Genomic DNA, 57671 nt, shown 5'->3' on the forward strand with positions numbered 1-57671 from the left:
TGTTTCATCTTATCTTTCAACCGAGTAAGATTTATATTATCCATGTACTGTTTTTTTAGTAGTCGAAGCAGTCTGCTTGATTTATTTAAGTAGGCATCGAGCAATACCTGTGGCCGCGCCATTTCCTCTTGATCGACAATACGATGCAGCCAGCCTATTCTGGACAATTCCGCCGTACCATATATTTCTCCGGTGACAAGCCAATGGTATGCATTGTCAGGTGATATCCTTTGATACAATAGTGCTCCTCCACCCCAGCCAGGTGTGATTCCGAGTGTCGATTGTATATAGCCGAAACGGGTTCCACTGTGTGATATTCGCTCATCGCATGCAGAAGCAATTTCACAACCACCCCCGAATCCATCACCATTAAGCACACATATAGTCGGTAATGGAAAGGTGAATAACCTATACAGTAACTGCCTCATTCTATTCAATAACTGAAATGCTTCCTCTTTCGTTAAATCGCTATGTAGGTCCCGTAAATCTCCACCAGCGCAGAAAACGTTTGACCCTGTACTTGAAATGACCAGGCACTTAATAAACGTTTCTTTCTCAGCTAACTCAACTGCCGCCTCTAATTCCTCTGTCATTTTAATAGACACTGCATTCCGTCTTTCCGGCCTGTTTAAACGGATGTGTGCATAATTTTCCTTTTCAACCTGATATTCAATCGTTTCAAAGCTCATATCATTTCTCCTCCTACGTCTCTTTCACTATAGCACAGCATCGAAAAAAACGACCTGGATTTATGAACATCCCCCTTGCATTAAGACAGCATAAAAAAGATCACCTCTTAAGCAGTGCAGCGACACTGTAAAAGGTGATCTTTTTCCGATATAATAACGCCTGCAAAATATATTATTGCTCAACCACTTGTTTCCCGTCATAATGTCCGCAAGATTTGCAAACATGGTGCGGTTTTGTGTATTCACCACAATTTGAGCACTCTATCATACCTGGTACATGAAGCTTTTTGTGGGTACGGCGTTGGTTTTTGACTTTTTTAGAAGTTCTTCTCTTTGGTACTGCCATGTCTTACACCTCCTTCAAGTTATAGCGAAAATCTTCCCTTATCTTGAGAAAAATCCAAAAGCATTCATAATCTTTTTCCTATTTTTCCAATCAACATAATAAGGCAAAGGCAGAGCTTGATGCTTTCCCTTAACGATTTTCTTCATGATCATTTTTGTTTAAAAGCGACTGTAACTTTTCAAGACGGGGATCTACTTTATCCGCCTTTTTTTCTTCAGACTTAAGCTCCCAGCCTTCCCCTTCCGTCAATGCATTTTCCTGGACCTGCTGATCGTCGGAAAATACCCGGAAAGGCACTTCCAATAAAACATTTTCCTTTATATAAGGTTCTAAGTCAAGCATTTCTCCATCCACAGGATGAATTTCTGATTCGTCCTCTTCCTTATAGTAAGGAGAAGTAGAAAAAACTTCAATAGCATCCACGTTGAATGGATAAGGCACATCCACAAGAGTTCTAGCACAAGGAAGAATCATTTCTCCGTCGATAGTAAAGTGAAATGTAATTTCATTCCCTTGCATCGTTGCTTGCCCCTTGACGTGGACAGGTTCGATACGACGAATATCATTGTTCATTTTTTCAACTTCAGAAATATCTACATTGTCTTCAAAATAGTAGGCCTCAGAACCGGCCTGTTTTAGTTTTTGAAGAGGAATTTTCATTGTTATCACCCCAAGGCAACAAAAGTTATTTTAAAAGGAATTCAGTTATTTGTCAATATTTTTTCTTTACAGAGTTATTTTATTCCTGCTTTTCATGGAATGCAGTTAAGCATATTTTTGTATACTAACATATTTCCTTTTGCAAATCCAACTGTAATGCAGTTTTCCGCCAGTTCTGATAAAATGAATTTAATATGAGATTAGGAGTTGGATAGTATGGATGCTTGCGGCCTTATTGTAGAATATAATCCATTTCATCACGGGCACCAATACCATTTAGAGCAATCCCGTTTGACCTCAACAGCAGATTGTATGGTAGCAGTCATGAGTGGAAATTTTTTGCAGCGCGGCGAACCGGCGATCATCGATAAGTTTCATCGAGCAAAAGCTGCCATCGATGCTGGCGTCGATCTTGTACTGGAGTTGCCTGCTGTTTATGCTGTCCAAAATAGCGATTTATTTGCTAAAGGAGCTCTGCTTACTTTACAGCAACTAAAAGTTGATTATCTTTGTTTCGGCAGTGAACTAGGCGATATTTCAGCTTTCCAAACAGCTTATGAAAACTTCTCTGTCAACAAAAAGGCATATGAATCAACTTTAAAAAAACACCTTGCCTCTGGAAATTCCTACCCAGAAGCAAGCAGACAGGCATATGAGTCAATCGGACTTACAAAAGGACTTATTGATTTATCCAAGCCTAATAACATTCTTGGCTACAGCTATGTGAAAACAATCTATGAGAATGACTTAACTATTAAACCGTTAACCATCCCTCGGATAAAAAACGACTATCATGACACGGACATAAAACATCACATTGCTAGTGCAACAAGTATTCGGACGGAACTAAATAGAGAAGGGAAAATGACAGAGACAGCCCAAACTGCGCTTTCTTCTCACATGCAAAAGATTATGGAGGAGTATAAACAAAAATCCGGTATTTGGCATACATGGGAAAATTATTTTTCTATTCTGCAATATCGAGTTTTAACGATGTCGCTACAAGAGTTACGAGAAATTCATGGTGTTGATGAAGGGTTAGAATATCGACTGAAAACAACTGCTCCCCAAGCAGGTGATTTCACAAGCTGGATGAAAGCTTTAAAAACCAAGCGATATACTTGGACAAGGCTTCAACGCATTTTTGTGCATTTACTTATTAATAACAAAAAAGAAACCGTTGCTTCTTTATTAGAGAGTGACTATGTCCCGCACCTTCGGGTTTTAGGAATGAATAAAAAAGGGCAATCATACTTAAACCAGATAAGAAAACAATTAAATATCCCGCTCATTTCTCAACTAAAAAAGAAAGGGAATCCCTTCTTAGCCATCGACGAGCGAGCATCAGATGCTTACTATAGTGTAGTAGACAACCATTCCAGAAAGGACTTGAGGCTGCAAGAAAGGGTTTCTCCTTATATAACCGAATCATAAACTACATAAAAAGTCCTGGCAGCTATTTGCTTCCAGGACTTTTCCATCTATTCACCTGACTCCATCTTTTCTAAATATGACAAGGCATCTTCGAACGTATCGACCGGAACTATTTTCATATCTGTACCTATTTCTTCAGCAGTTTTGACTGCAACCTGATAATTGGATTCTTTTGCCCCTTCCTCATTTGGAGCGAAAAATACATCACAGCCTTCTTGATCAGCAGCTATTACCTTCTTGTCGATTCCTCCGATGCGTCCAACCTTGCCATTGTAGTTTATCTCTCCAGTTCCTGCTATTTGATAGCCTTTAGTTAAATCTTTTTCAGTCAATTGATCATAAATTTCCAAACTGAACATTAATCCTGCACTAGGACCTCCAATGTTACCACTCGTAAATTCCAGTTTAGGTTCTACCTCCACATTGCGGTTCGTAACAAGCTGAATGCCAACACCAATCTTCTCCTGGCCAGGAAACGACTCTAATTCTATTTCTTCTGTTAACTTTTCTCCATCCCGTTCGACAGTAACAGTTATTCGATCGCCGGCCTCTTTTGTGGAAACATACTCGATAAGATCCTCAGAGGTTTTTAATTCTTTGTCATCAATTAGAAGGATTTTATCCCCTGATTTTAACTTGTCCTCTGCCGGCATGTTTTCAATGACTGAAACAACGTAAATCCCCTCATATTCGATATCGATTTGTTTATTTGCTGCCTGGTATGCTACCACCGTCGAAGCTTCCTGGGAGCTTTCCATCATTTGTAATTGCGCTTGAAAATACTGATCCTGGGAAATTCCCTCTGGAAATACTTCATCAATGGGCTGGATATCCTGATGCGGACGGATGGAAGCCCATAAATATTGGATTGGAGTTGCCTGGCCTCCTCTAATTGTAACCAAGTGCATATCCCCTGCGCTATCAAAGCCGTCACTCACTTCTACGATTGGATTTAAAGCATCTGCGCCGCCTGGTTTATAAATATAATATGGCAGCCGGTAACTTACTAAAAAAGCGGCAATAACAATTAAAATAATTGCAGGGATCAGTGTCCTTTTATTGAACTTCATTTATTTTTCTCCTTCCAAAACTCTATGCTGTCGAGGATTTCAGGCAGCTTACGCAATGCTTCCTGTTCACCTTCATGTATGATTAACTCTGTATCCTTAAATGCCCGTGAATTATAGGAAGACACCTCGGGCTTTAACAAAATGTCTGCTCGCGGGCCGACGGAATTGACTAGTTCATCCTGCATTATATCAATGCTCTGGATAATGACATCATAAATGGAAAAAATATCTGCGCTTGCCGTGAAATGGGTGCAACAACCCCCTATAACAATATCAGCCCCCATTTCCTGAGCAACCGAAACAGGGACCCTATCCACAACTCCACCATCAATAAGTTCTTTATCAAAAGTGAACAAGCTTATGTACTCTTTAATTCGTTCTCCTCGAATAAAACCCATGTTAGGAATTATGAAATCGAAAAAATATTTCCGCTTCAATGTTTGTGCAAGCTGGTACAAACCATCTATTTTTTGTCCTGAGGCAAATAATGCGCCAACTAGCGCCCCCATGCTGCTTCCTCCAATTAAGTGGATGGAGATATTATTGTCTGTAAGCATCTTCAACACTCCCAGATGAGCAAATCCTCTTGCCCCTCCTGAACCTAATGCCAAGCCAATCGTCGGGTTCACTTTTGTCCTCCCCTTCGAACAAATCTTTTTACATATATTATGGCATAAATACAGTAACTATGAGCGTATATTGTTAAAGGATTGCTTGTACTATAGGAGCTATTCATATTCTACTATTTCCCCAAAAAGAAGTACAGAGATGTGTAAGCTTACCGACTGGGAGGCCGTATACTTTGAATTCGAAATTTAAATCGATATTGTTTGCAGGCACTGCTATATTTTTAGCAGCTGCGCTCATCACGTTTCCAGATGAAACACTAAAAGCCAGTATCCGCGGGCTCAATATGTGGTGGGAAATCGTCTTTCCTTCCTTGCTTCCCTTTTTTATCACAGCCGAACTGTTAATTGGATTTGGCGTTGTCCGTTTCATCGGGGTGGTCTGTGAACCAATCATGCGTCCGCTATTTAATGTCCCTGGCTCCGGAAGCTTTGTGTGGGCAATGGGAATGGCCAGCGGATACCCATCAGGAGCAAAGCTGACCACAAGATTAAGACAGGAAAAGCAACTGACTAAAATTGAAGCTGAACGGCTTGTTTCATTTACGAATGCATCAAACCCATTATTTATTTTCGGAGCAGTTTCTGTTGGTTTCTTCCATGATGCACAACTGGGAATCCTGTTAGCCGTTTGTCATTATGGAGGCAACACCCTTGTTGGTTTATGTATGCGATTCTATGGAAAAGATACCAAAAGTACCCGGGACAAAAAAAACAACGTATCCTTTTACACAGCGTTACAGGCTCTTCACCGGACAAGGCTTCAGGATTCACGGCCATTCGGCAAAATATTCGGAGATGCTGTTATCCATTCCATCGAGACGTTATTGATGATTGGCGGATTCATCATCATGTTTTCCGTATTTAATAAATTGATATTTCTGCTCGGAATCTCCAAAATTATTGCAGCTGGAATCGCCATTTTATTCACTATGATCGGCATTCCCGGAGAACTGGCGCTTCCATTCTTCTCTGGATTATTCGAGATTACGCTCGGTGCCCAGATGATTTCTCAACAAAGCCTATCTCATATGCTTCCGCAAGTAATTGTTGTCAGTTTCATTCTGGCATTCAATGGTTTCTCTGTCCAAGCCCAGGTGGCAAGTATTCTGGCAGAAAGTGATATTAGTTTCACTCCTTACTTTTTTGCAAGGATATTGCACGGCGTTTTTGCAAGTATACTGGCTTTATTGCTTTTCAAGCCATTGTATATGGATAAACAGGCTTTTGAGTGGAAAGCTGTCTCTGTTTTTTCTCCGGAGACAGATCTTCATTGGCTGGTTCCTTTTGAAATCTTGAAAGAAATTGGTCCATACATTACCTTATTTTCGCTCGCAGCTGCAGCGATAATCCTTATTAACCGGTTAACCAGCAATCAATCAAATCGGAGACTGTATAAATAACAATGAAGGCTGTCCGCAGATCTCACTCTTTTATCATCAATAAAAGAGCTAGTCCGGGACAGCCTTTTTTATACGAATTTTTTTTTCAGGGCTTCCTCAACAACGGGTGGAACTAAATCGGAAACGTTAGCGTGGTATTTGGCCACCTCTTTTACCATACTAGAGCTTAAGAAAGAAAACTCATTATTAGTCATCATAAAAAACGTTTCGATATTTTCATTTAACTTTCTATTCATCGAAGTAATTTGCATCTCATATTCAAAATCGCTTACAGCTCTCAATCCACGTAAAATGGCGGAAGCATTTTGTTCTTTTGCATAGTCCATCAGCAAACGGGTGCTGGAATCTACGGTGACATTGCCGATGTCCTTTGTTACCTCTTGCAATAAATGTATTCTTTCTTCAACAGTAAAAAGTGGAGACTTAGACTGGTTATTAAAAACAGCAACAACTACCTGGTCAAACACGTTAGCTCCCCGCCGGATAATATCAAGATGACCGTACGTAATAGGATCAAAGCTTCCAGGGCATACAGCTAGTCTGCTCACATCGATTGCTCCTTTCTTTGGTAAAGTGTTAACGCTGTAGTGTTTCCATAAATCTCCGTCTGTTTTTTTTCAAAACCTGCGAATTGATCCGGAAGGCTCGTCCTGCCTTCATGCTCGCAGACGATTATGCCGTTTTTATTTAAGAGCCGGTGGGTTTCAAGTGACTCTAACAAATCTTCATATGACACCTTTCCATAAGGTGGATCAAGAAAAATCAGTTCAAAGGTTAATTCCCGCTTAGCAGCAGCTTTGATCGCTCGAAATGCATCGGTTCGATAAACTTCAGTTGCATTCCCCAGATGAAGCATTTGTATATTCTCATGGATGGTGCGGATAGCTTTTGGGTGCTTATCGACAAATACAGCCTTATCCATTCCCCTGCTTAGGGCCTCTATCCCCAATCCTCCGGAACCGGCGAACAAATCCAAACAGTTTCCTCCTTGGAAAAAAGGCCCGATAATCTGGAACAGCGCTTCTTTTACTTTGTCTGTTGTGGGCCTTGTCAGCCGATTCGGTACAGGTTTTATCTGCCTTCCTTTATACTTGCCAGAAATAACTCTCATACAGAGCACACCTCTTCAATTATTGTTCGTCATTAATCCTATCATAAAACTTTATTTTGCGGAAATAATCCTTCCATTTTTAAATAATGCTTACTTTTTAGGTATATATTTAAATTCCTGGTCCATAATAACTTAGTGAAGCTGCTGACAATTTCAACAGCCGCTTCAGAACACGGAGAAGGCTTACGTTTCCCCATAAGTTCTTCTTCCGGTTTCTCCTCTCCCTTTGCCTTTTTGCTTTCTATCAGGAGAGCAAAAAGGGCCTGCAGCTTTGTCTGCAGGCTTTTTTTATTCAATCATTTCCATTTGGCTCTACTCGTGCTACAGTGTCTTGTAGAGGAGTGGTGATTAAATGATCCAACGGTTTATCGAATTAGGAGAAGGTTATTCTGACGTGTACGAGTTATGTGAACTAGCCAGGCAAATGCCAGACAGAGTAGCACATTATTTGTCGCTTTCCACGGTGAAGAATGAAAAGAATGTAACTTCTCTGGCAATCTTACTAAATCCCGCCGCCCAAGGTGGATTTCAGCCTGTGTATATATGCCTTGAAGGCGTCCCTGATCCTAATTATACCAATAACAAAAGATACACACTATTTGCAGAAACAGCAAAAGAGCATGGACATCACGTAAAGGAACTGATAGTAAGACCGTCTACTCAATTCCATGAAAGTAACTTGTTCTACCAATATCTAATCGGTATCTTTCAAATGAATCGTCTAATTAAAAACAACTGAACGAAATAAAAGACCAAGCATTTAAAACACCCAGGATTCATCATTAAGAATCCTGGGTGTTTTAAATGCCCATTTTGTAATCGTACTCTTTAGCCTTGTCCATTTTGGCATTTTCAAATTCTGTTTTAATGGAAGGTTTATAAGAATAATCAACCTTTGAAATAAAAGGAAGTTCATTCAGCTTCGCGGCCTTATCTTCTATTTCCTGTTGATCAACGTAGATAACAGCATACTTCAATTCTTTTGAAACATATATCAAATGGCCAAATCGCTTGATTTGCTTAATATTCTTCATATGTTGAAACCAAACAATTAACCCCTGGCGTTTTGTCCTCATATATTATCCTCGCTTGTGACTGGATTTTCTTTTATTTTATCAGAATATTCCGGACTCATCAATCTTTCGAAAGAATTCATCCAGCTTGCCAATCTGGTGGCGTTTTTTTTCTAAAAGCAGGCATTGCCTGCCAATCTCATTCGTTAATACCTCTTGCTTTCGCAAACAGAACCAGACTGGCAGGGATTCAGCCATTCTATAATGAAACAATTAAGAAGCTTGACAACCACAGCCACCGCCGCTGCCGCAGCCGCAACCGCTGTCCTGCAATGCGGCTCCATCTTTCGGTACTTTCACCTGTTGACTAGCACTATGTGCAACAAGCTCACTGACTTCATCGAGAAACTGCTGTAAGTTCCGTTCAGCCATCTTGAAGGAGGCAACCTTGTCATTCATGTCCATTTCCCTTTTCGTTGCCCGGACATCCTTCATAATTTGATTGTAATCAGGATGGTACCTGCCAAAACGCTGAACCTCCTCATACTGCTCTTTCATGTATGCAAAATCAGAAATCAATTTCTGGGCTTGTTGATCTTCCTCCAACTGGCGTTTTTGCTTATGGTATTCCTCCATGATGTCTGACTGGAGAATCATTTGGCCAAGCGCTTCCGATTTATCTATAATATCAACTAATTCTAAAGTGGCAATCACTGTCCATCCACCTCCATACTGTTTATCATACCAAGTTTATCTCCTAAATAAAAGTAGGCAGGCGCTAATCTTTCATTGCACCCGCCATTTGAATAATCATGGAAACCATTTGCATTTGTCCGCTGAGCCTTTCAATCCGCTGGGGAATCGTCTTTCCGTAAAAGACCTTCGCCTCTTTCTCCAGCACCTCCAGCATGTCAGGATTTCTTGTCAATATCCGATACCATTCAGGATTCATCCGTACAAAATGGATAAGATCCTGTCTGTCTTGCAAAAATTGATATAGGCTGGGCTGCATGATTAACCTCCCTAATCTCTGCTCCAAGGATATGAGTGGTCGCCTACCTGTTTGGAGGGAGTTTGTTTTTTATATTGCTGAAACTGCCCGACAAGCGTCTGAATATTAGCTATTGCTCCATTTAACTGTTGCATATGGCCCTGCACCTTATTTAAATCTACTTTTTCAATCATTTTCATAAATTGGCCGGCTAGTTCCTGCTGTTTCTCCGTGGAATTAGTATTTACGCCATCTTTTTTCTTCTTTTGTGTTTGGTCTTTTTCCGGTTTATATTTTAACCACTTTTTATCGTCTTCTCCCAATAATACCCACATTTCATAAATTTCCTGCCAGCTTTTCCCTTTGCGATTTACCTCTTTAGCCAATCCAGGATGTGACTTTACAAATTCCTTAAACTCTTTAACAGACGGATGTAATTCGCTCAATCTTTTTCACCTCTGCTCCCCCATGGCTTTTTATTATATCTTATGAAAAGCGGGAGACTCCGTGACAGATAACTATACTTACAGCCTGCCAGATAAAAAGGGATGCACCTTTTGATAAAGTGCACCCCCCTTCTCTTTATGGCTTTTCCATGAAATTTTGCGTGTAATAATATCGGTAAACACCCACACCTAAATGGGTATAACTATCCTTCAACAATGCCTCGCGATGCCCTTCACTATTTAACCAGCCTTCGACAGCTGCCGGGCCGTCTGTATATTGTGCCGCAATGTTTTCTCCTGCCGAAAAATAATAGATATCATGCTCGCTTAACCTATCTTTCAGTCCTTCACCATTCTGGGAGTAGTGAGAGAAATAATTATTATCGGACATATCCTTACTATGCGATAATGCTACTTCTGAGATTGGTTCATCCCAGGACAACTCACTTTTTTTATGTCTATTTCTTATTACGTTAGTAATATCGAAAATTTGCTGCTCCATCCCTGCCTGGACTTCCTGCCACTCTTCATCGGAAAGCTCTGGAGGTTCCGGCAGCTTACCGCGATAAAAAATCTCGTATGGACGCTGTTTCAGCAGTACATCTTTGCTAAGTACTCTGACAGAGGATAATTTTTCGGTGAATGTATCAAAATATAATTGCATATAAGTATGCTTGTCTAGTTTTACTAGTGGACGGACTCCTAACTCCTCATCGGAAAGCTGAAATCGATAGGACTCTAACCCTTCAGAAACGGAAACCTCATTAGAAAACTCAAAATGGGAATTCACATCCTGATAAGATTGGCCAATTTGAACTGGTTCAATAGATAATTGATTGCCTGTTGCAAACATCGTTACTATTTGTCCGTCTTCGATTCCGAATTGGATATATTTGTCTTGTGCATCCATATATACCCACCAATCATAACCGTAGGGACTCGAATCCTTCCGCACTGGTTCACCAAGCTCTTCTATAAGTTTATCACTTGTGTCGCCAATCCAGCTGTATAAATCTCCCTCCAAGTCTATGGTATCAGTGAAATTTTCAGGTGTGGACTTTGATTCCATTTCGGTATCTTTCGTCATTAAATTCTTTTCTACCTTTTTAACTGCATCTTGCGGGTTAAAGTCACCTTCAGTTACTAAATAAAACAGTCCTGCTCCAATTAAGAACAAAACTATCAATCTGCTTATTCCCCTCATATCCCTTTAGCTCCTTTTTTAGCTGTTAAATAATTATAATAATCGATTTCCTTCTTTATGAAAAGAAAGTTTAATTTTGTGAAAACAAACATATAATTAATGACCAGTTTTTACGCTATATCATTGAAACCAAATAGGCTGCCCGCTTAATAGAAGAGGGGGCCCGTCCAAGGCAGCCTATTTGGTACTAAAATACGTTTAGTGTATTTCGGGACGTTCTGAAATTTCTTCTAAAGCATGTCCAGCTGCCAAGTTTGATTTTTCTTCTAGCGCCAAGTCTCCCAATGACACAATGCCGACCAATTTCCCATTTTCCACAACAGGTAATCTCCGGATTTGTTTTTCTGCCATAAGACTGCTTGCTTCCTGTACAGAAGCTTCTGGTTCAACAGAATATAAAGTGCCGCTCATTGTTTCACTTATTTTGCTGGAAGCACTTTTTTCTTTTGCAAGTCCACGGACAACCAAATCTCTGTCAGTGACCATTCCTAAGAGCTCTTTATTTGCTCCACATACGGGTACGGCCCCGACATTATGTTCTGTCATTATTTTGGCAGCCTCTGTCATGGTATCATCTGCAGAACACACAGAAAGATTCGTGGTCATAACATCTCTTAATTTTTTCACTGAAAGTCCCTCCTAGGTGTTTTCTAAGAATGGTAAAACCCACTCTTTTCCTATGTTCCCCTAAAACCAATTAATCAATCGCTGATAATCTTCAAACAGGTTATAATAATTTGACTAAGCGGCGAAATTTTTCCAACATGGCTCTTCCACGATTTTCTCTGCTCCACCAAGACTTTTCTAGGATAATAATTGCATGTTGCCGCATTTCATACTATTATAAGATTAGGATATACAATTTTTGCGAGGTGGACAGTATGAGAATGGAAGACACAGGTATTGAAGGAATCATCATGGATATAAAGCCATTAGACCATTTAATGAATGAAATTGCATTTGTTCGTGCAGGCCAATGGGATTATGAAAGGGTTACATATGATTACAAAATCGGTTCTGCCGAAAAGAACATAACTTATTATATAAGGATTCAAGGTTATGCTGTTGAAGGCGAAGTTGACAGAGGAGACGCTGTCATCAAATTATCCACACCTTTGCTCGGTAAACATTATTATCCGCATGGGGTTGAATACGGCGAAGGAGAAGATTTTCCTGAAAGTGTCGTAGACAGAGCGAAAGGATTATTAGCGAAAGTGAAAAACGAACTGGATAATTTTGCTAAGTAAGTTCGTGTTTACTGGCGGCGCTTTTGCGCCGGCAGTTTTTTAATACAATTTTGGCTATCTTTGCTGGATATTTTATTTAGATAACCATTAAGGAACCTTTTCTAAAAACACTTTTGAACAAAACAAAGGATAATCATGTTATTATTTACTTAGCTGATTCATTTTTATCTATTCAAATCAGCAAGTTCATGCTATATTTTGAATATAGCTTACCTAATAGATGACATACTGCCTGACTGGCAGTTTTCTTTATATTATTGCTTCCTTAATTTTAATCGTTTCTTTGGAAAGGGGATACATAATCAATTGTTCCGTTACTTAACTAAGCGCCAGTGGATATTAATCATCGCAGCGATTCTCATTATTATCGCCGCATACTTCTTACTGCCAGTTTCCATTCCATTACTTTTGGCCTTTCTGACAGCACTGTTTCTCAACCCTGCGATCAGATGGCTGCAATTCCGTTTCAAAATTAACCGCAAATTATCGGTCACTATCGTGTTCCTTGTTTTTTTATTGATTATCAGCCTGGTTGGCACCTACTTTGTAACAAGAGCTGTTACCCATGTAGTCAATTTTGCTGAAAATGCCCCTTCTTACGTCAATCAGCTCAATACAAAGTTCGGAGAATGGGAATCCGATATTGACCGTTTTACCGAGAGCCTTCCTTATGAATTTGTTGTGGAAGTAAAAGATGGCTTCAGACGTAATATTGAATTGCTTAGCACCAAAGTAAAACAATACTTTGAGCTGGATAAAATCGCCTCTGCGGCTGCAAAGGTACCCGAGTATTTGGTAAGCTTACTTGTTTATTTAATAGCATTGTTTTTATTTATGCTTGAAATGCCCCGATTAAAGGCAAAATCATATGACCATTTAACAGAAGAAACTGCTGGAAAAGTGAAATTTATGAATGCTCGTTTGTCTTATGTTGTGCTCGGTTTTTTGAAAGCACAATTTCTCGTCAGTATTATCATCTTTTTGGTTTCTCTGGTAGGACTTTTCTTTATTGTACCTGATGTTGCCATTATTATGTCGATTATTATTTGGCTTGTTGATTTTATTCCTATAATTGGTTCCATCGTCATATTAGGGCCATGGTCACTATATATGCTGTTAGCCGGTGAAACAGTTGTAGGAACATGGCTAGCCGTGCTTGCGATCATCCTTCTGGCCATTAGGCGTACGGTTGAGCCAAAAGTTATGGGACGCCACATAGGCCTTTCTCCTTTAGCTACGCTAATTGCCATGTATCTCGGTCTGCAGTTGATTGGAATTATCGGTTTTATCCTCGGTCCTCTGGTTGTGATCGCATTTAACTCTGCTAAAGAAGCAGGTATTATTAAATGGAATTTTAAAATATAAAAGTGGTTGGGGCAGAATATACAACCACTTGCAAAAACCGAACGATGACAGCATATGAAGGTTTATGATTTACTGGAGATCGCAGTGGTTATGCAAGGTAGTAAGAACAGCCCTATCTGCACAGACAGAATACGTAGACTACAGTGGCAACAACACGATTCTGAAGACAAGGACGCTTCGGTAACGACTCATCGCACACAGAAAATGCTCCTTTATTTTCAAGATGGCTGTGGCCATGCTCACGGAAAGCGAAGTATTCTGTCGGCATCCAACCTTGTTAGAAGGAAGAAATAGAGTTGTCACTGTGTCCGCAGGTAATCTTAAACATTTACAAACAAAAATCGAACGAGCTCGAATCCTAAGGATTTCGAATCATCGTTCGATTTTTTTTGGCCGCTATCCTTTTGTCCCGACCTCTTTTATAAAGAATTCATTCCTTGGAATTTTTTTTTGCGGACCTCTCTCCACTTTTCATACAATACTATTCCTCTATCTTGCCCTATTTTTTTAAATCCATTTTTTCTAAGAACACGTTGTGAGGGAATATTTTCTTTGTCACAGCTTGCCGTGATTTTATTAATATCCTGGTAAAATCCCCATTGACAAAGGGAACTGACAGCTTCCGTGGCATATCCCCGTTTTTGTCTTTTTTCCAAAATGCGGTATCCAATTTCCACCGACTTTTCTTCCGCATTATATTCATTGAATCCAACCTCGCCCACAATGTGACCCTCATGTTTATCCCGAATAACCCAAGGTCCAATCCCTAAAGGGACTCTGTCGCTTTCCATATTTTCTAAGTAAAGAGGAAGCATTGCTTTCAACGAATAATGCGGCCATTCAACCTCATAAGGGACCTGGTGCTGATAGTAATATTCCATGGGGTTTTTAATTAACATTTGACCGTCTTCAAGTGTAATCGGCTCGATAATCAACCGTGAACTTTCGATATTCATAATGACCGTTCCTTTCATACCACATTCGTTCTCTTATTCCTACATATACCATTGAATGCAGAGAAATAAACGTGGGAGCTGCCCTTTACGGACAACTCCCCTTAAAAACTTGTATATTAATTTTAAAATGACTATACCGATATTATGTTCCCAATATTGCCTTAAAAAGGCTTGTCGTTTGACCGCCGTCATAAATAATATATAGGAGCATATAAACTGCAACACCTGTTATCGCCGTAAAAAACCAAACAATACTTGTAACAGGACCGATTTTTCGATGTTTTTTAATATTGCGCTTAAAAGCCAGGACCAAGGTCACTATCCCAAAAACAGCTCCTGATGTGGCAAGGCATATGTGAAAAATCAAAAACACCGTATAATAAATTTTGATATCGTCAGGTCCACCGAAACTAGTATTCCCTACAAACACTGTACGGGAAAGATATATGATGAAAAACAGCAAAGCACTGATCGCTGCTGCTATCATGGTACGTTTATGGGCAATAAATTTATTCTTCGTAATCAGGTACCAACCAATAGCTATTAATACTGCACTTAAAATGATAAAAAACGTACTTACCGTAGGCAATAATGGCATAAGACTAAAACCTCTCCCCCAAAAAAATTACAAACTGTTTATCTTCCTATCTAATGTTCATTGGCATTGGCTGTAGGAAGCGGATCGATTTCATGAACTCCCTTACGGAACCAGCCAAAAAAGATTCTTGCCAATACAATTCCGTAAACAATTTCTTGGGTTATCTTCATTAAGATACCACCCAGCTGCTGATCTTCCAAAACTGGCAGTGGCGAGAACATTTGCGGGCCAGTCAACGGCAGTCCATTCAAGACAGACGCTGGCACACAAAGTGACATAGCCTGTACCCAGCCGCTCGCTTCACTGTATGTTGAATACAACGAGTGCCCTGAAAAAATGATCAGTCCACATGCCGGAGTTATCAATACTCCATTGGCGAAAATATAGCCGATTTTCATGATGGGTGACAGCTTGTCCATTTCCTTTAATGGCGTAAATATCGGCCACCAAACAAGAAATGCGGTCACTAAGATACTTGTTGTAATAACTCCATGGGCCAGTGCATTTGCTTTAGCGAAATCAAAAATTACAGGCATGTGGTACATGGAAAACAAGCCATTAAACAACAACAAAGCAATCAACGGTTTCGTCAACAGGCCAAGTACCTGCTTTAACCCGCTCATTTCAAATACTTTTCTCCAAACCCATTCTGGAATACCTTTAATGATAAAGATAGGAAACACCAGGTAATATAAAGCCATCTGTACCATGTGTGAAGTAAACATAATATGAGAAATCAAATCAACCGGTGACCCCTTGATAACGTACAGAATTGCTAATCCTGTATAAAAAAAGGCATATTGTTTTGCGTCAGGCTTTTCTTTATTGGTGAACACAGACGTTACTAAATAATATAAAACGCCGAGTCCCACTACAAATAAAAAGAAATAGGGACTCCATAAGGCGCGAAAACCAAAAATTTGTAAATCCAGCCACATAATGTCTCACTCCAAATTTATATTGCTCGCCTTTATTATAACGCATGTATAAAAGAAAACGAGCATTTATTGTGACAAAATAAAAACAGATTGGCTTCTCTCTCTTAATAAAAGCTGGAACTAAAAGAGGCCGGGAGAAATCCCCTGGCCTCTGACAGATTACCACCAAATTAATACCGACAAAGTCAGAACAGTTAAGAATGCGACAAAAGCTCCTGCATAAAGCATCAATGCCGGCATTTCGTGTCCCTTATGACTCATGTGCATGAAGTAATATAGTTGGAATCCCACTTGTACAACTGCAAGTATTAATAAAGTTGGAATAACAAACAATTTGTCTAACTCATAAATCACCATACCGAAGGCTATTACGGTAAACAAGATCATCAATACAAAGGTAATGACCTGTTGCTTCATTTCTTCTTTATTTTTCTTTTTTCTATATTGCTCTTGTAAGTTCGTATTCTCGGCCATGGCTTAAATCACCCCCATGAGATATACAACTGTGAAAATAAATACCCACACTACGTCGATAAAATGCCAATACAAGCTGGCAATATAAAATTTAGGGGCATTATACAGGTTCAATCCTCGTTTGGCATTACGCACCATTAAGGTAACAATCCATAACAATCCGAATGTTACGTGTCCTCCATGGAAACCAACCAAAGTATAAAAAGCTGATCCAAATGCAGAAGAACGTAACGTGAATCCTTCCCCATGAATGTAATGGTAGAACTCATAAAGTTCACAGCCAAGGAAGCCCAGTCCAAGCAATACGGTAATTCCGAGCCATAGCTGCATTTTTGAGAAGCTGTTATTTTTCATGTGGTACATAGCATACACACTGGTCAGTGAACTAGTTAGTAATAACATGGTCATTATGAAGACCAGTTCCAGGCCAAACAGCTCTTCCGCTCCAGGGCCGTCATTTGTCGCATTATTTAATGCTAAATACGTTCCGAACAAACTGGCAAATAATACAGTCTCTCCTCCGAGGAAAAACCAGAAACCTAAAAACTTGTTTTTCCCCTCAAGGGTAGCTCTTTCGGGCTGTTCCGGCAGAGTTTCCGGATTAAGTGTTTGATCACTGCTCATTATTGATCAGCCCCCTCTTCTAAATCTTCTTTATGGATATGATGGCCTAAGTCATCCTTAATTGATCTGACAAACATAGCACCAAGTGTTATACCCATTCCTAAAATCACTACCCATAAAAATGCTAAGTTATCCACCTGATAAATGAATCCAAACCCGGCGATAAATAAACCTAGCGACATAATAAATGGTAATATGGAAGGGTTAGGCATATGGATATCATCCAACGGTTCTGCTGGTGTTATTCCTTTTCTTCCTTCCATCTTTTCAATCCATAGTGGATCCAATCCCCTGACCAAAGGAGTCTGTTTAAAGTTATAGTGTGGAGGCGGTGAAGGAATCGACCATTCAAGCGTACGTCCATCCCAAGGATCGCCACTCACTTTATGTCCTTTTACAGAGGTATAAATAACGTTAATAATGAAAACGATTGTTCCAATTGCCATAAGGAAAGCACCAATCGTACTAATTAAGTTCCCAGTGTCAAGTTCCTGGTTTGGCAAATATGTCCAGTAACGGCGGGGCATTCCCATTAATCCTAAGAAATGCTGAATGAAAAATGTTAAATGGAAGCCCAGGAAAAAAGTCCAGAAGGTTATTTTTCCAAGTGTTTCATTCAATATTTTACCGAACATCTTCGGCCACCAGTAATGTATCCCGCAGAATAATCCAAAAACTACTCCGCCGACAATAACATAGTGAAAGTGAGCTACGACAAAGTAAGTATCATGATATTGGTAGTCAGCAGCTGCGGCTGCAAGCATAACACCTGTTGTTCCTCCTATAGTAAAGGTAGGAATAAATGCAAGCGCCCATAGCATTGCTGAGTTAATCGTTATACTTCCACCCCATAAGGTGAACAGCCAATTAAAGATTTTAATACCTGTCGGAACGGCAATCGCCATTGTGGCAATCGCGAAAATCGAGTTAGCAGCTGGACCAAGCCCAGTAGTAAACATGTGATGGGCCCAAACCATAAATCCTAAGAATCCGATTAAAGTAGTAGCGAATACCATAGCTGTATAACCGAATAAACGTTTCTTAGAAAAAGTTGAAAGTACATCACTAAAGACACCAAATGCTGGAAGGATAAGGATATATACTTCCGGGTGCCCGAAAATCCAAAATAGGTGTTCCCAGATTACAGAGTTACCACCCATCGATGCGTTGAAAAATCCTGAACCAAACAATCGGTCGAACATTAATAAGAACAATCCGACAGTAAGGGCGGGGAAAGCAAATAAAATCAGTGAACTTGTTACGAATGCTGTCCAAGTGAACAGCGGCATCCGCATATAAGTCATGCCAGGGGCACGCATATTAATAATCGTAACAAGGAAGTTAATGCCCCCGATCAGTGTCCCCGCACCGGAAATCTGCAGTCCTAATACATAAAAATCGACTCCGTGGCCAGGTGAAACTGCAGACAACGGTGCATAAGCTGTCCAGCCTGCATCGGGTGCTCCACCAAGGAACCAGCCACAGTTAAGTATAATGCCGCCAAATAAAAACAGCCAAAAACCCAATGAATTCAAAAACGGGAATGCCACATCACGGGCCCCGATTTGTAATGGCACAACGGCGTTCAATAATGCAAATATCAAAGGCATTGCAGCCAAAAATATCATGGTAGTACCGTGCATAGTGAGTAGTTCATTATAAAATCCAGCGCTAACAAAATCATTGCTTGGTTTTATTAGCTGAATACGTATCAATAGTGCTTCAAGTCCGCCAATCAGGAAAAACAAACCACCGGAAACTAAATATAAATGTGCTATTTTTTTATGGTCTACAGTGGTCAAATAATCCCAAATCGCAGCGCCAAAGCCTCTTTTTTGCGCAGTTGCAGTACTCACGCTTATAAACCTCCCTTAACCTCTTCCATCCCGTTTTATTACTCGTTGCTAGTTGCGCTTTCCGGAGTAATATCTGATGGTTGTAATTGTAATAAGTAATCAGCAATTTTTCCTGCTTCTTCTTCACTTACCTCGTAATTGGCATCGCTCATTCTGTTGCCAGGCTTAATGCTTTCAGGGTTTTGGATCCACTCGATTAGCGTATCGCGGTCATGCTCTGCGACACCAGCCAATGTCGTGCGGTCTCCAAAGTTTGTCAGGTTCGGGCCTGTAGCAGCAGGTGATGAACCAATAGCATGACAGCCTATACAGCTGTTTTCCTGGAATAACTGCTGGCCTTCTTGAGCATCAGCAGATTCAGGCTGTGCTTCAGGGTCAACATTTTTCATGTCTTCGACCCACTGCTCATACTCCTCCGGACTAACTGCTATCACTTTAAAATCCATCAAGGAGTGAGATGTACCGCAGAATTCAGCACACTTCCCATCATATACCCCTTCTTCATCTGCTTGAATAAACATGGTGTTCTCATTTTCCGGGTGTAAATCCATCTTTCCTGATAATGCTGGAACCCAGAATGAATGAAGCACATCGCTTGTTTTCATATTTAAGTATACTTTTTCGCCAGTTGGAATATATAAATCCTGGCTTGTCTGGATTTCTTCACCTTCATAATTGAAGTGCCACCAGAATTGGTTACCTGTTACGCTGACATTAATGGAATCTCCTGCAGCGCTTTCGTCTGCCAGGTCAAATGTTATGGTAATAGTAGGAATAGCGATAATGACTAATAAAATGATTGGAATTACTGTCCAAATCACTTCTAATGCCTTATTCCCTTCTGTCTGTTGCGGAATAAAATCCTCTTGGCCTTTCTTTTTTCTAAAGCGTACAAGGACAATTGCATAGATAACCATAACGACTATAAATACAAAAATCATGACGGCTAAAGAAATATTAATCAGGTCCAAGGCTGATTTTGCCCCATAGCCTTTAGGTGTTAAGGCACTTAAATTTTCTTTTCCACAGCCTGAAAGTACAAGCGTTAAGGAACCAAACAATAATAGTGCCCGGAATTTTGCCATCCAACCTTTCATTCAAATGATACCTCTCTTTCTGTTATGTCCTTTTATTTAAATAATTAGAATACGGTGCAGAGCTCTGATGTTTAATGACAAGCCGTCCGGATTAATCTCCCCGCACTTATTAATCGTACTGCGGCTGTTTGCATTTACAGAAATAAAACAGCCGCAATACTTAGACAGGGACTTTACGAAGAAACGGCTGCGCCCTGTCTATTGCCCATTCGAACTTACACGTTGAAAAGATATTCTAATTTAATTAACAACACTAGGCAGTGTTACTAGTACCATTGTGACAAACATAATCATTAAATAATTCAATGAATAAACAAACATAAAATTGGCCCATTTTAAATTATTCTTCATAAAGAAGCCGCTTATCCCCAAGACCAGCCAGCCTATATTCAATAAACAGGCAATAACTAGAAATGTATTTCCTAAAGAAAATAAATAAAAAGGCAGTGGTAATAAGCATGCCACATAGATAACCATTTGCCGTCTCGTTATCGCAAACCCATGAACGGCTGGCAGCATCGGAATTCCTGCTGCTTTATATTCCTTGCTTTTTTTTACAGCCAACGCTAAAAAATGAGGCGTCTGCCACAGAAACATAATAAGGAACATAATAAAAGCCACCGCATGGAAATTCGGATCAACTGCTGCCCAACCGATTACAGGCGGGACAGCACCTGAAACACTACCGATAGCAGTATTAATGGTGTATCTTCTTTTTGTCCACATCGTGTACAGTACTACATAGGTAAACCATCCGACAATTCCTGCAACCGCAGCCTGAATGGTAGTCAGCGCCAGCAAAATTGCTCCAACGGCCGAAGCTGAAATCCCCATTGCCAATATCACTTTCAGAGGAATGCTGCCTGTCACAGTAGGCCGATTTTTGGTTCTTTTCATAATCGGGTCAATATCCCGATCATAGTAGTTGTTCAGTATACAACCACCAGCTATCAACAAAGCAGTTCCAAGCATCATAATAATCAAACTGCCCCAGTGGTCGGTTAATGCTCCGCCAGTAAAGTATAACGCGAGCCAAAACCCGGCGAAAGCTGTGATTAGATTCGAATTAATGATACCTACTTTTATGAGAGCCATAATATCCGCCCAGAGAGCAGACTTATCTTTGCTGTCTGTCTTCCCTATTACTTGAGAAGAAGTTGCTTCCACTTTGTTCATTATAGCCTACAACCCTCCTTCCAGCTCCCTATACAATCAATCTCTAATTAGGATGAAGGCATCCACTATAAATGGGAAACCTATTAAAAACCTATCCTATCTGTTGGTTGATCGCCAATGATGTTAGTATAACCTAATTTTTACAACATCGCAGGTTATATCCATATTGTATCATGGATTTGATATTCCATCTATTCAACTATACGCTTTATTGCCTGCATTTCGGCAACCTTAAAAATGACAATTTTGTGAAAGCATACAGAAAATAAAATAAAAGGCATAACTGCCTTTAAAATAGTGTGAAACAGCCATTTATCTTGTTTTGTTGCAATTCCCACCGCTATTCAGATACGAATCAAATCCTCATATTTATTTCTAGCAAACAAATATGAACATTGCAAGGCTTTTTTTGAATTTTTTATAGTGAAAATAGTAGGCAAACATGGTAGTATAACCTTTGTATGTTTTTCAACTAAAAACGGATATTTTCTGTCCAGTCAACTGAGGCTGGATAAATTAGTCCACTAAGTAAGTGAGGTGGAGCCTTGATTAAGTTCCTAAAGATTTTATCTATCATATCAACTATTACAATGATCTTCGTTCTTATTGGGGGCGCACTGGTCACTAAAACCGGATCCGGAATGGGTTGTGGCGCAAACTGGCCGGTTTGTGAAGGTGAGCTTTCAGCTGAACTCATTATTGAATTAAGCCATCGTCTAGTTTCCGGGACTGCAGGATTTGTTGTATTACTCCTGTCGGTTCTCTCATGGAAACACGCAGGACACATAAGAGAAGTGAAATTTTTATCTTTCATCTCTATTTTTTTTCTGGTACTGCAAGGGCTAATAGGCGCTGCTGCCGTGCTATGGTCACAATCCGATTTTGTCCTGGCCATGCATTTCGGGATTTCCTTGATTTCATTTGCTGCGGTATTTCTGTTAACTCTGTTAATATTTGAAATTGACCAGAAGTTCGATGCCCGCTCGCTGATTATTGACAGACGGCTTAGATATCACTTCTATAGTTTAATTGTTTACATTTTATTCGTCGTCTATACAGGCGCTCTTGTCAGGCATGCTAATTCCAGCCTAGCCTGCCGCAGCTGGCCGTTTTGTGATAACCAAAGTCCGCTTGCATTTGACTATCACTTCAGCCAGTGGATACAGATGGGGCACCGTTTTGCTGCGGGTTTAGCCTTTATATGGACGTTATACTTATTGTACAGAGTTCTTAAATCATACCGTTATAACCGCATTATGGTTTGGGGATGGGCTGCTGCTTCGATGCTAATGGTTTTGCAAGTACTATTCGGGGCACTCGTTATATTTACAATGGTCAATCTAGCAGTAGCACTTTTGCATGCCTTGATTATTTCCATCTACTTTGGAGTATTGAGTTACTTTATTTTACTATCTTCCAGAAGTGCTAAATATGAAAAAGAAAAATAATTTTAAAAACCCCTTCTCTTGCCAGGCAAGAGAAGGGGTTTTTTATCTTTAATAGAAGGATTATTGTAAATGTGACCACGACTTTCTTTGTTTCGTAAACTCCCTTGGCTTATTGCTGATATCCTGGTCTTCAGGAATGGAGCGTTTCGTCCCCCGTTGTTCTTTTGCCCTGACTGACCTGGCAATATTGTTTAATATACCAACAGAAATCATGAGAATTAACAAGGAAGACCCTCCATAGCTGACAAACGGAAGTGTTACCCCTGTAATTGGTAAGAGTCCACTAATTGCCCCCAAATTAATAAAGGCCTGGATACCAATCATGGATGAAATCCCGATTGCCAACAATGAACCGAAGCTGTCATCACATTGATGAGAGATATAGAAACCCCTTAACACAATAATAGCCAACATTCCAATCACAGCGGCTACCCCGAGAAAACCTAATTCTTCGGCAATTACAGCCATTATAAAATCGGTATGGGGCTCCGGGAGATACCCCAGCTTTTGAACGCCTTGTCCAATCCCTTCTCCTGTCAAGCCGCCTGTGCCGATCGCCAAGTACGATTGGATAAGGTGAAAGCCATTCAGGTCAGGGTCCTCAAATGGCTGATAAGCGCCAGTAAACCGGGAAACTCGTTCCGGTGTCACCATTTGCGTTGCCGCAAAACCGAGAAAGGTTATCACCGTGACTACTAAAAAAGCCAAATGGCGGAATTTAATCCCGGCGCTGAAGATTACGGAGCAGGCAATTAAAAATATAACAGAAGCTGTACCAATATCCGGCTGTTTAATGATCAATGCCAGAATTAGACCTGTTAATACTAGAGGCGGCAATACTGCTTTTGAAAAATCATGGATATATTCCTGCTTTTTTGAGTAAGCCGATGCCAAATATATGATTAAACCTAATTTAGCGAACTCAGCCGGCTGCAAACGCATGGAACCGAATTTGAGCCATGACTGGGCGTAATTCACTTCTTCACCGAACAATAAAACGGCAACAAGTAATGTAATAATCCCTAATATCATTAATTTAATCAATTTTTGATAATGGCGGTAGGCAAACATGCTGCAGAATAAATAAAACAGCATACCTAAACTGAACCACTGTAGCTGCTTCAGCATGAAATAATTGCTGGCAACTTCATTTTTTACGACAGCGATCACCATACTTGCACTGTATATCATCACGATACCGAACGCCGTCAATATTATCGGGGTTATAAAGAGCGTAAAATCAAAATCTTTCAATTTTTGTTTCAATGTGATGACTCCTAACTATGTATGATGAAAGAATCAGCATCTCGTTTTTCTCAGTTTATTAACTAAAATATACCATAGAAAAAGCAATGATAGTTGCTCTGCGGAAAAGTCTTTTCTAATAAAAAAACCCCGCCGCTGTTAGGCAAAGGTTTTCCAATTAATTAGGCGGATCAACAATCATCCACTAAATAAACTTGCTTAAGATTTTTGCGCTGCTTCATGTAATACGTTCAGTTGTCTTTCCAGGTTTTCAAGCAATGCCTTACCAGCTTCTTCGCTGACCAGATTTAACCGTACCGCAAAATCAATTTCCCTGGACAAACCAAACATTTGTGTATCTAAAACCTCTTCATATAAAGGACACTGAGGCATAGTCAAGTTATCCATTTGAACTTTAATGAGCTTCAATATTTTATTAGCATCAGCCTCTAGAAGGGCATAGGCTTTATCACGATTGCTAACAGCCACTTCAGGTATCACAAAATCCCCTCCGTTTAACAGACTTTCTTCTATTTATATTAGCGTTTGTCAGTAAAAAATGCAAGATAAGAACAGAAATATATCAAACTTGCGTTGGTTTTTTGTGTTGCAGAAAGATGCAGGAGCCTTTTTCCTATAGTGATTTTTAGTCCCTTAGATGAAATTAAAAATAAACTCTGCTATTCTTGAAAGGGATGGAATTTAATCGAGAAAGGAACTGGTAACATGATTGTACAGCTAACTGGCAAAGTGAAATATCCGATAACGTTAGATCCGACTGTCTGGATTTTTGATGATAGAAAGCTTTTATTCGAAGATGCCTTCAAATCTCCAGATACTGAAGAGAATGAACAAGAAGACGAGCTAAAAAAAGCTTCTATGAGATGGGACCGGGAAGTTTATCAACAAAGAATCAAACCTCCGGTAAATAAAAGCATTAGCAAATTTGAAAGAGAGCAAATACTCGAAGGTACATATGTAATGCCCATTAAAGATTTCCTTGCTACCTCAGAGATAGAAGACGAGTCCAAACAAGCGAGACTGATTACGGAAAAACAAGAAGAAATAATCTCTTTATCCCAGCTGGATGAGTGCCTCCTTCTATTTGCCGAGAATGGGAAACCTGTAAAAGAGGCTGGCCCTGTACATTTATATTTTGGTGATGGTTCTAATCGGCAGCAGCCAATTAAAGGAGTTAAAAAAATCGTCATAGAATAACCGGTGTTTTGGAGCGTTGACAGTCTTCTAATTTACAGTTTCATTGGAGACCGGCGTGCTTCACTTTTGCTCTGATGAATAATCTCTGCTTATTCAAGAAAAGATAGGAGTAAAAGGAGGAGTGCCCGATGAACAATCGGCTTGTATTCCTGTGTATTGTCTGGCTTTCCTGTGGTTTCCTTATGACAGGATGTCAACAGGAGGAAAGCCTGCCTGACCAGGAGAACCAAGACCCGGCCATCCAGGTGAAGAACTCTGACCCCGCCCAACCAGATCCACAAAACTACAGTAATCAGGAAATAGCAAATCATCTGTCTAATATTGCAGCAGATGTTCCTAATGTAGATGACGCTTCGTCTGTTGTGGCAGGTCCCTATGCTGTAGTAGCCATTGATGTTGATAAAGATTTAGATCGTTCCAGGGTAAGCACAATCAAATATTCTGTTGCGGAAGCCCTTCACCATGACCCTTATGGGAAAACAGCAGTTGTCATTGCAGATGCAGATGGAACTGAACGAATTAGACACATGGCTGATAAAATTCAGCAAGGCCACCCAATTCAAGGATTTGTGGATGAACTTTCTGCGGTTGTAGGAAGGTATATGCCTGAAGTGCCAATCAATGAAGACCAACCCGAAGAACCTGACCAGAATAAGCAAGTCATTCCAGAAGATGACCAGCAGGAATTAGAGGACATAGAAGATGATCAATCGAATAATCAAAAGCGTAACAACCAAGGTTCGAACTAAAAAGCTGTCATTCGACAGCTTTTTTTTGTTGATTGTAAAAACATCCTGCAGTGGATTATAGTAATTTTGATAGATGTGTCCAGCAGTCTATGTTAAACTGGTAAAAAGAATTGCTGTGAGGTGGTAATTAGTGAGAGTTAAATGTGTAATTTGCGACAGCATTGAAAGTATAGATAGTAACTCGTTGCAAGCCAAACGTTTGAGAAACAGGCGTATCCATATGTACCTATGTCAAACTTGCTATGCAAGAGTAGAAAAAAACACAAAAAAAAGACATGCAACAGGCAATTTCCGTTTATATAAAGAAAAGAAAAAGAATAATAGTTTAATTTAATCCTCTCTCATATAGTAAAATAGGAGCGTCCAGCGAGGTATGGCTGTGGGGATACAGCTATCTCCTATACAAAAAACCTAAGGCAAAGCCAAAAATCGGCGCCTTAGGTTTTTTTCGTTCATTAAGCTTGTTTATTTCTCCGCTTTCTATCCTGGGCCAGCCTGAACCTGTATATAGCGAGAATTAATACGATAATAACAAGGCATTCAGCCATCGGAAGCTTTAAACCTAATAAAGTAATAATAAAAGCGCCGATAAACAGGAAGATATAGACAACCAAGGACTTTAATAAAGGCAGCTTTCTGGCGAATCCTAATTTATAACTGCACGCAAGCAATATGGCAATCGTCAAATACAATAGAAAAAAACCTAGCAGCAGGTTTTGTCCACTTTCCCCATTCGCAATAGTATTAAAAAGAAAATCTACAATGGGCAGATTGTTCCCTACATCGATTACTTCGTTACTTTCCTCCACCATTTTCACTCCTTCTATCCAATTCACTCCCCTACCTATCATACTAGAACACATAAAACTGCGCTAGGCTTAGTTAATACATTTTCATCTGCCGGAAAATGATTTATACTTATAGGGAAGAATAAGAGGTGAAATGATGAAGAAAATCCAGTACAGCAAACTATTTTTGGCTATTCTCGTAATCTCTTGTTTTGTTTTGGTAGGTGTTGCTATCGGTTTCCGCAATTATTGGTTTACCGCATTATTTTTCGTTTTAGGCTTCATTTTGATGGGCGTTGGATTAACATTGAAACGAAAAAACCGAAGCTGACAAGAATGAAACAATGCAGCCCCCTGCCGGAACGGCACTTCGCAGGAGTGTCATGAGCAGGGTATGGCTGCTTTTACGGATCCATGATATATATTACCCAGGTGACCTGTTATTGCTTTAATTCAATATAATCAGTCAATAGTGTCTCTTGGATTTCCTTGTTACAAGATAAAATCGTGTTATTTTCTAACATATTGATTGGTTCTCCATCAGCTTTAGTTGTAATTCCTCCGACTTCGTTGACAAGAACCATTCCGCCAGCGATATCCCAAGGCGCTAGTTTCATGGTAATATATCCGTCAACGATGCCCTCAGCAACATATGCAAGTTCCAAAGCGGCCGAGCCATACGAGCGCGTTCCTCTGATTTTTCTGATCAACTCCTGCATTTTAGAGTCTTCTACTTTATTGTTGGGAGTTGTCCAGTAATTATTTAATACCAGAATTGCTTCTTCCAGCCTTAGCTCTTTCTTCAAAGGAAGCAGCTTCTTCTCATTTTTAAAAGCGCCTTCCCCTCGCCTAGCGGCATATAATATATCATTCATCACATCATATACTAGACCGATTTCTCCTATTCCATCCTGGAAAATACCGATGGAAATTGCAAAATTCCGTTTTTGATGCACAAAATTCATGGTCCCGTCGATTGGATCGATAATCCAGACAATTCCCTTGTCACTTTTCAATTCATCTCCGTAGCCTTCTTCACTTAGGATAAAATGTTCAGGATATTCGGCCCTGATTTTTTCAGCAAAAAATTGCTCCGTCTCCCGATCCATATGTGTGACCAAATCATTTGCATTTGACTTTGTATCTATAGTCAGGGGCTGATCAATAGCGTCCCGGATTGTTTTCCCCGCTTCCAGCACCCACTTTCTGGCTGTATCAAACAAATCCTTCTTTACTTGCTGCTCCATAACCAACATCCTTTTCATTTTTTTAATCTCCATCCAATTTTCACTGAATCATTTCTTCCTATCAAGCCTAAAGGTACCACTGTCTATTCTATAATAAACGAGCCCGGACATACAAAAAAGAAACGAGCATTAAGCCCATTCCTTTACGATAGCTCCATCATTTCTTTTCTCAATTCTTCCAAACGTCCTTTGGACGTTTCCATTACCTCCTGATCCTCTTGCTTCATGGCTTCATATAATGTAGCCAACTGGTAATCGATTTCCATGCGGATGACCGGTAATTTTTCCTCCGCTTCCCTTTTCTTAATTGCTTCCATTACATACTTCACATTTATCCCCTTCCCTTTCGCTTTTTGATATGTTCTTATATTGATTGCATTATCTTTTTCTTATGTTTGTTAATTTTTAAATACCCTGCTTAACATTCCCTTAAACACAAGGCTATTCCGTTTGTAATGCACTCGTAATATGATAAAATCAAGGATGATAACAACCATGAAGGAAGGAAGAATGTGCGTATGAGTTTCACAGGTTTTACAAAAGATGATTTTAATACTTTCCATATCGAAGGCCTTGATTCTAGAATGGAGGCTATCAGAACTCGTATCCAACCAAAATTCCAGGAAGTCGGCAGTGAATTAACCGATTTTCTTTCTGCAGAATTAGGAAACGAAATGTTTTTACATATTGCCCAGCATGCCAGAAGATCTGTAAACCCTCCTGAGGATACTTGGCTGGCTGTCGCAGCAAACAAAAGAGGTTATAAAAAGCATCCACACTTTCAGGTTGGATTGTTTGATGACCATGTATTTATTTGGTTGGCTTTCATCTATGAGCTTCCAGAAAAACAAAAGATTGCCGAATCGTTTCTAAAAAATTTGGACGAGTTAAAGCAGCTTCCTGGCGATTTTGTCATTTCAATGGATCATACAAAAAAAGAAGCCTTCCCGGTCAGCGAATTATCAAAGGAGAACTTAATACGGCTTAGAGACGTAAAAAAAGCAGAGTTTCTTATAGGAAAGCATTTTGATCCTTCCAGCAAGTCCGTAAAAGACGGAGATGTTTTTTTGGCAGAAACAAAGGAAGCCTTTCAGTACCTGCTGCCTTTCTACAAACTCGCATCATCATAGGAAAAGGAAGGAGGTTGGAAGAAAAACTTCCAACCTCCCTGTTTAACAGCTGTTATTTATGTAACTCCATTGTCACCCGATCACCAGACCTCATATTTCTCGCTTTTTTCACTGTTTGGTAACATGAATAACCGGATTCCTTCTCAAATTTACCGCACAACTGTTTTTCCTCACTCTTGGCTGGGACTATTTGCTTGAATCTCGTATATGCCATCAATAAATCGTCACGCTTCACGCCATTCTCGTATGCTTGCTCAACTAAAGAATAAAAGTTGACCACATCAATGATTTCCTGTTGTGTCCATGTTTCCTCAAGCGGATAACTGTAGCTCATCATTATCTCCTTTCTGTACCCCAATCATTTCTAATCACAGCAGCTTCTGCCATTATTCTTTCCATTAATTCTCCGACAGATGGAATATCATTTATCCTGGCCGAAATTTGCCCTGCCCATCCAAAACCATCAGATTCCTGACCTTCATAAATAAACCGCTTATTCGCCTCACCACTGATGTACGATTTCAGCTCTTGATAGCCAGGGTTTTGCTTTTCCATCTCAACTAGCTGTTCTGTCCACTGATTTTTCAAGGCTCTGGCCGGAGCACCAATGGACCGCTTGATAACGAGGGTATCCTGCTCTCCTGCATTTAGAATTGCCTGTTTATAAGCAGAATCTGCATGGATACATTCTTTCGTAGCGATAAACCTTGTTCCCATTTCCACTCCTTGCGCCCCTAATGCTAAAGCAGCCATCAGGCCTTTCCCGTCTCCAATTCCTCCTGAAGCAATAACAGGTATTGATACAGCATCTGCTACCTGAGGAGTAAGGACAAATGTCCCTGTATCATTTCTGCCAATATGGCCGCCGCCTTCCTGCCCTACTACCATAACAGCATCTGCCCCTAGTTCCTCCGCTTTCAATGCCTGTCTTTTAGCGGCTACAAGAACCATGGTCTTTATTCCGGTTCCTTCCAATAATTTCAGTACAGGTCCGGGATTCCCGCCTGTTATTGAGATGACTGGCACTTCTTCATCAATTGCTGCCTGTACCATATGCTGAAATGGCCTTCTTTGTTCTCCGATAGCAAAATTGACCCCAAATGGTTTATCCGTCTTATCTCTTAACTTACTGATTTCCTCTCGTAAAAGCGTTTCATTTTCCAGGCTCATTGCCGTAATTTGTCCAAGTCCGCCAGCATTTGAAACAGCAGCTGCGAGTTCTGAATAAGCAAGGTATGCCAATCCCCCTTGAATGATGGGTATATCAATTCCTAATAAATCTGTCAGCTCTGTTGACCACTTCAACTCATATCCCCCTTTCTTTTTCTTATCCTATCATGTTCCGCCTCATCTTTCTAAAAGTAGCGATTCCTGTTATGTTTTGCTATAATTTCTCTTACATTGCTTCCGCAATCACGTTTGAGTGACGAAAATTAAAACGGATTTAAATGCAAACAAAGAGGTGTAAACATGTCACAAAAGGAAACCCCCCTATTTACTGGCTTACTGAACCATATAAAAAAACAACCAGTCCAATTCCACATCCCGGGCCACAAGAAAGGTAAGGGAATGGACCCCGATTTCCGATCGTTCCTAGGGGATAATGCACTGGCTATTGACTTAATAAATATTGAACCATTAGATGACTTGCATCATCCGCAAGGAATCATTAAAAAAGCACAGGATTTGGCTGCCCGTGCTTTTTCTGCAGACTACACGTTCTTTTCTGTCCAAGGAACTAGTGGTGCTATTATGACTATGGTGTTAAGTGTCTGTGGACCGGGGGATAAAATTATCGTACCGAGGAACATTCACAAGTCAGTGACGACTGCCCTGATCTTTTCTGGGGCAACACCTGTGTTTATTCACCCGGAAGTTGATAAGGAACTGGGAATTTCACACGGAATCACACCACAATCTGTTAGCAAAGCTTTGCAGGCTAATCCTGATGCAAAGGGAGTTTTGGTAATAAATCCGACTTATTTTGGCATTGCGGCTGATTTGAAAAAAATCGTGGAAATTTCCCATCAATACCAAGTACCAGTGTTAGTAGATGAGGCGCACGGAGTCCATATTCATTTCCATGATGAACTGCCTGTATCGGCGATGGAAGCAGGCGCTGATCTGGCTGCAACGAGTGTACACAAATTGGGAGGATCGCTTACCCAAAGCTCAGTGCTTAACCTTAGGGAAGGCTTAGTTTCCCATGAAAGAGTACAGAGTACGTTGTCGATGCTAACGACAACTTCAACATCCTACTTATTGTTGGCATCCATAGATTCTGCGAGAAAACACTTAGCGGTCAACGGACAAAAACTAATCGATAAAACGATACATTTAGCAAATGAAACAAGAGCTGCAATCAACAGAATTCCCAATTTATATTGTGTCGGAAATGAGATCATCGGTAGTGAGGCTACTTTTGACTATGATCCGACTAAGTTAATTATTTCTGTGAAAAACCTGGGGCTGACGGGATATGACGTAGAGGTATGGTTAAGGGATCATTACCAAATAGAAGTGGAGCTATCAGATATGTATAATATTTTATGCATTATCACCCCTGGAGACGAGAGAACAGAAACCAATCTTCTTGTCGAAGCATTAGACAAGTTAGCGTGGGATCGATATGCTTATGCCATTCAAAAAAGTGTGCCGGTCAAAATCCCGGAAATCCCGCTATTATCCATGTCGCCCCGCGATGCGTTTTATGCCGAAACAGAGATCATTCCGTTACAGGAAGGGGCAGGCAGGATAAGTGCTGAATCGATCATGGTTTATCCTCCCGGAATCCCTATCTTTATTCCTGGTGAGATAATAACCGAGGATAATATCCATTATATTCAGCAGAATCTTGATACGGGGTTACCGGTCCAAGGCCTTGAGGATGAAACCTTAAAAAATATTAGAGTGATTAAAGAACATAAACCATTTAGATAAACCTGGCAAGTAATCACTTTTTAAAACAAGAAAGCTCCTGGCATAACTATGCCAGGAGCTTTCTTGTTATTCTTCTACTTGAATTAATGCAGGATCTGCAATTTGATAACCTTTACTCCGTATCCCTTCGACAATATCATCAAGGGCGGCAGCCGTCCATTCCCGATCGTGCATCAGTAAATTGGCCCCACTGACGAGCAGATTGGTATTAACCATAATGTCGGCAAGAGCATCTTCGTTCCTGTACTGCTCGTTCCAATCATATCCATACGACCAATTCATCAACAACATCCCTTGTTCAGCTGCAATTTTCCTGGAATAATCGGTATTTTGTCCATGGGGAGCGCGAAAGAATTTCGGCCTTTCCCCAGTGATATCTTCTATCAAATCATTAAGGCTTACTATTTCTTCTTTTTGCACTTCTTCCGAAGCTTCGACAAGAGCCTGATGGTTAAACGTGTGATTACCTATCTCAAATCCCATATCATGGATTTGCTTCAACACCTGCTGTTGTTCTTCGGTGGCAAGAAAATGTCCATTTACAAAGAAAATCGCTTTCGCATCTAATTCTTTTAATGTTTTGGCCATCTCCAATGCATGCTCATCCGGAGCATCATCAATTGTTAATAAAACGATATCTTTATCCGCATTCTCGTCTAAAGGCTTAATCGACCAATTACCGGTCAACTCATATTTAGGTTCGCTTTCCGTTTCAGCGGGCAAAACTTCCTCTTTCTCTTCAGCTTGTCCTTCCGCTGCGGCTTCTTCTGTTTGTCTTTCATTATTATTTTCTTTCGAATGCTTACCTTCTTCTTTTACTCCTTGATTGTTATCTACAGCTTCCGTATCTGCCGAATCAGCAGAAGTTAATAAGTTACAGCCAGCTAACACAATAATCGCTGCTGCTACGACCAGCAATATGTACTTTTTCATTTAATAAAAACCCCCTGATGTTTATCCTCATCTGTATCCTCTATTATAAAGGATAATCATATTATTTTGGGCCATTTTTTTTAATTTTGTAGAAAAATATGTAAAACGATAAAGAGATAAAGGAACATTGCTGGTTTACCGTCGATTTAGTAGGGGTACTCTTATCTTGTATGAGTCAAAAAATGTCGAAAAATGCGCTCCCTAATAGTCCATCTTCCTCCTCTAAGAATCAGCATCAATATTATGGTTATATTAAAAGCACCGTGTATATTCACCCGCTTGAAAAGGTGTGCCTACAGCAAAATATTTTTGTTTTATCAATGTTTATGTTTTAATACATAATTGTGGTTTTTTAATTAACAGGTTTTGTACGGGAGAAATTATTACAGAAAGGAAGATAATATGAATAAAATTACTAGAGTGTTTTATATTTCACTTATTGTTGCAATCATCTTTATCGCCTGGGGAATCATCTCTGAGGATGTTCTCCCAAATGGCAATTTGGATAATGTGACAAGTATCATTCAGGGCTTTATTGTAGAGAAATTCGGATGGTTTTATTTACTGTCTGCTACAGGCTTTCTCGTTTTTGCTATTTTTCTCATCTTTTCCAAGTATGGAAACATCCGACTTGGAAAACCGGAGGATCGCCCGGATTATAATTATCTAACCTGGTTTGCGATGCTTTTTAGCGCAGGCATGGGGATAGGATTGGTTTTCTGGGGTGCTGCAGAGCCGCTCTCCCACTTCCATACTCCACCAGATGGGGATATTCAGGAAGGCTCACCTGAAGCCGCCAGAACAGCCATGCGGTACAGCTTTTTTCATTGGGGACTCCATCCTTGGGGTATCTATGCAGTGATCGCACTAGCGCTAGCTTATTTTAAATTCAGGAAAGAAGCTCCCGGACTAGTAAGCTCTATCCTTTATCCTTTATTTGGTGAAAAAATCAAAGGCGGCTGGGGCACATTAGTTGACTTTATTGTCGTATTTGCCACCATTTTCGGCGTAGCTACTTCTCTCGGTCTTGGAGCAATACAAATCAGCGGTGGACTGGCCTTTATATTTCCAGGAATAGATAGGACGATTACAGTTCAACTGATCATTATAGCCGTGGTAACAGTTCTATATTTACTTTCCGCGATGACCGGGATAAATAAAGGGATTAAATACTTAAGTAATACAAATATTGTATTGGCACTGCTGTTAATGCTATTTTTATTGTTCGCAGGGCCAACTAATTTCATTATGGACCTGTTTACAACGTCCCTCGGCAACTATGCAGCAAATATTGTCAACATGAGTTTCCGATTAACGCCGTTTGACCAGAGCAACACTTGGATCCAAGGCTGGACAATCTTTTACTGGGCATGGTGGATTGCCTGGGCTCCATTCGTCGGTACATTTATTGCCCGTGTATCGAAGGGAAGAACCATCAGGGAATTTGTTTTGGGTGTTCTTTTAGTTCCCACTATTTTCGGTGCCCTTTGGTTTTCTGTTTTCGGGGGCTCCGCTATTAACCTGGAATACTATGGCGGCCAGGACATTATCCACTACGTCAATGATATGGGTACGGAAGTTGCACTGTTTGCGGTGCTTGAATCTTACCCTATGGGGATCATTATGTCGATAGTAGCCGTACTATTGATCAGTACTTTCTTTATTACATCTGCTGATTCTGCCACTTTCGTTCTGGGAATGCAGACAACCGGCGGCGGGCTTAACCCGCATAATAGAGTAAAGTTCGTATGGGGAATCATTCAATCAGCTGCAGCTGCCATATTGCTTTGGCAAGGCGGTCTGGAAACATTACAAACAGCATCAATCATTGCTGCCTTCCCTTTTGCGATTATTATGATTTTAATCGTATTTTCACTAATTAAGTCCTTTAAGGAAGAGGGGAAGACGGTAGACTTAAGACGGCCGAAAAAATAGATCTATAACGCAGGAAAAGCAGACCGCCTTTTATATGGGGGTCTGCTTTTTTAAATGTATATTACAGATCCTCTGTTCCTATTTCATTTCGTTAACAATTAAGTAATACGAACCAAAGCTGTCAATTTTTTTGTTAAGATGAAGGCACACATCACGCAAAGGAAGGTGCAGCATATCAACAAGAAAAGATGGCTTACCTTTATATTTGTCAGTTTGGTTCTTCTCACAACAAGCTGTAATGCAAAGCAGACAATTGAGGTATTGACTTTTGAACCTAGCAACTTTCAAGTGTTCTTTTATACCAACAAATCCAATCCTAAATTAGAAAATGAATATCTAAAAGCGATTCTTGATCTTAAAAATAATTACCCCTCACAGCTCGACAATATTGAATTGACAGAAACAACTATTGAATCATTAAAAAGACGGTCAATTGCTGAATATCCTGCATTAGTAATAGTTAAAGATGGACAAACTATCTCTAAGCTCAGTGGACAAGCCTCTAAAACGGACGTTCTCAAAAAATTGAAAAAGACAGTTAATGGAGAAAAAAACTCTTTATCAGCTAATTGACCTGATAAAGAGTTTTTTATTAACTAAGTCAACCCGAGTAGAAATCTGCCTTGCCCTTCCAACTAAATAAAGGAAAGCTCCAGAAATTGATCCCGGAGCTTTCCTACTGTTTATTTTGCAATATGAATTGGAGTGCCAAGTACTACTTCGGCAGCTTCCATCGTAATTTCACCAAGCGTTGGATGTGCATGGATAGTAAGTGCTAAATCTTCAGCAGTCATTCCGCTTTCAATAGCCAAACCTAACTCGGCAATCATGTCACTAGCATTTGGACCAGCGATTTGGGCACCAATTACCAATCCGTCGTCTTTTCTAGTAACTAATTTCACAAAACCGTCGCTATCGTTAAGAGATAAAGCCCGGCCGTTTGCAGCAAACGGGAACTTAGAAGCTTTGACGTCGTAACCAGCTTCCTTGGCGCTTTGCTCATCATAGCCTACAGTAGCAAGTTCTGGCTCTGAGAAGACAACAGCAGGGATGCCATTGTAATCAATTTCCGACTTCTCGCCAGCAATCACTTCTGCAGCTACTTTACCTTCATATGAAGCCTTGTGGGCTAATGGAGGGCCTTCGACGATATCCCCGATTGCAAAGATGCTGTCTACATTTGTCCGGCATTGATTATCTATCTTAATCAACCCTTTATCGTCCAGCTCGATGCCGACTTGCTCAAGGCCAATTTCCGCTGTGTTTGGACGGCGGCCAACAGTAACAAGCACATAATCCGCTTCAATGGTTTCTTCTTTATCTTTCACTTCATATGTCACTTTTACGCCTTCACCGGTTTCATCTACACCTTTAGCCATTGCATTTGTAACTACATCTACACCTTTAGCTTTCAATCGGCGCTTAACTAAAGAGGTCATTTGCTTTTCGAAACCGCCTAGAATATCCTTGGTACCTTCTAAAATAGTAACTTTAGTTCCGAAGTTAGCATAGGCAGTACCCAACTCTGTACCAACATAGCCTCCGCCGATGACAACCATTTTCTCAGGAATTTCTTTCAAATTAAGCGCTCCCGTAGAATCAAGGACACGATCAGAAAATTTGAAAGCAGGAAGTTCAATTGGGCTGGATCCTGTTGCAATAATACAATTGTTGAAAGTATAGGTTTGGGAATTTTTTTCATCCATTACCCTAACTGTATTTTTGTCAACGAAGTAAACTTCGCCTTTGACGATGTCTACTTTATTGGCTTTTAATAGTCCTTCAACACCTGTTGTAAGCTTGTTGACGACACTGCCTTTCCACTCTTGTACCTTAGAGAAGTCTACAGTGACATTTTCAGCTTTAATTCCCATATCTTCTGCTCCATGGGCATGCTCCATACGGTGCCCTGCCTGAATTAAAGCTTTTGAAGGGATACAGCCGACATTCAAGCAAACTCCGCCTAAATTGCCTTTATCGACAATTGTGACATTCTGGCCTGTTTGGGCGGCACGGATGGCGGCCACATAGCCGCCAGGTCCAGCACCAACAACAAGAGTATCTAACTCAATTGGAAAATCTCCTACTACCATAATTTACGCCTCCATCATAATTAATTGTGGATCGTTCAACAACCGCTTAATCTGGTTCAATGCCAACTGGGCCGTAGCACCATCGACAATACGGTGATCAAAGCTTAAGGATAGAGCCAGCACTGGAGCTACCACGATTTCGCCGTCACGTACAATCGGTTTTTCAGCGATACGTCCAATGCCAAGAATAGCTGCTTCTGGGTAGTTGAGCACAGGTGTAAACCATTGTCCACCGGCAGAGCCGATATTGGAAATGGTGCTTGAAGCGCCTTTCATTTCATTCGGACCTAGTTTACCATCTCTTGCTTTTACAGCTAATTCGTTTATTTCTTGAGAAATTGCGAATATAGATTTTGCATCAGCATTTTTAACAACTGGTACTAGCAAGCCTTTTTCGGTATCTGCAGCAATCCCTACGTTGTAATAATGTTTTTGCACAATCTCATCTGTATTCTCATCGATTGATGCGTTAAGGATTGGATAATTTCTAAGTGCAGAAACGAGAGCTTTGACTACATATGGCAAGTAAGTCAACTTGATTTCCTGTTCAGCAGCAACAGCTTTAAACTTCTTCCTGTGTGCTACTAGTTCGGTCACATCAACCTCATCATGAAGCGTCACGTGAGGAGCTTTTGTCTTAGAATTAACCATCGCCTTGGCAATTGATTTGCGGATCCCGCTCATTTTTTCGCGAGTTTCCGGGAATTCACCTTCTGGAACTGTTTGAGTACCAGTAGCTTGCTCAGCAGCTGGTTCTTCTGTTTGGTCTTGGCTGGTATCAGGCGCTTGTTGTTGTCCGCCATCAAGATAACTGTCGATATCCTCTTTGACTACACGTCCGTTTTTCCCAGAGCCTTGGACTTTACGGATGTTGACGTTATTATCTCTTGCATATTTACGGACAGAAGGCATAGCAATGACACGCTCATTTGATCCTTCGTCATTTTCTTCCTTATCATTTTCAGGTTCAGCATCACTTTCTGCAGGTTTCTTTTCTGCCTCTGCAGTGTCAGCCTCTTCTTTTTGTGCCGGAGCTTCTTCTTCACCGTTATCATCCGATTCATAACCCTCAGCATCAAATGTAATGATTACGTCGCCAACGACAGCGACTGTTCCTTCATCGACTTTCACATCTTTGACAGTGCCTTCTACAGGAGAAGGGATTTCTACGACTGCTTTGTCGTTTTGCACTTCACAAAGTACATCATCTTCTGTTACTTTGTCGCCTTCTTTTACGAACCACTTTACGATTTCACCTTCATGGATACCTTCACCGATATCCGGAAGTTTAAATTCAAAAGCCATTTACATTACCTCCCATCTTAAAAGTTAACTACTTGGTTTACTCTTTCTATTATGTCGTTATAGTTTGGAAGCCAAACTTCTTCTGCTTGAGAGAATGCATATACTGTGTCCGGAGCTGCCACTCTCAATACAGGTGCTTCTAAATGCAGAATCGCACGTTCCTGGATTTCCGCAATGATATGGGAAGCCATTCCAGCTTGGCGCTGTGCTTCTTGCACTACTACTACACGATTTGTTTTCTTCACTGATTCTAAAATTGTATCAATATCAATAGGCATGATTGTACGTAAATCAATTACTTCTGCTTGAATGCCGTCTTTCTCCAACTCTTCGGCAGCTTTCAAAGAAGAATGGACCATTGCACCGTAAGCAATAAGTGTAACGTCACTTCCCTCGCGCTTCACTTCTGCCTTTCCTAAGTCAATGGTGTATTCTTCCTCAGGAACCTCCCCGCGGAAGGAACGATAAAGCTTCATATGTTCAAGGAACACTACTGGATCGTTGTCGCGGATAGAAGAAATCAATAACCCTTTTGCATCATAAGGAGTAGAAGGAATGACAACTTTCATTCCAGGCTGCTGGGCAATAAGGCCTTCTAAAGAGTCTGCGTGTAATTCCGGTGTATGAACGCCGCCGCCAAACGGAGAACGGATGGTGACTGGCTGTCCTTTCGTTCCACCGGAACGGTAACGCATCCGTGCCATTTGACCATTAATTGCGTCCATCGCCTCATAAACGAAGCCAAAGAATTGAATTTCTGGCACAGGACGGTACCCTTGCAAAGCAAGACCGATTGAAAGGCCGCCAATTCCTGATTCAGCCAACGGTGTATCGAACACGCGCTCTTCGCCGAACTCGTCTTGTAGTCCTTCAGTGGCACGGAACACACCGCCGTTTTTACCGACGTCTTCACCGTAGACCAGCACATTTTCGTCATTTTTCAATTCTGTGCGCAATGCATCAGTGATCGCTTGAATCATTGTCATTTGTGCCATGATTTACTTCGACTCCTTTTCTGAATATTCTTCCAACTGTTCTTCAAGATGGGATGGAAGTTCTTCATACATATTTTTAATAAGGTCTGTTACCTTCTGTTTTGGTTGTTCATCCGCTTTTTTAATAGCAGCTTTTATTTCTTCTTTTGCTTGTTCAATGACTTTGTTTTCCTCTTCTTCCGACCATAGGCCTTTTTTCTCAAGGAAACTGCGGAAACGAACAAGAGGGTCTCTTTTTTCCCATTCGTTATCCATGTTTTCTGTACGGTAACGAGTTGGGTCATCTCCGGCCATCGTATGCGGGCCATAACGGTAAGTCAGTGTTTCAATTAACGTAGGACCTTCACCGTCTACAGCGCGTTGGCGTGCTTCTTTCGTAGCAGCATAAACAGCCAATACATCCATTCCGTCTACCTGAATCCCTTCAATGCCTGCAGCAACAGCTTTTTGAGCCAATGTTTTTGCAGCTGTTTGCTGTTCTACAGGAACTGAAATGGCAAATTGGTTATTTTGCACAACAAAAATCGCTGGCGCTTGATACGCACCGGCAAAGTTAATTCCTTCGTAGAAATCCCCTTGCGATGTACCGCCATCGCCAGTGTAAGTGATTGCTACCGATTTCTTACCTCGGCGTTTCATACCTAGGGCAACTCCTGCTGCCTGTGTATATTGGGCGCCAATAATGATTTGCGGGCTCAGGGCATTAACACCTTCAGGCATTTGGTTTCCATGGTAATGGCCTCTGGAAAACAAGAAAGCCTGGTACAACGGAAGGCCATGCCAGATCAACTGAGGCACGTCACGATAGGCAGGAAGAATGAAATCTTCTTTTTCCAGCGCATAATGTGTACCTAACTGGGAAGCTTCCTGTCCCGCAGTAGGGGCATAGAAACCTAATCTTCCTTGGCGGTTCAAAGCAATAGAACGCTGATCCAAAATACGGGTGTATACCATTCTGTGCATTAATTCCTTTAATTCATCATCTGATAAGTCAGGCATTAAATCTTCATTGATTATCTCGCCGTCTTCATTCAGAATTTGAAACGTTTCAAATTGGTTTTCAATGTTTTCTAGTGTACGTTTCAAAATGACTCACCTCTTCCTTTCTCTTATCCTTTAGATTTGTCCCCGAGTAATCCGGGGTAAGTAAGACTGAATTTGAGTGGGTTGAACATTAGAATACACATTCAACTAAACTTAAGCAGAAAGCCCGCACAAAGGGGATTATTCCTTGTGTGTTTTAGCCTTCCCCAAAGTTGAAAAAATCTGTACCAATTATTATAAAAATACAATACCCTATATTTATTTACCTTAATCTAATGATGAAGCAATAAACAAACTGTTACATAGTTTATCTTTCAAATGACTGGTACAATTTTCACTCTGACTTTAGTTTAGCTTATTCAAAAGTGAGGGTCAAACACTTTAACTGTTAATATTGTATTTTTTTATACGAGTTTTACCCGAGTTGTATAATTCCCGAATGATTTCGCCATCGAGCTGAAATTACTGCTGTTTCATTAACTTGCTGTAACTGTATTAGTAATTCCCAGCTTATTTAGCCAAATGGAATAGCATCTTCTGTTTCTGTTGCCCGGCATTTCATTTTAAATGTGGCGACAGTACTACCTATAAATAACAAAAAGGCCTCCACACCCGACTGTGTGAAGGCCTCAAAATTTGAAGTTAATTACTCTTTTCAGAATCAGCTGGTTGTTCCGTTTCTTTTTCATCCTTTGTTTCGCTATCCTCTTCCTTGGAGTTGCTTTCGCCTTGCTTCTCATATTCTACATTCAATTCTGCCAGTTCATAAAATTTCTGTTTTAACTGATTGTATTTTTCTGTTTTTTCATTAAATGCCTGGTTAGCAGATATAACTTGATCATAACTAGCGTTTATCGAGTCAATTTGGTCCCTTAATTCCTGCTCCTTCAACTCTTTATTCTGAAGCATTTCATATAGTTTTCTATCTTGTTCTAAAGCGGAGGAATAGGCTTTATTCAAGTCTTGATAGGCAGAATATCTTTCATCCATGGTAGCAGCCATATCTTCAGCTGCTGTTCGTACTTTCTCCTCATCCAAATCTTCAATTAAAGAATCAACCTTATCAAATTCAGCTTTGGCTGCTTCTATACTTTCCTTTTCAGTTGCAAGCCGGTCAGCGCGCTTATCAATTAAATTCAATGCTTCCTGTGATAGTTTTTTGACTTGGTCAAATTCTTCCATTCCAAGTGAGATGATTTGGTTATAAAGTTCTTTCTCCTGCTTTTCCAGTTCAACTAGCGGTTGTTGTTGATCTGCAAAATCATTCTCCAGCACAACAGCCTCCTCTAAATGCTCGTACATCTTTTCTGCTGTAGACTGGCTGCTGCATGCTGTTAAAATGACTAGTAATACACCTATCATCATCGTTGTTTTTCTCAGTGGCAATGGTTCTCCTCCTAACTACTTGCTATGATAACCTTTTTTTATGTAAAGCGGCAATTACTTTTCCAATAATATAACAAAAAATCATTAATATAAAGAGGAAAGGGAACTACGAAAATAGATTTATTCTTATTTTATGAGATAAAATGTAAAACATGCTTGTTTGCATGTATTTGAATACCTTCCCCTTGCGTTCTATGTTAAACTAAAACTCAGCAACGAATGCAATTTAGGAGTGAAGAAAATGATTACGATGGATGATATTATCCGTGAGGGAAATCCCATTTTAAACAAGACAGCGGAAGCTGTACCCTTACCCCCTAATAAGGAAGATATTGATATTCTAACTGAAATGCTGGATTACTTAAAAAACAGCCAGGATGAAAAAATAGCGGAACAATACGGATTAAGGCCGGGTGTAGGACTGGCTGCTCCTCAAATTGGACTTTCTAAACGAATGATAGCTGTTCATTTTGAGGACTTTGACGGCAAACAGTACAGTTATGGACTGTTTAACCCGCGTATTATCAGTCATTCTGTTGAAAAAGCATATCTTACTACAGGAGAAGGCTGCCTATCTGTTGACAGGGAAGTCCCCGGATATGTACCGAGATACGCCAGAATTACTGTGAAAGCAACTGATTTGGATGGCAACGAAGTGAAATTGCGGCTGCGCGGGTATGCAGCGATCGTGTTCCAGCATGAAATTGACCATTTAAACGGCGTTATGTTTTATGATTATATAAATCACGAAAATCCATTCGAAGAACCAGAAAACGCCAAACCCATCGAGTAAAACCAAAGTCTGAAGCAACTGTTTAGCAAAACTTACAGGCTGAACGGTTCCGAAGTTTGCAAGTATCAAAAAAGGGAGTGCTGCTTAATATGCAGCACTCCCTTTTTGCTATAATAACCCGATTTGTTTCATTCCTTTGAATAGTCCCGCTTTATCTACATCCTCTGTGATTAAGTCAGCAACTTGTTTTAATTCCGGGACCGCATTCCCCATTGCAACGCCTGTCCCTACATGTTTAATCATTTCAATATCATTAAGGCCGTCTCCAAATGCATATGTATCTTTTATATCTAATCCGCTTGCTTCAATCAGCTTATCAACACCCACTGCTTTAGAGCCGCCCCCAGGCAGTACATCACATGAATAGTCATGCCAGCGAATGAAAGACAGAGCTTCATCATCATGGTAAGCTAACTCTTCCTGGTCCTCACAAAAAAGCAATGCCTGGTAAATTTCCTTCTTATAAAAGAACTCAGGGTCCACTTGAGGGTACACGAATTTTAGGCTTGCTAAGCTATCGGAAATAAACGGGTCTTCCTTAACAGATGCCCTCATTCCTTCATGGTTTAAATAGACCATTGCATGTCCTGACTGTGCAGCCTTTTTTGAAAGCGAGACGAGCTGTTCAACGGTCAAAGGGTTTTCATACACTGTCCTGCCTTCCAGAACTACATATTGACCATTAAAGCAAACATAGGAATCGATGTTTAATTCTTCACGAATCTCCTTGATCATAAACGGTGCCCGTCCAGTTGCAATAGCCACATAAACACCGCTGCTTTGCAGGTCCTTCACCGCCTGCTTTGTTTCCTTTGGTATCTTCTTATCATGGTCAACGATGGTTCCGTCAATATCCAGAAAAACTATTTTTTGGGTCATCCTATCCCCTGCCTTTACCTGTTGATTTATTCTTAACTGTTCTAGTTGCCTGATACATATACCATTGAATTTTCTCACTTGGTATAAGATGTCTAGTTCAGTAAAAAATATCATTACACGAGGCAGCAAAAAACTCAAGCTAAAATGTGGCAAAAAGAAAAAAATTAAAATAAGAAGCGCGTTTCTATTTCAATATTTGCCATTTCATACTATACTATAAATTAATAGGGATTGGATCGGTAAAACGTTTTTCTGTTGCTTTTCTTTGTGTATAAGGAAAGGAGCTGAAAGTAATAATGCTAAAACGTTTGAGGGAAAAGCTCAAAAAACAATGGAAAGGTTTGTTAGGTCGCGGGCGCAAAGGTGTACCTAGTACTTTTGAAAATGATTGTCGTTAAACGTAATAACTCTACTGCGTTATAAAAAAACTTACTGATAATAAACATGCTATGGACGATGTAAAGAAAAAGATGCTAAATACGGAGAAATAACTGGTAATAACTGATTTGAGGAGAGATATATTAATGGTATATAAAGTACTTTACCAGGAACTCCCCCGTGAAGTTCCTGTACGTGAAAGAACAAAAAGCTTATACTTTGAAGCTGATACAGAACGAGATGTAAGAAGAGTGCTCGCCAATCGCAATATCAATATCGAATTTATCCAGCAGCTTGATGAACCGCATTTGAATTATGAAAAGCAATCCCCTGATTTTGAAGTGGAGTCTCTTTAACCGATGAAATTTGTTAAAAATGACCAGACAGCTGTTTTTGCACTTGGCGGATTAGGCGAAATCGGAAAAAATATGTACGGTATTCAATTCCAGGATGAAATCATTATCGTGGATTCAGGTATTAAATTCCCTGAAGATGAATTACTCGGCATTGATTATGTCATTCCTGATTATACCTATCTTGTGCAAAACCAGGACAAAATTAAAGGATTATTCATCACTCACGGGCATGAGGATCATATTGGAGGTATACCTTACCTTCTTAAACAAATCAATGTCCCTATCTATGCTGGAAAACTTGCGATTGAATTAATTAAAAATAAATTAGATGAACATGGTCTTTTGCGAAATGCTAAATTAAACACATTTCAAGAGGACGACGTAATAAAATTTCGTAAAACATCAGTTACCTTTTTCCGTACTACTCATAGCATCCCTGATTCTTATGGAATCGTAGTGAAAACACCTCCAGGCAATGTTGTCCATACTGGTGACTTTAAATTTGATTTCACTCCGGTAGGCGAACCTGCAAATTTGGCCAAAATGGCTGAAATAGGAAAAGAAGGTGTACTTTGTTTATTATCAGACAGCACTAATAGTGAGGTACCTGGTTTTACCATGTCCGAACGCGTAGTAGGCGATAGCATTAGCGACATTTTTGGCCGTACCAACGGAAGGCTTATTTTTGCTACTTTTGCTTCTAATATCCACCGCTTGCAGCAAGTTGTCGAATCTGCTGTCAAACATAACCGTAAAGTTGCGGTGTTTGGAAGAAGTATGGAAGCAGCCATTAACATTGGCCAAGAGTTAGGCTATATCAGAGCCCCTAAAGACACTTTCATTGATGCCCAGCAGCTAAACCGACTGCCTGCAAATGAAGTAACTATTCTTTGTACAGGTTCTCAAGGAGAACCAATGGCTGCCCTTTCCAGAGTTGCCAACGGAACTCATAGGCAAATACAAATTATGCCTGGCGATACGGTAGTATTTTCTTCCTCTCCAATCCCTGGGAATACCGTAAGCGTCAGCAGAACGATCAATATGCTTTATCGGGCGGGCGCCGAAGTAATCCACGGTCCGTTAAATGATATTCATACTTCCGGTCATGGCAGCCAACAGGAACAAATGCTCATGCTCCGGCTGATCAGACCTAAATACTTTATGGCTATTCACGGAGAATACCGGATGCTGAAGGAACATACAAAACTTGCCCATGCATGCGATATCGATCCCGGCAACTGTTTTGTTATGGATAATGGTGATGTGCTGGCCCTTGGTAAAGACAATGCCATGGTCGCAGGAAAGATCCCTTCCGGCTCAGTATATGTCGACGGAAGCGGGATAGGCGATATCGGAAATATTGTTCTGCGCGACCGCCGAATCCTTTCCGAGGAAGGACTAGTTATCGTAGTCGTCAGCATTGATATGAAAGGATTCAGAATTGCCTCTGGCCCAGATATCATTTCTCGTGGTTTTGTTTATATGAGAGAATCAGAAGACCTTATTAAGGAAGCGCAAAAATTGGTTTCAACTCACCTTAATAAAGTGATGGAAAGACGGACGACCCAATGGTCTGAAATCAAAAATGAGATAACAGACACAGTTGCTCCGTTCTTTTATGAAAAAACCAAGCGTAAGCCAATGGTACTGCCGATAATCATGGAAGTGTAATACCAAAAACCCCCCTCCTGAACTAGGAAGGGGGTTTTTTGAATGTGTTAATCATCATCTACAACTAAATGCTTTTCAAATCTGCTAATATCTTTATCTGCACCAATTACAATCAGAATATCATCATGCTTGATGACTTCATCCGGCATTGGAGAAACATTTATGTGTTTGGCTTGTTTAATTGCTACCACGTTACATCCGTAGTTGGCCCGAATATCCAAGTCAACCAGCGTTTTTCCGCTCATTTTTCGGCCAGCTTTTACCTCGGCGATACTATACTCGTCGGATAGTTCCAAATGATCGAGTATGTTATTTGAAATCATGCTGTGGGCTATTCTTTTGCCCATGTCTCTTTCCGGATGAACGACATGGTCTGCGCCAATCTTGTTTAGTACTTTCTCATGATAGTCGTTTTGGGCTTTGACTGTTATTTTACCTATACCTAATTCTTTCAGCATAAGTGTAGTTAAAATGCTCGATTGAATATTATCGCCGATAGCGACTATCACATGATCAAAGTTTCTGATCCCCAGTTCTTTTAAGACCTTTTCATCTGTGGTATCTGCTATAACTGCATGTGATGCAATATTCTTGTACTCATTGACTTTGTCTTCGGCCAAGTCTATTGCTAGCACGTGCATCCCTTCTTTACTAAGTTCACGGCAAATGCTTCCTCCGAATCGACCTAGTCCGATGACTGCAAAATCTCTACCCATGCGTCTTCCTCCATATCTAATTAATGCTTTCATAAGTCTATCACATTTTCGGGAGAAAAGGCAGGGACTGGACTATTTTTTCCCCTTCACATAATCTGCATCAAACAAAAACATTTTCATTAACATAAATAAGGATGGTATTAGTAACAGCAACCCAAGAATGAATGCTATAACTAACGCCAATCCCATCGCTTCATGGGCTGCCCCCTGATGCACCGTTACATAAGGATAAAGCAAGTACGGCATGTGACCGGCGCCATACCCGAAAAAAGCAAAGAAAAATTGGAACATGACAAAAACAAACGCCAATCCATATCGTTTTCCTTGATATATCAACCACATAGCAATAGAAAAACATCCTACGGACAATCCGAACACCCACCACAAGTCAATCATATTTTGAAAATGTTCCATATTATGCTGACTCAATGCAATAAAAGTCGTTAAGCTTGCGATAATTGTAGGGAAACTCCAAAACAGTGCATACTTTCGCACCAGCCCGAGTGCCTGGCCATCATTCGCCCTGTTTGCATAAAAGGCCAGAAAGGACGAGCTTATATATAGGACTGAGACAATCGCAAGCAAAACAACACTCCAGGAATAGGGGCTAGTAATTAATTCTCCTGTCAACAACCTGACATCGCCATTTATTTCCTGGATAAACCCGCCTTCCGATATCGTCAATGCCGTGGAAAGCGCAGCAGGAATTAACAATCCTGTAGCTCCATATAAAAACATGTAAACATTACTTCGTTTAGAACCGTAGTTTTCAAACGCGTAAAATGACCCTCTAATGGCTATAAGGACAATAGCAATACTTCCCGGTATTAACAGTGTTTGTCCATAATAATAGGCTGTGTCAGGAAAGAAACCAATCAGCCCGACAAAAAAGAATACAAAAAATACATTGGTGACTTCCCAAACAGGAGACAAATATCTTGAGATTAATTGATTAATCAAATGATCTTTTTTCGTCTGCTTCGCATAATATGCAAAAAAACCTGCACCGAAGTCAACAGAAGCCACTATCAGGTAACCATAAAGAAACAACCATAATACAATGATACCTGTCATTTCATAGCTCATGAAAAATCATCCTTTTTCGGAATATGTGGGTAGCGCTGTTCCAACTCAAGCTCGACAGGATTATTTCTGAATAACTTCCTTAGAACGCTGACTCCGATCACTCCTAACGCAATATATAAAGCCAAGAACAGGAAAAACATCCAGCCGACATGCGGACTAGTGGTAGCAGCTTCTGCTACTTTCATATATCCTCTTAAAATCCATGGCTGGCGTCCCACTTCTGCAAGTATCCAGCCAAATTCGATGGCAATCATAGCCAAAGGGCCGTTGAGAACAATTAACCAAAGCAGCAGTTTATTTTCTTCATTCCATTTACGTATCCTCAAAAAGATTAAATAAAGCATAGAAATACCTAAAGCATACATTCCAAGGATTACCATTCCATCAAATAAATAATGGATCCATAATGGCGGGAGCAACGCTTCATCAAATTCTTCCAAACCTGTTACCTCACTGTTAAAATCGCCAAAAGATAAAAAACTTAGAAACTTCGGCAGCCTTATCGCATTTTCGACCTCATTTTGGTCATTAAGTGTGCCGAATAATATTAAATCAGCCCCCGTTTCTGTATCAAAGTGCCATTCATAGGAAGCAAGCTTTTCTGGCTGATGCTCTGCCAGATATTTTGCTGAAACGTCGCCTGCTATGGCAGTCAATAAAGCAAATATCAGCGTAGCGGACATAGAAAGCTTCAATGCTTTCTTGTAATATGGATTGGATTTCTTTTTAATGATATTAAAGGCAGTAATTGCTGCCAGGATTGCTGCCGATGCCAAATAGGCCGATGAAACGACATGAAAAATTTTTGCAGGGGCCGCAGGATTCAGAATAGCAGCAATTGGATCAATCGATGTGATTGTCCGTCCATTAAGCTCAAACCCTTGCGGCGCATTCATAAAAGCATTTACTGTTGTTATAAATACAGCGGACATCGTCGATCCGATAATGACCGGGATGGATAACAACCAGTGATATATTGGTTTGCTAAAACGATCCCATGTATAAAGATATGCCCCTAAAAAAATTGCCTCAAAGAAAAAAGCGAAGGTTTCCATGAATAATGGCAAGCTGATTACATTTCCGGCGATTTGCATGAAGCTTGGCCACAACAAAGAAAGCTGTAGTCCGATTGCTGTACCAGTAACTACGCCAATAGCTACTGTTATAACGAAACCCCGTGTCCATCTGCGGGCAAGCAGTATGTAATGCGGATCGCCCTTCTTGATGCCGATAAACTCAGCAATAGAGATCATCAATGGAACTCCGACACCGATTGTTGCGAAAATTATATGAAAGCCTAACGTTAATGACGTTAAAGCTCTACTCATCGTTACACTATCCGCTAACACGCGAATCCCCCCTCCTAATTTGCTCGATATTGATCAAAGTAATATAATCCTATCTTTTTCCCTATTAGCCTAAACTGCTATCGGATAAACACCGATTATTGGAAAGAATTTTTCCTAGATTCTACAATATCGTGCTTTTTAGGAGCAACCTCCTGTCAACTGCTTTCATTATATGTACGTTAGATGGGAAAATGACAAAAAAAAGACTGCCCTTGCCGCGACATCTATCCACTGCTTAATAAATATATACTAAGCGGGAAGATGTTACGGAAAAGACAGTTTCCTACACTATTCTATAAAGCGTTCAGCATTTGAAATTGAGATTTCACTAGGTCAAAATACTCTCCTCGTTTTTCCATCAGTTCTTTGTGATTGCCTTGCTCGAGTATTTTTCCATGCTCAAGGACAATAATATTATCCGCTTCTCTAATCGTTGAAAGCCGATGGGCAATCATAATAGCTGTCCGCCCGTGCAAAAGTTTTTTCAAAGCATCCTGGATTTTCACTTCCGTTTCTGTATCGATGCTTGCTGTCGCCTCATCTAAAATTAATATCCGGGGGTTCGCGAGCAATGCCCGGGCAAACGATAGAAGCTGCCGTTCCCCAGCAGAAAGAATATTCCCTCGTTCCTCTACTTCTGTTTGATAACCATCTGCCAGCCTTTTTATAAATTCATCAGCTCCAACAACCTTTGCCGCTTCGTGAACTTCTTCATCAGTTGCTTCCGGGCGGCCGAAACGGATATTTTCCATAATAGTTCCGGAAAAGATAAAGGTGTCTTGCAAAACTACGCTAATATTGCTGCGAAGACTGTCAATTTTAAGATCCTTTATATCCATCCCATCAATCCTAACAACCCCCGCAGTTGGATCGTAAAAACGGCTGATCAGGTTAGCAATGGTTGATTTCCCAGATCCTGTATGTCCGACTAACGCCACCGTCTGTCCGGGTTTCATCTCTAAAGAGATTTCATGTAAAGCAACCCTGTCTTCATTATAGGAAAACTGGACGTTGTCAAACTCTATATGCCCCTGCATATCATGGACTTCTTTAGCATCCGCCTTCTCTTCTACGTTCGGCTGTTCATCCAGGAACTCAAATATCCGTTCAGAGGAGGCCATTGCCACCAATAACTGATTGTAAATTTGGCCGAGCCGGGAAATAGGCTCCCAGAACATGCCAAGAAAAAAAGCAAAGGACACGAACGTCCCTATCTCTATCCCGCCATTTGCCTCGCCTAATATTAGGAGGTGTGCTCCATAAGAGATTAAAATAACCGTACCGATAGCATTGCTCATTTCTACAAACGGACCGAAATAAGCACTTTTCTTAGTAGCCTGACGTTCACTTTCATAGTTATCGGTATTAACTCCGTCAAAAAACTCTGTATTTTCACGCTCTTGCGAGAAGGACTGCGTAATCCGAATCCCCTGCATGCTTTCGTTTAAATGGGAGTTCAGTCTTGATTTCTGTATCCTGACTTCCTGCCAGGATCTCCGAATGTTACGTCTCAGTTTGGTGGATATATAAAACATTAACGGCAGAATAATCATTACTGCCAATGCTAAAGGCGGGCTGAGAACAAATAAGATAACGACAATACCCAGCAGCATTACTACATCCATCAGCAGGTTAATGATTCCATTTGTAAACAACTCTTGTAAAGAGTTAACATCATTTAATATCCGGACTAGTATCGAACCAGCAGATCGTTTGTCAAAGAAGTTATGTGATAAATGTTGGACATGTGAAAAAAGATTTTTCCTAAGATCATAAATGACATTCTGTCCTAATATATTCACCCATTTTATCCGGAAAGTGTTAGCCAGATAGCTGAGCAAATAGAGGATGGAAATCCCTATAACTAAATAGGTTAGGAAGTTAAAATCCTCATGTTTTATTGCTACGTCAATCGCTACTTTACCGATAATCACCGGGACAGCCATCCGAATCAACGTAGAAATAAACATTGCGATAATTGCCCCTGGCACAAGCTTCCTGGAATATGGTTTGACATATGTCAACAGCCTCAGCATCTGCCTCCAGTTAAACGGCTTTTCAACCGCCTGGTCAAGCGGATAGTAAAACCTGTTAAGGTGTCTATTTTTATTTGGTTGACTTGCCGTTGTTTTCGCCACGTTCATCCCCCCTTTTTTTTATTCCACAGCACTCATTATTTCCTGTTTATCCTGGTATTGAATATCATAGATTCTTTGGTAAGGCCCGCCGTTATGGAGGAGCTCTTCGTGCGTGCCTCTTTCAACAATTTCCCCATCTTCTAAGACAAGCACTTCATCTGCATGTTTTAGAGATGAAATCCGGTGGGCAATAATGAATGTCGTTCTACCTTCCATTACTTCTTTTAATGCTTTTTGAATTTCAAATTCTGTTTCCATGTCAACAGCAGAGGTTGCATCGTCCAGTACCAATATGCTCGGATTAATCAAAATTGCTCTGGCTATCGCTATCCGTTGTTTTTGGCCGCCTGAAAGACCCATCCCCCTTTCGCCAAGCATTGTTTCATATCCGGCAGGCATTTCCATAATGAAATCATGGGCCTGCGCTCTCTTGGCTGCATCGATTATTTGATCCATGGTTGCAGTTGGGTTGCCATAAGCAATATTTTCTTTTATTGAAGTCGAAAACAGGAATGATTCTTGTAAAACGAATCCGATATTACGGCGCAGCGCTTTTAAATCATAGTCTTCTATTTTTCTTCCATCAACCAATACTTCTCCTTGCTCTGGCTCATAAAACCGAGTGATTAATTGTGTAATACTTGTTTTCCCAGCACCTGTAGCGCCTATCAGTCCGATAACTGTCCCAGGAGGGGCATCGAAAGAGATATTTTTCAGTGCAGAATCATCATCTTCCGCATAGGTTAATGTAACGTCTTTAAAACTGACGTGCCCTTGGAGATGCTGTATCTCGACTGCCGTTTCTTTATTGGTAATATCCTCATCAGCTTCTAAAATTTCCAACAATCTTTCTCCAGAAGCTTTTGCCTGGGAAAACATATTGACAATAAAGCCAAGCTGCATAAGCGGTCCTAGAATATAATTTACTAAACTGAAAAAGGCAACCAAGGCACCTAGAGTCAAATCACCATTCATTACTAAATAACCGCCGAACGCTAACAAAGCAACCATACAAATATTTCCGATAAACTCCATTAAAGGAAAATACTTAGCCCAAATATTGGAAGTTGCAATATAATTTTCTTTATAATTATCGTTCTTATCTGTAAATCGAGTAATCTCAAAGTTTTCCTTTGAGAGAGACTTTACAGTATTCATTCCGCTGACATTTTCCTGGATTCTCGTGTTAAGTCTACCCATCGATTTACGGATTTTTCGAAACGATGGATGGACACGCCGGTCGAATTTATATACAACAACCGCAAGAAATGGCATTGCTGCCATCGTAACCAGAGCCAAAGGTACAGAGTAATAAAACATGACACTAAGGCTGATAACAATCAGAAGGACTATTTTTATTAATTCCTTGCATCCTGCAGCCAAAAAGAACTTAAATCCTTCTACATCCATCGTCAAACGAGACATCAAGTCGCCTGTTCTGGCGTTATCATAGTAAGTAAAAGAAAGTCTTTGCAACTTTTTATACAGGCCATCCCTAAGTGTATAAACAGATTTCACTCCGAAAAGTTCTCCTAAATATTGTTGAGAGAAATTTGCAACCCCTTTTATTGCCATGATCAAGATAAAACCAACAGATAAATAAGGAATCAATCTATATTGCTCATCTATTACTACATGGTCAATCGTTAGTTGCAGGACAACTGGATAAATAACAGTAATCACGGTAACTAACATGACAAAAAATAAAGAAGCAAAAAATAGTTTCTTAAATGGCCAGTAATATTGCTTTAACTTTTTAAAAGTATTCAATGGTTTCCCTCCTTCTGATAAATTTTCGCGTATGTATAAATATATCGGGTAACGAAATATTTTTCCACCCATTTGACTCAATTTTTCCAAAATTTTTAATCGATTGCAAATTATCCTTTATAAGCTTTTTATGTAAGGAACATACCTATAACAGAAATACCAATGCAAAGCAGGCCCAGACCCAAAAGATGGACAAGGTCATGGAAGACTTTCCGTTAAGTGATTTGAGTATTTAGCATAAAAAAAGGGATGCTTATAAGCATCCCTATACAATCGCATAAGTTATTTTTCATTTTTTCCAAGTACACGGTTCACGCGTTTACGCAGCATTTTCATGCCGCCGCCGCCTGCTTGGAAATGACGGAGATTGCCTTCTGCATCAAATACATAATATGCAGGGACATATTTGTTATCGAAAGCATCTGTCAAAGCATGCTTGTTATCAACAAAGATCGATTGAGAAATTCCATGCTCTTCAGCCACTTCCTTAATCGTATCCAAATCAAGGTCTTTCTCAGAACGAGGCATATGAACAGCTATCACATTAAGTTCATCTTTATATTCATCACGGAACTCATTGACATTCGGCATAGCTTCTTTGCATAACCCGCAGCTGACAGACCAAAAGTGGATTAATGTTGGCTTTCCGCCAATCAACTCGTCTTTAGTTACTTCTCCATTCAACCATTCTGTTGCACCTTCTAATTCAGGCATAGGTTCTCTTAACTTCATCGATATTCCTCCTTATTAAGGCATTCCCGGTTATCAGCTGAGTTTGATTGAGAACAGCGATAACCTAAATGCATCTATATATTTCTTTAAGAGATTAAAAAGGTCTAACACTAAGTGTTAGACCCGTATTAGCAATCAATCACTTACAGTGTTTCCTGACCAGGTTTCCAGTCTGCTGGGCAAAGACCCCCGGTTTGAAGTGCTTGCAATACACGAAGCGTTTCATCTACGTCACGCCCGATATTATTGTGGTTAACCACTTGATACTGCAGCTCGCCTTCCGGATTAATGATGAAAAGTCCGCGAAGAGCTACCCCTTCTTCTTCAATAAGCACTCCGTAGTCCCGGGCTACTTGATGGTTTGTATCAGCAGCTAAAGAATATTCCAAGTCTCCAAGACCATTTTCATCACGTGAAGTGTTGATCCAAGCCAAATGAGTATGAATGGTATCAGTTGACACTCCGATTACTTCAGCGTCAAGGTCTTCAAATTCGTCGAATCGATCAGAAACAGCTGTAATTTCAGTCGGACATACAAAAGTGAAATCCATAGGATAAAAGAAAAGAACTGTCCATTTATCGTTTTTCATATTTTCTTCCAAGGAAACTTTCCCAAATTCTTTATTAGGAAGAACAGCCTCCATTTCAAAGCGTGGTGCCTGCTTTCCTACCATACGTTCTGCCATATAAAATCCCTCCAAAAAGTAATTCAAGTATTTCAACGTTCGGATGTTGATTTACAAAAATATTATAAATGACTACCTATTACTAGTCAAAAATAAACACTTAACTACTATCAATAACTTTCATAATATAACCAAATTCGACGCTTCCATACGAATCCGTCAATTTTTTGACCGAAGGCAGCACAATGGATTCCCTATATTAATTAGTTGCTACTCACGCGCATCTTGCCTACACTTATCATTGAATAAATGGGGAAGGAGCTGGAACATGAATTTATTAGAAAATGGGTTGAACTTTAACTGGAGTGGTGCGTTAGAGCTGATTATTACCAATGGGTTGAAAATAATATTACTGATTATCGGACTTATGATTGCCGCCCCATTAGGAAAAAAAATCATCTCAAAAACAATAACAGCTGCAAGCAACAAAGAAAAAATTTCACAGGGAAGGATAAGAACATTAGAGAAGTTACTAATTAATATTTATTCATACGTACTTATCTTTTTGTTTATTGTCATGTTATTTGGCATTTTCGAGATTCCTGTCGCCCCGCTGTTAGCTGGTGCAGGTGTACTCGGTCTGGCAATCGGGTTTGGGGCACAAGGCTTGGTAAGTGATGTTGTCACCGGGTTCTTTCTTTTGCTCGAGAAGCAAGTGGAAGTTGATGAATATGTGACCGCAGGTGGGTATGACGGAATTGTCGAGGAAGTAGGATTGCGGACGACCAAGATCCGCAGCTTCGATGGTACGCTCAATTTTGTCCCTAATCGCGAAATATCTGGTGTAAGCAATCATTCGCGCGGCACGATGCGAGCTTTGGTAGATATCGGCATCAGTTACGAGGATAATATTGACGAGGCAATGGCCGTTCTGCAAACCATTTGTGATGAATTTAAAGAAAATGATGATCGATTTAAGGAGGGGCCCGATGTACTTGGTGTGCAAAGTATTGGCTCTTCAGACATAGTCCTCAGGGTGCTTGGCCAAACAGAAAACATGGCTCAGTGGGCAGTTGAACGAGACATGAGAAAACGGATAAAAGAAGCATTTGATGCAGCAGGAATCGAAATTCCTTACCCGCATCAAGTTAATGTGGATAAGACATAAAAGGAAAAAAGCGAGGCAACATTCAGATTTTAAATCTGAGACTGCCTCGCTTCGCTTTTTACAGGGAGATGTCCGTTTATTGGAAACGTCTGTCTACTTGATTGCAAACTTCTTCAGCAGTCATTCCATTGGCATTGATTACCGAAGCCTGAGTGCTAGCCGTTGCCATCCCCATCACATCTTTATCCTGGCCGGAAATAACACAACAGTCACAATTCTGCACATCCTGCTCCTGCCTTAAGTCTACTAATTCATATCCTCTTTCCTGCAAAGCCCCTTTAACGTCTGAAAGCGTCCCTTCAATACCAATCCTAGGCATTTTGAAAACCTCCTAAAAATTTATCAAAGTAATCAATAATAGAATCCCCAACAAAACATATGGTATACAGAAAAGTGGAAACGCCTGATCAGTACTTTATGAATTGGACTGCTTCGCAGGAGATAAAGGAAACACCGAGCCTGCGCGAGGATGTTGACTTATCGGACGAAGAAGCTCTCTGCTTCTCCTTTGTTGATCTACTTTCCCGGGTTTTCGCTCTTCTTTCAGCCGGAGTTGATCTTCTTTGCTGTAAAGTTGCTCTACTTCCACTTCTTTGATCTACTTTCCCGGGTTTTCGCTCTTCTTTCAGCCGAAGTTGATCTTCTTTGCTGTAAAGTCGCTCTACTTTCTCTTCGTTGATCTTCTTTCCCGGTTTTGCGCTCTTCTTGCAGCCGAAGTTGCTCTTCTTTGCTATAAAGTTGCTCTACTTCCTTTCGTTGATCTTCTTTTTACTAACCGCTCTCAAACTACAGACTTCTAATCGTTTTTTCTACAATGTTCACTCCTACTTCCAGTGCATCTTCGTCGGGGTCCAGCTTACTATGGTGCAAACCATATACTGAATCGACTCCAAGCCAAAACATAAAACCTGGAATCTCCTTAAGCATATAACCGAAGTCTTCTCCGGTCATGGCCGAACTGGCGTCTTTCCAATTAACATTTTCCGTTTCGACTATTTGCTTAAATTTCTGCACATAGTGTTCATCATTAAATACTTGATAATAGTTTGATCCATAATCGATCGCTATGCTGCAATCAAAGCTAATTTCATGTCCTTTGGCAATCTGCTCAATATGCTTCTTTACTTGATCAATTATTTGAGGATTCAATGTTCTTATCGTACCCTCGAGTCTGGCATTTTCAGCAATGACGTTTTGTACAAATCCTCCTGTGATTTTTCCGATTGTAACTACGGCACTTTCTAATGGGTCAACCCGTCTTGACACTATTTGCTGCAGCTGGGTGACAAAGCTGCTGGCAGCCGCCACCATATCGTGGGTAAGGTGAGGATAGGCAGCATGCCCCCCTTTTCCTTTGAAATCGATGAATAATTCACTCGTGTTAGCAAATAACAGGCCAGGTTTTGAAGAGACCGTTCCTACCGGAAGTTCAGGTGCAATATGAAGGGCAAAGATCACATCAGGCCTCCATGAAGAGAATATCTCAGAATCCAGCATCGGGAGTGCTCCGCCTGGTCCCTCCTCTGCCGGTTGAAAAATAAACACTACGTCATCCTTGATTGGAGTCTCGGCCAACCTTTCCAGGGCCCCGAGCGCAATCGTCATATGAAAATCATGCCCACAAGCGTGCATGTAACCTTCATGCCCTGATACATAAGGATAGTCATTCTCTTCCATTATTGGCAGTCCATCAATATCGGCCCGAAAGCCAATAATTCTTTCAGGGTGGCTGCCGGCTACTTTAACGGCAAAGCCGGTTTCCCACTTTCTTATTTGCAAATGTGCTTGTGGAAAAGAAGCAACAAGCTCTAATAATAAATGTTGCGTTTTGTACTCCTGAAAGCCTGGCTCGGGAATTTCGTGTAAATTTCTGCGTATTTTGATTAAATCAGCTGTATTCATTCAAACACCATCCCTTTGGTTGTTGCTAAAGGTTATCTCCATCATTTTATACAAAAAAAGCAGGAGAGATAATCCCCTGCTTAGCAATTAAAATTTTACGCCTTCTAGGGCTTTGTTTATTTTTGATTTACTCTTGGTCCAATTTTCTAAGTTCGGCTTTAATTTCTGTTTTTGCTTTTGTCTGGTCATCTATTTCCTTTAAAACCTTGGCAGGTGTACCGGCTACTAATGTATTGGCAGGTACATCCTTTGTGACAATTGCTCCTGCAGCAACTACAGCACCTTCCCCGACTGTTACTCCTTCCAGTACGACCGCATTAGCACCGA

Annotated in this window: 64 protein-coding genes (2 of these 64 cut by a window edge); 19 read left to right on the top strand and 45 right to left on the bottom strand. The window is 40.4% G+C overall.

The features are described from left to right. The 3 genes from BLR93_RS02660 to BLR93_RS02670 all read right to left on the bottom strand — a co-directional run. Positions 1–689, bottom strand: partial view of an enoyl-CoA hydratase/isomerase family protein gene (locus tag BLR93_RS02660; RefSeq protein ID WP_093210943.1) — the 5' portion only. 85 nt of this gene lie to the left of the window's left edge; 689 of the gene's 774 nt are visible here — the first part of the coding sequence; it begins with the start codon at positions 687–689; the stop codon falls past the left edge of the window. Positions 690–861: 172 nt separating this feature from the next. Beyond that, a complete protein-coding gene (rpmF, locus tag BLR93_RS02665) occupies positions 862–1035 on the bottom strand; it encodes a 50S ribosomal protein L32 (RefSeq protein WP_093210945.1) in 174 nt (57 codons plus the stop codon). A 129-nt stretch (positions 1036–1164) separates the two neighbouring features. Continuing rightward, a complete protein-coding gene (locus tag BLR93_RS02670) occupies positions 1165–1695 on the bottom strand; it encodes a YceD family protein (RefSeq protein ID WP_093210947.1) in 531 nt (176 codons plus the stop codon). Between the two features lie 216 nt (positions 1696–1911). On the opposite strand from BLR93_RS02670, the gene BLR93_RS02675 reads away from it, so the two are divergent. Then, positions 1912–3129, top strand: coding sequence for a nucleotidyltransferase (locus BLR93_RS02675; protein WP_093210949.1), 1218 nt, complete (start codon positions 1912–1914; stop codon positions 3127–3129). Positions 3130–3176: 47 nt separating this feature from the next. Here BLR93_RS02675 and BLR93_RS02680 read toward each other — a convergent pair whose 3' ends face one another. Beyond that, entirely contained in the window at positions 3177–4199 is a 1023-nt protein-coding gene (locus BLR93_RS02680; protein WP_093210951.1) for a SepM family pheromone-processing serine protease, read from the bottom strand. After that, positions 4196–4828: a patatin-like phospholipase family protein gene (locus BLR93_RS02685; protein WP_093210953.1), complete on the bottom strand. Its 633-nt coding sequence runs from the start codon at positions 4826–4828 to the stop codon at positions 4196–4198. The genes BLR93_RS02680 and BLR93_RS02685 overlap by 4 nt, the downstream gene beginning before the upstream one ends. Positions 4829–5001: 173 nt before the next feature. Between BLR93_RS02685 and ylbJ the strand changes: the two genes are divergently transcribed. After that, positions 5002–6228, top strand: a complete 1227-nt coding sequence (gene ylbJ / locus BLR93_RS02690; RefSeq protein WP_093210955.1) for a sporulation integral membrane protein YlbJ — start codon at positions 5002–5004, stop codon at positions 6226–6228. A 68-nt stretch (positions 6229–6296) separates the two neighbouring features. Here ylbJ and coaD read toward each other — a convergent pair whose 3' ends face one another. Further along, a complete protein-coding gene (gene coaD, locus BLR93_RS02695) occupies positions 6297–6776 on the bottom strand; it encodes a pantetheine-phosphate adenylyltransferase (protein WP_093210957.1) in 480 nt (159 codons plus the stop codon). Further along, positions 6773–7339, bottom strand: a complete 567-nt coding sequence (gene rsmD / locus BLR93_RS02700; RefSeq protein ID WP_093210959.1) for a 16S rRNA (guanine(966)-N(2))-methyltransferase RsmD — start codon at positions 7337–7339, stop codon at positions 6773–6775. The genes coaD and rsmD overlap by 4 nt, the downstream gene beginning before the upstream one ends. A gap of 352 nt (positions 7340–7691) precedes the next feature. On the opposite strand from rsmD, the gene BLR93_RS02710 reads away from it, so the two are divergent. After that, the gene (locus BLR93_RS02710) at positions 7692–8078 is read left to right on the top strand and encodes a DUF7147 family protein (RefSeq protein ID WP_093210963.1); all 387 of its coding nucleotides are present in this window, start codon (positions 7692–7694) and stop codon (positions 8076–8078) included. Between the two features lie 61 nt (positions 8079–8139). On the opposite strand, the gene BLR93_RS02715 is transcribed toward BLR93_RS02710, so the two are convergent. From BLR93_RS02715 to BLR93_RS02740, 6 genes are all read right to left on the bottom strand, one after another. Continuing rightward, positions 8140–8415, bottom strand: coding sequence for a YlbG family protein (locus BLR93_RS02715; RefSeq protein WP_093210965.1), 276 nt, complete (start codon positions 8413–8415; stop codon positions 8140–8142). Positions 8416–8625: 210 nt separating this feature from the next. Continuing rightward, complete coding sequence (locus tag BLR93_RS02720) at positions 8626–9066, bottom strand: YlbF/YmcA family competence regulator (RefSeq protein ID WP_093210967.1); 441 nt, start codon at positions 9064–9066, stop codon at positions 8626–8628. Positions 9067–9130: 64 nt separating this feature from the next. Next, positions 9131–9364: a YlbE-like family protein gene (locus BLR93_RS02725; protein ID WP_093210969.1), complete on the bottom strand. Its 234-nt coding sequence runs from the start codon at positions 9362–9364 to the stop codon at positions 9131–9133. 11 nt (positions 9365–9375) lie between these two features. Beyond that, on the bottom strand, positions 9376–9789 hold the full coding sequence (gene ylbD, locus BLR93_RS02730) for a spore coat protein YlbD (protein ID WP_093210971.1): 414 nt from the start codon (positions 9787–9789) through the stop codon (positions 9376–9378). 136 nt (positions 9790–9925) lie between these two features. Next, positions 9926–10975: a CAP domain-containing protein gene (locus BLR93_RS02735; protein WP_245690039.1), complete on the bottom strand. Its 1050-nt coding sequence runs from the start codon at positions 10973–10975 to the stop codon at positions 9926–9928. Positions 10976–11191: 216 nt separating this feature from the next. Next, positions 11192–11620, bottom strand: coding sequence for a CBS domain-containing protein (locus BLR93_RS02740; RefSeq protein WP_093210975.1), 429 nt, complete (start codon positions 11618–11620; stop codon positions 11192–11194). A 254-nt stretch (positions 11621–11874) separates the two neighbouring features. Between BLR93_RS02740 and BLR93_RS02745 the strand changes: the two genes are divergently transcribed. Both BLR93_RS02745 and ytvI read left to right on the top strand, forming a co-directional pair. Then, positions 11875–12240, top strand: a complete 366-nt coding sequence (locus BLR93_RS02745; protein WP_093210977.1) for a YugN family protein — start codon at positions 11875–11877, stop codon at positions 12238–12240. Between the two features lie 306 nt (positions 12241–12546). Then, positions 12547–13605 carry a sporulation integral membrane protein YtvI gene (gene ytvI / locus BLR93_RS02750; RefSeq protein WP_093210979.1) on the top strand — a complete coding sequence of 353 codons (1059 nt, stop codon included), beginning with the start codon at positions 12547–12549 and terminating at the stop codon, positions 13603–13605. 419 nt (positions 13606–14024) lie between these two features. Here ytvI and BLR93_RS02760 read toward each other — a convergent pair whose 3' ends face one another. The 7 genes from BLR93_RS02760 to coxB all read right to left on the bottom strand — a co-directional run bounded on the left by BLR93_RS02760 (position 14025) and on the right by coxB (position 20148). After that, on the bottom strand, positions 14025–14561 hold the full coding sequence (locus BLR93_RS02760) for a GNAT family N-acetyltransferase (protein WP_175559216.1): 537 nt from the start codon (positions 14559–14561) through the stop codon (positions 14025–14027). A 142-nt stretch (positions 14562–14703) separates the two neighbouring features. Then, positions 14704–15159 carry a DUF420 domain-containing protein gene (locus BLR93_RS02765; protein ID WP_093210985.1) on the bottom strand — a complete coding sequence of 152 codons (456 nt, stop codon included), beginning with the start codon at positions 15157–15159 and terminating at the stop codon, positions 14704–14706. 50 nt (positions 15160–15209) lie between these two features. Beyond that, positions 15210–16097 carry a cytochrome c oxidase assembly factor CtaG gene (ctaG, locus tag BLR93_RS02770; RefSeq protein ID WP_093210987.1) on the bottom strand — a complete coding sequence of 296 codons (888 nt, stop codon included), beginning with the start codon at positions 16095–16097 and terminating at the stop codon, positions 15210–15212. Positions 16098–16256: 159 nt separating this feature from the next. Continuing rightward, positions 16257–16571: a cytochrome c oxidase subunit IVB gene (gene ctaF / locus BLR93_RS02775; RefSeq protein WP_093210989.1), complete on the bottom strand. Its 315-nt coding sequence runs from the start codon at positions 16569–16571 to the stop codon at positions 16257–16259. Positions 16572–16574: 3 nt separating this feature from the next. Further along, complete coding sequence (locus BLR93_RS02780) at positions 16575–17195, bottom strand: cytochrome (ubi)quinol oxidase subunit III (RefSeq protein WP_093210991.1); 621 nt, start codon at positions 17193–17195, stop codon at positions 16575–16577. Beyond that, positions 17195–19051, bottom strand: a complete 1857-nt coding sequence (gene ctaD, locus BLR93_RS02785; protein ID WP_093210993.1) for a cytochrome c oxidase subunit I — start codon at positions 19049–19051, stop codon at positions 17195–17197. Before ctaD ends, BLR93_RS02780 begins: the two co-directional genes overlap by 1 nt. Positions 19052–19089: 38 nt before the next feature. Further along, a complete protein-coding gene (coxB, locus tag BLR93_RS02790; RefSeq protein WP_093210995.1) occupies positions 19090–20148 on the bottom strand; it encodes a cytochrome c oxidase subunit II in 1059 nt (352 codons plus the stop codon). A gap of 67 nt (positions 20149–20215) precedes the next feature. Here coxB and BLR93_RS17860 point away from each other — a divergent pair, with 67 nt between their 5' ends. Continuing rightward, entirely contained in the window at positions 20216–20374 is a 159-nt protein-coding gene (locus BLR93_RS17860) for a hypothetical protein (protein WP_175559217.1), read from the top strand. Positions 20375–20388: 14 nt separating this feature from the next. On the opposite strand, the gene cyoE is transcribed toward BLR93_RS17860, so the two are convergent. Continuing rightward, positions 20389–21324, bottom strand: coding sequence for a heme o synthase (gene cyoE, locus BLR93_RS02795; RefSeq protein ID WP_093210997.1), 936 nt, complete (start codon positions 21322–21324; stop codon positions 20389–20391). A gap of 545 nt (positions 21325–21869) precedes the next feature. Here cyoE and BLR93_RS02800 point away from each other — a divergent pair. Next, a complete protein-coding gene (locus tag BLR93_RS02800) occupies positions 21870–22772 on the top strand; it encodes a COX15/CtaA family protein (protein ID WP_093210999.1) in 903 nt (300 codons plus the stop codon). Between the two features lie 60 nt (positions 22773–22832). On the opposite strand, the gene ftsW is transcribed toward BLR93_RS02800, so the two are convergent. Further along, a complete protein-coding gene (gene ftsW / locus BLR93_RS02805; protein ID WP_093211001.1) occupies positions 22833–24038 on the bottom strand; it encodes a putative lipid II flippase FtsW in 1206 nt (401 codons plus the stop codon). 198 nt (positions 24039–24236) lie between these two features. Next, the gene (locus tag BLR93_RS02810; protein ID WP_093211003.1) at positions 24237–24518 is read right to left on the bottom strand and encodes an Fpa/YlaN family protein; all 282 of its coding nucleotides are present in this window, start codon (positions 24516–24518) and stop codon (positions 24237–24239) included. Between the two features lie 225 nt (positions 24519–24743). Between BLR93_RS02810 and BLR93_RS02815 the strand changes: the two genes are divergently transcribed. From BLR93_RS02815 to BLR93_RS02825, 3 genes are all read left to right on the top strand, one after another. Next, entirely contained in the window at positions 24744–25235 is a 492-nt protein-coding gene (locus tag BLR93_RS02815) for a hypothetical protein (RefSeq protein ID WP_093211005.1), read from the top strand. Positions 25236–25363: 128 nt separating this feature from the next. Beyond that, a complete protein-coding gene (locus BLR93_RS02820) occupies positions 25364–25984 on the top strand; it encodes a YhcN/YlaJ family sporulation lipoprotein (RefSeq protein WP_093211007.1) in 621 nt (206 codons plus the stop codon). Between the two features lie 130 nt (positions 25985–26114). Continuing rightward, positions 26115–26318 (top strand): YlaI family protein, encoded by a 204-nt coding sequence (locus tag BLR93_RS02825; RefSeq protein ID WP_093211009.1) that lies wholly within the window; start codon positions 26115–26117, stop codon positions 26316–26318. A 121-nt stretch (positions 26319–26439) separates the two neighbouring features. Here BLR93_RS02825 and BLR93_RS02830 read toward each other — a convergent pair whose 3' ends face one another. After that, positions 26440–26820: a YlaH-like family protein gene (locus tag BLR93_RS02830; RefSeq protein WP_245690040.1), complete on the bottom strand. Its 381-nt coding sequence runs from the start codon at positions 26818–26820 to the stop codon at positions 26440–26442. Positions 26821–26929: 109 nt separating this feature from the next. Between BLR93_RS02830 and BLR93_RS17865 the strand changes: the two genes are divergently transcribed. Continuing rightward, positions 26930–27103, top strand: coding sequence for a DUF5325 family protein (locus tag BLR93_RS17865; protein ID WP_175559218.1), 174 nt, complete (start codon positions 26930–26932; stop codon positions 27101–27103). 109 nt (positions 27104–27212) lie between these two features. On the opposite strand, the gene BLR93_RS02835 is transcribed toward BLR93_RS17865, so the two are convergent. Together BLR93_RS02835 and BLR93_RS02840 are read right to left on the bottom strand one after the other, a co-directional pair. Further along, a complete protein-coding gene (locus BLR93_RS02835; protein ID WP_093212310.1) occupies positions 27213–28019 on the bottom strand; it encodes an inositol monophosphatase family protein in 807 nt (268 codons plus the stop codon). A gap of 143 nt (positions 28020–28162) precedes the next feature. Further along, on the bottom strand, positions 28163–28348 hold the full coding sequence (locus BLR93_RS02840; protein WP_093211013.1) for a hypothetical protein: 186 nt from the start codon (positions 28346–28348) through the stop codon (positions 28163–28165). A gap of 189 nt (positions 28349–28537) precedes the next feature. Here BLR93_RS02840 and BLR93_RS02845 point away from each other — a divergent pair, with 189 nt between their 5' ends. Then, positions 28538–29149 (top strand): YktB family protein, encoded by a 612-nt coding sequence (locus BLR93_RS02845; RefSeq protein WP_093211015.1) that lies wholly within the window; start codon positions 28538–28540, stop codon positions 29147–29149. Between the two features lie 52 nt (positions 29150–29201). Here the strand turns inward: BLR93_RS02845 and BLR93_RS02850 are convergent, their stop codons facing one another. After that, entirely contained in the window at positions 29202–29483 is a 282-nt protein-coding gene (locus BLR93_RS02850) for a UPF0223 family protein (RefSeq protein ID WP_093211017.1), read from the bottom strand. 2 nt (positions 29484–29485) lie between these two features. Next, entirely contained in the window at positions 29486–30454 is a 969-nt protein-coding gene (locus tag BLR93_RS02855; RefSeq protein ID WP_093211019.1) for an NAD(P)H-dependent flavin oxidoreductase, read from the bottom strand. A 165-nt stretch (positions 30455–30619) separates the two neighbouring features. Here BLR93_RS02855 and BLR93_RS02860 point away from each other — a divergent pair, with 165 nt between their 5' ends. Continuing rightward, positions 30620–32089, top strand: coding sequence for an aminotransferase class I/II-fold pyridoxal phosphate-dependent enzyme (locus BLR93_RS02860; protein WP_093211021.1), 1470 nt, complete (start codon positions 30620–30622; stop codon positions 32087–32089). A 66-nt stretch (positions 32090–32155) separates the two neighbouring features. Here the strand turns inward: BLR93_RS02860 and BLR93_RS02865 are convergent, their stop codons facing one another. Then, the gene (locus BLR93_RS02865) at positions 32156–33022 is read right to left on the bottom strand and encodes a polysaccharide deacetylase family protein (RefSeq protein WP_093211023.1); all 867 of its coding nucleotides are present in this window, start codon (positions 33020–33022) and stop codon (positions 32156–32158) included. A gap of 402 nt (positions 33023–33424) precedes the next feature. Here BLR93_RS02865 and BLR93_RS02870 point away from each other — a divergent pair, with 402 nt between their 5' ends. Then, on the top strand, positions 33425–34957 hold the full coding sequence (locus BLR93_RS02870) for a glycine betaine uptake BCCT transporter (protein ID WP_093211025.1): 1533 nt from the start codon (positions 33425–33427) through the stop codon (positions 34955–34957). Positions 34958–35122: 165 nt separating this feature from the next. After that, a complete protein-coding gene (locus tag BLR93_RS02875) occupies positions 35123–35530 on the top strand; it encodes a hypothetical protein (RefSeq protein ID WP_093211027.1) in 408 nt (135 codons plus the stop codon). Positions 35531–35640: 110 nt separating this feature from the next. On the opposite strand, the gene lpdA is transcribed toward BLR93_RS02875, so the two are convergent. The 5 genes from lpdA to BLR93_RS02900 all read right to left on the bottom strand — a co-directional run bounded on the left by lpdA (position 35641) and on the right by BLR93_RS02900 (position 41780). Beyond that, on the bottom strand, positions 35641–37050 hold the full coding sequence (gene lpdA, locus BLR93_RS02880; protein ID WP_093211029.1) for a dihydrolipoyl dehydrogenase: 1410 nt from the start codon (positions 37048–37050) through the stop codon (positions 35641–35643). 3 nt (positions 37051–37053) lie between these two features. Beyond that, the gene (locus tag BLR93_RS02885) at positions 37054–38355 is read right to left on the bottom strand and encodes a dihydrolipoamide acetyltransferase family protein (RefSeq protein ID WP_093211031.1); all 1302 of its coding nucleotides are present in this window, start codon (positions 38353–38355) and stop codon (positions 37054–37056) included. Positions 38356–38372: 17 nt separating this feature from the next. Beyond that, positions 38373–39350: an alpha-ketoacid dehydrogenase subunit beta gene (locus BLR93_RS02890; protein ID WP_093211033.1), complete on the bottom strand. Its 978-nt coding sequence runs from the start codon at positions 39348–39350 to the stop codon at positions 38373–38375. Positions 39351–39353: 3 nt separating this feature from the next. Beyond that, positions 39354–40436 carry a pyruvate dehydrogenase (acetyl-transferring) E1 component subunit alpha gene (pdhA, locus tag BLR93_RS02895; RefSeq protein ID WP_093211035.1) on the bottom strand — a complete coding sequence of 361 codons (1083 nt, stop codon included), beginning with the start codon at positions 40434–40436 and terminating at the stop codon, positions 39354–39356. 600 nt (positions 40437–41036) lie between these two features. Continuing rightward, complete coding sequence (locus tag BLR93_RS02900) at positions 41037–41780, bottom strand: YkyA family protein (RefSeq protein ID WP_245690041.1); 744 nt, start codon at positions 41778–41780, stop codon at positions 41037–41039. 241 nt (positions 41781–42021) lie between these two features. Between BLR93_RS02900 and def the strand changes: the two genes are divergently transcribed. Further along, a complete protein-coding gene (gene def / locus BLR93_RS02905; RefSeq protein WP_093211037.1) occupies positions 42022–42573 on the top strand; it encodes a peptide deformylase in 552 nt (183 codons plus the stop codon). 108 nt (positions 42574–42681) lie between these two features. Here the strand turns inward: def and BLR93_RS02910 are convergent, their stop codons facing one another. Next, positions 42682–43452 carry a Cof-type HAD-IIB family hydrolase gene (locus BLR93_RS02910; RefSeq protein ID WP_093211039.1) on the bottom strand — a complete coding sequence of 257 codons (771 nt, stop codon included), beginning with the start codon at positions 43450–43452 and terminating at the stop codon, positions 42682–42684. Positions 43453–43976: 524 nt separating this feature from the next. Here BLR93_RS02910 and BLR93_RS02915 point away from each other — a divergent pair. Then, a complete protein-coding gene (locus BLR93_RS02915) occupies positions 43977–44186 on the top strand; it encodes a DNA-dependent RNA polymerase subunit epsilon (protein ID WP_093211041.1) in 210 nt (69 codons plus the stop codon). A 3-nt stretch (positions 44187–44189) separates the two neighbouring features. Then, complete coding sequence (gene rnjA, locus BLR93_RS02920; RefSeq protein ID WP_093211044.1) at positions 44190–45857, top strand: ribonuclease J1; 1668 nt, start codon at positions 44190–44192, stop codon at positions 45855–45857. A 47-nt stretch (positions 45858–45904) separates the two neighbouring features. Here rnjA and BLR93_RS02925 read toward each other — a convergent pair whose 3' ends face one another. The 7 genes from BLR93_RS02925 to BLR93_RS02955 form a co-directional block, all read right to left on the bottom strand. Beyond that, entirely contained in the window at positions 45905–46573 is a 669-nt protein-coding gene (locus BLR93_RS02925) for a potassium channel family protein (RefSeq protein ID WP_093211046.1), read from the bottom strand. Positions 46574–46645: 72 nt separating this feature from the next. Continuing rightward, positions 46646–47659, bottom strand: coding sequence for a cytochrome d ubiquinol oxidase subunit II (locus BLR93_RS02930; protein ID WP_093211048.1), 1014 nt, complete (start codon positions 47657–47659; stop codon positions 46646–46648). Continuing rightward, positions 47656–49008 carry a cytochrome ubiquinol oxidase subunit I gene (locus BLR93_RS02935; RefSeq protein WP_245690042.1) on the bottom strand — a complete coding sequence of 451 codons (1353 nt, stop codon included), beginning with the start codon at positions 49006–49008 and terminating at the stop codon, positions 47656–47658. Before BLR93_RS02935 ends, BLR93_RS02930 begins: the two co-directional genes overlap by 4 nt. 293 nt (positions 49009–49301) lie before the next feature. Then, entirely contained in the window at positions 49302–51044 is a 1743-nt protein-coding gene (locus BLR93_RS02940; RefSeq protein WP_425440922.1) for an ABC transporter ATP-binding protein, read from the bottom strand. A gap of 120 nt (positions 51045–51164) precedes the next feature. Continuing rightward, positions 51165–52916, bottom strand: coding sequence for an ABC transporter ATP-binding protein (locus BLR93_RS02945; RefSeq protein WP_093211052.1), 1752 nt, complete (start codon positions 52914–52916; stop codon positions 51165–51167). Positions 52917–53198: 282 nt separating this feature from the next. Further along, positions 53199–53648: a TlpA family protein disulfide reductase gene (locus tag BLR93_RS02950; RefSeq protein ID WP_093211054.1), complete on the bottom strand. Its 450-nt coding sequence runs from the start codon at positions 53646–53648 to the stop codon at positions 53199–53201. Between the two features lie 143 nt (positions 53649–53791). Further along, positions 53792–54334, bottom strand: coding sequence for a peroxiredoxin (locus BLR93_RS02955; protein ID WP_093211056.1), 543 nt, complete (start codon positions 54332–54334; stop codon positions 53792–53794). A 268-nt stretch (positions 54335–54602) separates the two neighbouring features. Here BLR93_RS02955 and BLR93_RS02960 point away from each other — a divergent pair, with 268 nt between their 5' ends. Continuing rightward, a complete protein-coding gene (locus BLR93_RS02960; RefSeq protein ID WP_093211058.1) occupies positions 54603–55442 on the top strand; it encodes a mechanosensitive ion channel family protein in 840 nt (279 codons plus the stop codon). Positions 55443–55518: 76 nt separating this feature from the next. On the opposite strand, the gene BLR93_RS02965 is transcribed toward BLR93_RS02960, so the two are convergent. The 3 genes from BLR93_RS02965 to dapD form a co-directional block, all read right to left on the bottom strand. After that, positions 55519–55761, bottom strand: coding sequence for a YkuS family protein (locus BLR93_RS02965; protein ID WP_093211060.1), 243 nt, complete (start codon positions 55759–55761; stop codon positions 55519–55521). 467 nt (positions 55762–56228) lie between these two features. Continuing rightward, a complete protein-coding gene (locus tag BLR93_RS02970; RefSeq protein ID WP_093211062.1) occupies positions 56229–57344 on the bottom strand; it encodes an N-acetyldiaminopimelate deacetylase in 1116 nt (371 codons plus the stop codon). A gap of 127 nt (positions 57345–57471) precedes the next feature. After that, on the bottom strand, positions 57472–57671 hold the 3' portion of the coding sequence (gene dapD, locus BLR93_RS02975) for a 2,3,4,5-tetrahydropyridine-2,6-dicarboxylate N-acetyltransferase (RefSeq protein ID WP_093211064.1). Its footprint extends 523 nt past the window's final position; the window shows 200 of its 723 coding nt (coding positions 524–723); the start codon falls outside the window, past its right edge — the gene reads right to left on this strand; its stop codon occupies positions 57472–57474.

Origin of the sequence: Sediminibacillus albus, from assembly GCF_900101125.1 — a bacterium.
GTDB classification, from domain to species: domain Bacteria; phylum Bacillota; class Bacilli; order Bacillales; family Amphibacillaceae; genus Sediminibacillus; species Sediminibacillus albus.

What these genes read in the sequence shown, in the direction of transcription:
- rpmF (WP_093210945.1), bottom strand. Translation starts at nt 1,035, where the DNA reads ATGGCAGTACCAAAGAGAAGAACTTCTAAAAAAGTCAAAAACCAACGC.
- BLR93_RS02670 (WP_093210947.1), bottom strand. Translation starts at nt 1,695, where the DNA reads ATGAAAATTCCTCTTCAAAAACTAAAACAGGCCGGTTCTGAGGCCTAC.
- BLR93_RS02675 (WP_093210949.1), top strand. Translation starts at nt 1,912, where the DNA reads ATGGATGCTTGCGGCCTTATTGTAGAATATAATCCATTTCATCACGGG.
- BLR93_RS02680 (WP_093210951.1), bottom strand. Translation starts at nt 4,199, where the DNA reads ATGAAGTTCAATAAAAGGACACTGATCCCTGCAATTATTTTAATTGTT.
- rsmD (WP_093210959.1), bottom strand. Translation starts at nt 7,339, where the DNA reads ATGAGAGTTATTTCTGGCAAGTATAAAGGAAGGCAGATAAAACCTGTA.
- BLR93_RS02710 (WP_093210963.1), top strand. Translation starts at nt 7,692, where the DNA reads ATGATCCAACGGTTTATCGAATTAGGAGAAGGTTATTCTGACGTGTAC.
- BLR93_RS02715 (WP_093210965.1), bottom strand. Translation starts at nt 8,415, where the DNA reads ATGAGGACAAAACGCCAGGGGTTAATTGTTTGGTTTCAACATATGAAG.
- BLR93_RS02725 (WP_093210969.1), bottom strand. Translation starts at nt 9,364, where the DNA reads ATGCAGCCCAGCCTATATCAATTTTTGCAAGACAGACAGGATCTTATC.
- BLR93_RS02745 (WP_093210977.1), top strand. Translation starts at nt 11,875, where the DNA reads ATGAGAATGGAAGACACAGGTATTGAAGGAATCATCATGGATATAAAG.
- BLR93_RS02760 (WP_175559216.1), bottom strand. Translation starts at nt 14,561, where the DNA reads ATGAATATCGAAAGTTCACGGTTGATTATCGAGCCGATTACACTTGAA.
- BLR93_RS02765 (WP_093210985.1), bottom strand. Translation starts at nt 15,159, where the DNA reads ATGCCATTATTGCCTACGGTAAGTACGTTTTTTATCATTTTAAGTGCA.
- ctaG (WP_093210987.1), bottom strand. Translation starts at nt 16,097, where the DNA reads ATGTGGCTGGATTTACAAATTTTTGGTTTTCGCGCCTTATGGAGTCCC.
- ctaF (WP_093210989.1), bottom strand. Translation starts at nt 16,571, where the DNA reads ATGGCCGAGAATACGAACTTACAAGAGCAATATAGAAAAAAGAAAAAT.
- BLR93_RS02780 (WP_093210991.1), bottom strand. Translation starts at nt 17,195, where the DNA reads ATGAGCAGTGATCAAACACTTAATCCGGAAACTCTGCCGGAACAGCCC.
- coxB (WP_093210995.1), bottom strand. Translation starts at nt 20,148, where the DNA reads ATGAAAGGTTGGATGGCAAAATTCCGGGCACTATTATTGTTTGGTTCC.
- BLR93_RS17860 (WP_175559217.1), top strand. Translation starts at nt 20,216, where the DNA reads ATGTTTAATGACAAGCCGTCCGGATTAATCTCCCCGCACTTATTAATC.
- cyoE (WP_093210997.1), bottom strand. Translation starts at nt 21,324, where the DNA reads ATGAACAAAGTGGAAGCAACTTCTTCTCAAGTAATAGGGAAGACAGAC.
- BLR93_RS02815 (WP_093211005.1), top strand. Translation starts at nt 24,744, where the DNA reads ATGATTGTACAGCTAACTGGCAAAGTGAAATATCCGATAACGTTAGAT.
- BLR93_RS02820 (WP_093211007.1), top strand. Translation starts at nt 25,364, where the DNA reads ATGAACAATCGGCTTGTATTCCTGTGTATTGTCTGGCTTTCCTGTGGT.
- BLR93_RS17865 (WP_175559218.1), top strand. Translation starts at nt 26,930, where the DNA reads ATGAAGAAAATCCAGTACAGCAAACTATTTTTGGCTATTCTCGTAATC.
- BLR93_RS02835 (WP_093212310.1), bottom strand. Translation starts at nt 28,019, where the DNA reads ATGGAGCAGCAAGTAAAGAAGGATTTGTTTGATACAGCCAGAAAGTGG.
- BLR93_RS02845 (WP_093211015.1), top strand. Translation starts at nt 28,538, where the DNA reads ATGAGTTTCACAGGTTTTACAAAAGATGATTTTAATACTTTCCATATC.
- BLR93_RS02850 (WP_093211017.1), bottom strand. Translation starts at nt 29,483, where the DNA reads ATGAGCTACAGTTATCCGCTTGAGGAAACATGGACACAACAGGAAATC.
- BLR93_RS02860 (WP_093211021.1), top strand. Translation starts at nt 30,620, where the DNA reads ATGTCACAAAAGGAAACCCCCCTATTTACTGGCTTACTGAACCATATA.
- BLR93_RS02865 (WP_093211023.1), bottom strand. Translation starts at nt 33,022, where the DNA reads ATGAAAAAGTACATATTGCTGGTCGTAGCAGCAGCGATTATTGTGTTA.
- BLR93_RS02870 (WP_093211025.1), top strand. Translation starts at nt 33,425, where the DNA reads ATGAATAAAATTACTAGAGTGTTTTATATTTCACTTATTGTTGCAATC.
- lpdA (WP_093211029.1), bottom strand. Translation starts at nt 37,050, where the DNA reads ATGGTAGTAGGAGATTTTCCAATTGAGTTAGATACTCTTGTTGTTGGT.
- BLR93_RS02885 (WP_093211031.1), bottom strand. Translation starts at nt 38,355, where the DNA reads ATGGCTTTTGAATTTAAACTTCCGGATATCGGTGAAGGTATCCATGAA.
- BLR93_RS02890 (WP_093211033.1), bottom strand. Translation starts at nt 39,350, where the DNA reads ATGGCACAAATGACAATGATTCAAGCGATCACTGATGCATTGCGCACA.
- def (WP_093211037.1), top strand. Translation starts at nt 42,022, where the DNA reads ATGATTACGATGGATGATATTATCCGTGAGGGAAATCCCATTTTAAAC.
- BLR93_RS02910 (WP_093211039.1), bottom strand. Translation starts at nt 43,452, where the DNA reads ATGACCCAAAAAATAGTTTTTCTGGATATTGACGGAACCATCGTTGAC.
- BLR93_RS02915 (WP_093211041.1), top strand. Translation starts at nt 43,977, where the DNA reads ATGGTATATAAAGTACTTTACCAGGAACTCCCCCGTGAAGTTCCTGTA.
- rnjA (WP_093211044.1), top strand. Translation starts at nt 44,190, where the DNA reads ATGAAATTTGTTAAAAATGACCAGACAGCTGTTTTTGCACTTGGCGGA.
- BLR93_RS02925 (WP_093211046.1), bottom strand. Translation starts at nt 46,573, where the DNA reads ATGGGTAGAGATTTTGCAGTCATCGGACTAGGTCGATTCGGAGGAAGC.
- BLR93_RS02930 (WP_093211048.1), bottom strand. Translation starts at nt 47,659, where the DNA reads ATGAGCTATGAAATGACAGGTATCATTGTATTATGGTTGTTTCTTTAT.
- BLR93_RS02940 (WP_425440922.1), bottom strand. Translation starts at nt 51,044, where the DNA reads ATGCTGAGGCTGTTGACATATGTCAAACCATATTCCAGGAAGCTTGTG.
- BLR93_RS02950 (WP_093211054.1), bottom strand. Translation starts at nt 53,648, where the DNA reads ATGAAGTTAAGAGAACCTATGCCTGAATTAGAAGGTGCAACAGAATGG.
- BLR93_RS02955 (WP_093211056.1), bottom strand. Translation starts at nt 54,334, where the DNA reads ATGGCAGAACGTATGGTAGGAAAGCAGGCACCACGCTTTGAAATGGAG.
- BLR93_RS02960 (WP_093211058.1), top strand. Translation starts at nt 54,603, where the DNA reads ATGAATTTATTAGAAAATGGGTTGAACTTTAACTGGAGTGGTGCGTTA.
- BLR93_RS02965 (WP_093211060.1), bottom strand. Translation starts at nt 55,761, where the DNA reads ATGCCTAGGATTGGTATTGAAGGGACGCTTTCAGACGTTAAAGGGGCT.
- BLR93_RS02970 (WP_093211062.1), bottom strand. Translation starts at nt 57,344, where the DNA reads ATGAATACAGCTGATTTAATCAAAATACGCAGAAATTTACACGAAATT.